Genomic DNA, 56,525 nt, shown 5'->3' with positions numbered 1-56,525 from the left:
AATCAGTTAAACATCCCATAATCGGGAATCTGGCAGACCGGATCTTGGTTACACCCCTCGGCCCTCGTGGGTCACACGCCTGCGAGGGAGAGGGGTTCACGCATGTCCGTGGCAGAAGCCACGCCAGTCATCACGTCACCTGTAGTCAAGGAAAACCGCCGCGGACTTCTGCTGATCGTCCTGGGAGCGCTGTCGGCCATCGGCCCGCTCTCGATCGACATGTACCTGCCCGCGCTGCCCGCCATCACCGGCGAACTGCTCAGCACCCCCGCGCAGGTACAACTGACGCTGACCGCCTGCCTCATCGGCGTCTCCGTCGGCCAGGTGGTCGCCGGACCGGTGAGCGACGTGCGTGGCCGGCGGCTGCCGCTGATCGTGGGCGTGGCCGGGTACGCGCTCGCCTCACTCCTGTGCGCCTTCGCCCCCTCGGTGCCCGTGCTCATCGTGTTCCGCCTGCTGCAGGGCATCCTCGGCGGCGCGGTCCTGGTCATCGTCCGGGCCGTCGTCCGCGACCTCTACGACGGCGCCGCCATCGCGCGCATCTTCGCCACGCTCATGCTCGTCAGCGGCCTCGCGCCGATCCTGGCCCCGATCGCGGGCGCGCAACTGCTCGCCTTCACCTCCTGGCGCGGCGTGTTCGTCTCGCTGAGCATCGCCGGGGTCGTGCTGCTCGTGGCCATGCTCGGCGGGGTCCGCGAGACGCTGCCCGCGCACCAGCGGGAGAGCGGTGGCCTCAGGCACACCGTGCGCGTCTTCTGGCGGCTGCTGCGCGATCGCTCGTTCATGGGCGGCGCGCTGACCGCAGGGCTGGCCTTCGCCGCCATGTTCGGCTACATCTCCGGCTCGCCGTTCGTGCTGCAGGAGGTGTACCACGCCACCCCGCAGCAGTATTCGCTCATCTTCGGCCTCAACGCGCTCGGCCTGACCCTCATGGCCCAGGTCGGCGGGCGGCTCTCGGGGCGGGTGGCGCCGGCCCGCCTGGTGGTCACCGGTCTGTGCGTGGCCCTGGCCGGCGGGGCGCTGCTGCTGGCCGCCGCCGTTCTCGATCTGGGCCTGGCGGGCATCGTCGCCGCGCTGTTCGTTATCATGTGCGGCCAGGGCCTGGTGCTTCCGGGCACCGGTGCGCTGGCCCTGGCCAGCCAGCCGCAGCAGATCGCGGGCAGTGCCTCCGCCCTGCTCGGCGTGCTCCAGTTCGCGCTGGGCGCCTTGGCCGCGCCGCTGGTCGGTTTGGTGGGCGCGGGCACGGCAGTGCCGATGGCCTCGGTGATGCTGGCGCTCATCGCCTGCTCGGCGGTGGCGTTCCTGGTCGTCGGCCGAGTTAGGTAAGCCTACCCTGCGTGAGAAATTCCATTCCCCGTCTTCCTGGATCCATTTGTGAAGAGGGAAGGAATTACGGCACACTGATGTTGTGAAAAACGTGCCCACGTCGATCGAGCCAGGACACGAGCGCGGCACCCGCGCCCGGGTCGCTCGGCTGATCCTTGAGCACGGTCCTGTCGCGGCGGCCGCGCTGGGCGAGCGGCTCGGGCTCACGCCCGCCGCCGTCCGCCGTCATCTTGACGCGCTGCTGACCGACGGGATGATCGAGCCTCGTACTGTACGGCCGCGCGGACAGCGCGGACGAGGGCGACCGGCCAAGCTGTTCGCCATCACCGACGCGGGGCGCAGTGCCTTCGAGCACGCCTATGACGACCTGGCCGGCAGCGCGCTGCGTTTCCTGGCCGAGCGCGTGGGCGAAGAGGCAGTGACCGACTTCGCACGTTCGCAGGTGGCCGGCCTGGTGCGGCGGCTGGAGCCGGTCATGCTGACGGTGCCGGCCGACCAGCGCGTACAGGTGCTGGCGCAGGCGCTGTCGGCGGAGGGATACGCCGCCTCGGCCACCAAGGCCAAGTCGGGCGGCGACCAGCTCTGCCAGCACCACTGCCCGGTGGCGCACGTGGCGGCGGAGTTCCCGCAGCTGTGTGAGGCCGAGACAGAGGCGTTCGCGCAACTGCTCGGCACCCCGGTGCAGCGCCTGGCCACGATCGCGCACGGCGACGGGGTCTGCACCACCCATGTGAGCCCGCACGCGCTGGGCCTTGCAACGAGCAGGGCCACCCATAGCGACAAAAGCAAGGAGACCGGAAGGTGACTGTCACCGACCGCCCGGAGCTGGAAGGCCTCGGGAATTACAAGTTCGGCTGGTCCGACTCGGATGCCGCAGGAGCGGTGGCCAAGCGCGGCCTGTCGGAGGAGGTCGTGCGCAACATCTCCGCGCTCAAGAACGAGCCGGAGTGGATGCTCGACCTTCGCCTGAAGGGCCTCCGCCTGTTCGGCAAGAAGCCCCTGCCCACCTGGGGTTCCGACCTCACGGGCATCGACTTCGACAACATCAAATACTTCGTGCGCTCGACCGAGAAGCAGGCCGCTTCCTGGGACGAGCTGCCCGACGACATCAAGAACACCTATGACAGGCTCGGCATCCCCGAGGCGGAGAAGCAGCGTCTCATCGCCGGTGTCGCCGCCCAGTACGAATCCGAGGTCGTCTACCACAAGATCCGTGAGGACCTCGAGGAGAAGGGCGTCATCTTCGTCGACACCGACACGGGCCTGAGGGAGCACGAGGAGCTCTTCAAGGAGTACTTCGGCTCGGTCATCCCGGTCGGCGACAACAAGTTCGCCGCGCTCAACAGCTCCGTGTGGTCCGGTGGCTCGTTCATCTACGTGCCGCCGAACATCGAGGTCGAGATCCCCCTTCAGGCCTACTTCCGGATCAACACCGAGAACATGGGCCAGTTCGAGCGGACGCTGATCATCGTCGACGAGGGCAGCTACGTCCACTACGTCGAGGGCTGCACCGCGCCGATCTACTCCTCCGACTCGCTGCACTCCGCGGTCGTCGAGATCATCGTGAAGAAGAACGCCCGCTGCCGTTACACGACCATCCAGAACTGGTCCAACAACGTCTACAACCTGGTCACCAAGCGCGCCGTCGCCTACGAGGGCGCGACCATGGAGTGGATCGACGGCAACATCGGCTCCAAGGTCACCATGAAGTACCCGGCCGTCTACCTGATGGGCGAGCACGCCAAGGGTGAGACGCTGAGCGTCGCCTTCGCGGGCGAGGGCCAGCACCAGGACGCCGGTTCCAAGATGGTGCACCTGGCTCCGCACACGAGCTCCACCGTCATCTCCAAGTCGGTGGCGCGCGGCGGCGGCCGTACCTCCTACCGCGGTCTGGTCCAGATCGAGGAGGGCGCTCACGGCAGCGCCAGCACGGTCAAGTGCGACGCGCTCCTGGTCGACCAGATCAGCCGCTCCGACACCTACCCCTACGTCGACGTCCGCGAGGACGACGTCTCGATGGGTCACGAGGCCACGGTCTCCAAGGTGAGCGAGGACCAGCTGTTCTACCTCATGAGCCGCGGTCTCGGCGAGGACGAGGCGATGGCGATGATCGTGCGCGGCTTCGTCGAGCCGATCGCGCGCGAGCTCCCCATGGAGTACGCCCTCGAGCTGAACCGCCTCATCGAGCTGCAGATGGAAGGAGCCGTCGGCTGATGGGCCTGACCGAAAAGCCCTTGTCGACCCTGCACGAGAAGGCGTCCTACGCCCTGGACGACTTCGAGGTCCCGACGGGGCGCGAAGAGGCGTGGCGTTTCACGCCGCTCTCGCGCCTGAAGGGCCTGCACAGCGGCAAGGCGGAGATCACCGGGCGGGTGCTCACCCAGGCCTACATCCCGGCGGGCGTCACCGCCGAGTGGGTCGGGCGCGAGGACGCGCGCATCGGCAAGGCGTACGTGCCGGCTGACCGCGTCAGCGCGCAGGCCTACAACGCCTTCGAGAAGGCGCTGGTCGTGACCGTGCCCAAGGAGGCGGTGCCCGCCGAGGAGATCCGCATCGAGGTGCGCGGCGGCGGCAGCGACGGGGTCACCTACGGCCACATCGTGGTCGTGCTGGAGCCGCTGGCCGAGGCCGTGGTCGTCATCGAGCACCAGGGCAGCGCGGTCTACGCCGACAACATCGAGTTCGTCGTCGGCGACGGTGCCACGCTCAAGGTCGTCAGCCTGCAGGACTGGGACGACGACGCCGTGCACGTCTCCCACCACCACGCCCAGCTCGCCAAGGACGCCACGTTCAAGGGCTTCGTGGTGACCCTGGGCGGCGACCTGGTGCGCCTGTCGCCGAGCGTGTCCTACATCGGGCCGGGCGGCGACGCCGACCTGTCCGGTGTCTACTTCGTCGACGCGGGCCAGCACCTGGAGCACCGCCTCCTGGTCGACCACTCGCAGCCCCACTGCAAGAGCAACGTCGACTACCGCGGCGCCCTGCAGGGCGAGGACGCGCACGCCGTATGGATCGGCGATGTGATCATCAGGGTCGAGGCCGAGGGCACCGACACCTATGAGCTCAACCGCAACCTGATCCTCACCGACGGCGCCCGCGCCGACTCGGTGCCCAACCTGGAGATCCTCACCGGCGAGGTGGCCGGCGCCGGCCACGCCAGCGCCTCCGGGCGCCTCGACGACGAGCACATCTTCTACCTGCAGGCTCGCGGCATCCCCTTCGACGAGGCCCGCCGCCTGGTCATCAAGGGCTTCCTCGGCCAGCTCATCGAGAAGATCCAGGTGGCGGAGATCCGTGATCGCGTGCTGAACGCGGTGGAGGCGGAGCTCGCGCGATGAGTCTTGAGAAGGTGTGCAAGGTCGAGGACATCCCCGACGGCGGAGTGATCGGCGTGGAGGTGGGGGAGACCCCGGTCGCGCTGGTCCGCAAGGGCGGCGAGGTGTTCGCCCTGCACGACGTCTGCTCCCACGCCGAGGTGAAGCTCAGCGAGGGGGAGGTCTACGACGGCACACTCGAATGCTGGTTGCACGGCTCGTGCTTCGACGTCCGCTCCGGCAAACCCACCGGGCCGCCCGCCACCAGACCCGTGAACGTCTACACAGTCCAGATCGACGGCGACGACGTCCTCGTCTCGCTCTCGAAGGAGTCATAAAACACATGTCCACCCTTGAGATCCGTGACCTGAAGGTCGCCGTCGAGGACAAGGAAATCCTGCGCGGCGTCAACCTCACCGTGCAGTCGGGGAAGACCCACGCCATCATGGGGCCCAACGGCTCCGGCAAGTCCACCCTCGCCTACGCCATCGCCGGGCACCCCAAATACACCATCACCAGCGGCGAGGTGCTGCTCGACGGCGTCGACCTGCTGGAGCTGACCGTCGACGAGCGGGCCCGCGCCGGCCTGTTCCTCGCCATGCAGTACCCGGTCGAAGTCCCCGGCGTGTCGGTCTCCAACTTCCTGCGCACCGCGGTCACCTCGGTCCGCGGCGAGGCGCCCAAGCTGCGCCAGTTCGCCAAGGACCTCAAGAGCGGCATGGACGCGCTGTCCATCGACGCCGAGTTCGCCCAGCGCAACCTCAACGAGGGCTTCTCCGGCGGCGAGAAGAAGCGCCACGAGATCCTCCAGCTGGAGCTGCTCCAGCCGAAGATCGCGGTGCTCGACGAGACCGACTCCGGGCTCGACGTCGACGCGCTGCGCGTGGTGTCCGAGGGCATCAACCGCTTCCGCGCCTCGGGCGACACCGGCATCCTGCTGATCACGCACTACACCCGCATCCTGCGGTACGTGAAGCCCGACTTCGTGCACGTCTTCGCCGGTGGCAAGATCGTGGAGGAGGGCGGGCCGGAGCTGGCCGACAAGCTCGAGGCCGAGGGCTACGAGCAGTACACGAAGGCATCTGTATGACTTCCACCAGCTTGGACGTGGAGAGGATCAGGAAGGATTTCCCGGTTCTCTCCCGCGAGCTGCCCGGCGGGCGTCCGCTCGTCTATCTCGACTCGGGCAACTCCTCCCAGAAGCCCACCGCGGTCGTCGAGACCATGCGCGAGCACCTGGCGATGCACTACAGCAACGTCGGGCGTGCCATGCACGTGCTCGGCGCGGAGTCGACCGAGGCCTACGAGAGCGCGCGCGACAAGGTGGCCGAGTTCATCGGCGCCCCGTCGCGCGACGAGGTGATCTTCACCAAGAACGCCTCCGAGGCGCTCAACCTGGTCGCCTACTCCTTCGGCAACCCGGTCAACACCGACCCCCGCTTCACTCTCGGCCCCGGCGACGAGGTCGTCATCTCCGAGATGGAGCACCACTCCAACATCGTGCCGTGGCAGTTCCTGGTGCAGCGCACCGGCGCGACGCTCAAGTGGTTCGGTGTCACGGATGACGGTCGCCTCGATATTTCGGATATTTCAGGACTGATCACTGAGCGCACGAAGATCGTGTCGATCGCGCATCAGTCCAACGTGCTCGGCACCATCAACCCGGTGGCCGACGTGGTGCGCCGGGCCCGTGAGGTGGGCGCGCTGGTGATGCTCGACGCCTCCCAGTCGGTCCCGCACCACGCCGTGAACATGGCCGAGCTGGGCGCCGACTTCGTCGCCTTCACCGGCCACAAGATGGTCGGTCCCTCGGGCATCGGGGTGCTCTGGGGCCGGGCCGAGCTGCTCGACGCCATGCCCCCGTTCCTGGGCGGCGGCGAGATGATCGAGGCGGTCTGGATGGACCACTCGACGTACGCGCCGGTGCCGCACAAGTTCGAGGCGGGCACGCCGCCGATCGTCGAGGCCATCGGTCTCGGCGCGGCCGTCGACTACCTGACCGGCCTCGGCATGGAGGCCATCGAGGCGCACGAGCGCGGCCTGACGGCCTACGCGCTCGACGCGCTGCGCGAGGTGCCCACGCTGCGCCTGATCGGGCCCGACTCGCTCGACCAGCGGGGCGCCATCCTGTCGTTCACGCTCGGCGGCATCCACCCGCACGACGTCGGCCAGCTGCTCGACGACGAGTTCGGCATCGCCGTACGCGTCGGGCACCACTGCGCCCGGCCGCTCCACCTGAGGTTCGGAATACCGGCGACCACCCGGGCGTCGTTCTACCTGTACAACACCACGGCCGAGATCGACGCCCTGGTCCGCGGCCTCCATCATGTTCAGAAGGTGTTCGCATAGCCATGATCGGCGAGTCGATGTACCAGGAACTGATCCTGGAACACTACAAGCACCCGCAGGGGCGGGGGCTGCGTGACCCGTACGACGCCGAGGTTCACCACGTGAACCCCACATGCGGCGACGAGATCACGCTCCGGGTCAAGTTGGGCGACGGCGGCAAGATCGAGGACGTCTCCTACGACGGGCAGGGCTGTTCGATCAGCCAGGCCGCCGCCTCGGTGTTGCACGAGCTGACCACCGGCTCGACGGTCGAGGACACGCTGTCCGTGGTCGACGAGTTCACCCGCCTCATGCAAGGCAGGGGAAAGGTGGAGGCCGACGAGGACGTGCTCGGTGACGCGGTGGCGTTCGCGGGCGTGGCCAAGTTCCCCGCGCGCGTCAAGTGCGCGCTGCTGTCGTGGATGGCCTACAAGGACGCTGTTGTGAGGAGTGCTGCGCGATGAGCAAGCCGGTGGAGACGCCGACCGGGTTCGATGGTGAGGCCACCGTCGATGAGGTCATGGAGGCGCTCAAGGACGTCGTCGACCCCGAACTCGGCATCAACGTCGTCGATCTGGGCCTGATCTACGGGCTCAACCTCGACCCCGCCGATGGCGCCCGGCCGGTGGCCACCATCGACATGACGCTGACCAGCGCGGCCTGCCCGCTGACCGATGTCATCGAGGATCAGGCGCATTCCGCGCTCGAGGGCATGGTTTCCGATGTTAAGATCAATTGGGTCTGGCTCCCGCCGTGGGGACCGGACAAGATCACTGACGAAGGGCGCGAGCAGCTTCGTATGCTAGGCTTCAACGTCTGATCATTGCTGTACGGCTGGCATCTTGGTGTCAGCCGCTTCAGCCTGCCGAAGCCCGGGGAATACATGGTGTCTTCCCCGTGTTGGCAACACGTGCACCTGACGCACCGATGTGCGTTTCACGCCGCCTGCGGCCGGCAATTGGGTGCGCGTAGACGGCCCGTCCTCCGGGCCAGTCCCCACCCAGCGGATGCCGACCATCCGCGCCTCGCAATGAAAGTACGGCTCTGCCGTACGTCCCGGCTCGTCCTTTTCGCAGAAGTGACGCGCCACTCTGACTGAAAGGCACGAAGTTCGTGACCATGCTTGACGCTGTCCTGCCCGAGCTCAACGAGAGCACCCCCGAGCCGGGGCAGTCCGAATTCGAGCTGCTCGGCCTGCCGAAGCCGCTCGTCACCGGGCTGGCCAAGCAGGGCATAGCCAGCCCGTTCCCCATCCAGAGCGCGACGATCCCCGACGTCCTCACCGGCGCCAACGTGCTCGGCCGCGGCCAGACCGGCTCCGGCAAGACCCTCGCCTTCGGCCTGCCCCTCATGGCCCGCATCGCCGGCGTCCGGCCCACCCCGGGCCGCCCCCGCGCGATGATCCTCGTCCCCACCCGTGAGCTCGCGCTCCAGGTGCACGACGCCCTTGAGCCGCTCGGCCGGGGCCTCGGCCTGCGCATGAAGGTCATCGTCGGCGGCATGTCGATGGGCAAGCAGATCGAGGCGCTGCGCCGCGGCGTCGACGTCGTCATCGCCACCCCCGGCCGCCTGGGCGACCTCATCCGGCAGGGCGAGTGCTCGCTGGGCGACATCGAGGTCAGCGTCCTGGACGAGGCCGACCACATGTGCGACCTCGGCTTCTTCCCCGTCGTCACCGAGCTGCTCGCGCAGACCCCGGCCGACGGGCAGCGGCTGCTGTTCTCCGCCACGCTCGACGGCGACGTCGACAAGCTGGTGCGGCGCTTCCTCAAGGACCCGATCACGCACTCCGTGGCGCCCGCGACCTCCCCGGTCGAGCTCATGGAGCACCACGTGATCCAGGTGACCCGCGACGACAAGTTCGACGTCACCGCGGAGATCGCCAACCGCGAGGGCCGTACGATCATCTTCGTCCGCACCCAGCACGGCGTCGACCGGCTGTGCAAGCAGCTGGCCCGCGTCGGCATCAAGTCGGGCGGCCTGCACGGCGGCAAGCGCCAGAACCAGCGCACCCGCATCCTGGCCGAGTTCCGCGAGGGCTCCGTCAACGTGCTGGTCTGCACCGACGTGGCGGCGCGCGGCATCCACGTCGACAACATCAGCCTCGTGCTGCACGTCGACCCGCCGCAGGACCACAAGAGCTACCTGCACCGCGGTGGCCGCACCGCCCGCGCGGGCGAGAAGGGCACCGTCGTCACGCTGGTGCTGCCGAGCGAGCGCCGCTCGACCGACCAGCTCACCCGCAGGGCCGGGATCCACCCGTTCCGCCTCAAGGCCGAGCCGGGTAACCCGCGCCTGTCCGAGGTGACCGGCGCCCGCGTCCCGAGCGGCGAGCCCGTCCCCGTCTGGGAGCCCGACGTCCGCAAGCCGCTGCGCCCCCGCCGCGAAGGCGGCCACAGTGGCTCCGACCGTCGCGGGCGCCGTCCGCGCCGCGAGTTCGACGGTGAGCGCCGTCCGCGCCGCCACGAGGACGGCCAGCGCCCCTTCGTCGCGGGTGACGACCGGCGTCCCCGTCGCCACGACGGTGACGACCGCTACCCGCGCCGGCACGCCGAGGGCGGCGCGACTGAGCCCCGTACGACCGGCGACGACCGTAACAACGACCGCGGCCAGGCCGGTGGCTTCCGCGGCGGTGACCGTGGCCCGCGTGGCGGCGGCTATCGCTCGGACGACCGCGCACCCCGCTCGGACGCCCCGCGTGGCGGCTACCGCTCCGACGACCGTCAGAGCGGCCCCCGCTCCGACGACCGCCAGGGCGGCGGCTACCGTTCGAACGACCGTCAGGGCGGGTTCCGCTCGGACGACCGTCAGAGCGGCTTCCGTTCCGACGACCGTGGTCAGGGCGGCGGCTTCCGCTCGGACGACCGCGGCACCCGCGCTCCCGCTGGCGACCGTGGCCGTCCGGTCACGGCCGACCGCGACCGTCCCGTCCGCTCCGACGACCGTGGCAACGGTGGTTTCCGCAGCGGCACCAGCCGCCGCTTCGACCGCTGACACCGGCGGGTCACCGGTGACCCGCCGCTGACCGACATACGGCGCTGCCCGCTGTACCCCTTTCGCGGGGGTACGGCGGGCAGCGCCATTTTCGCGTGCTGAGGGGGTACTAGCGGGGCCGGAGCAGCGGCACCAGGGCGAGCCCCACCACCGCACCGGCCGTGATGACCACCGGCGGCGGGACCACCTGGGCGGCCGAGCCCGCCACGGCGAAGCCGATGCCCTGCCAGAACATCAAGCCCGCCGTCTGGATGCTCAGCGCCCTGCCCACCACCGGCTCCGGGGCCGCGTCCATGAGGAGCTGGTCCAGGCCCAGGTGGTGGGCCAGCCCCATACCCGACAGCACGAGCAGCCCGACCGCGAGCGGCAGCCCGGGACGCAGGCCGAAGGCGAGCTGCGGCAGGAACATCAGCAGCGCCAGCGGCACGACGAGCCGCAGGCGGCGGGCGGGCGAGGGGATCCACAGGCACAGCACCTCACCCAGCACCGTGCCGACCGGCAGTGCCGACATGAGCAGCCCCAGCCCCACGGTCCCGAATCCGGCCGACTGGGCGTACGGCGCCGCCAGCGCCTCGGGCGTCACCCCGATGGCGGGGACGGCCCAGCCGAACACGAGCACGCGGCGCAGCCGTACCAGCCGGAAGACCTTCCCCAGCCCCGCCAGCGAGTCACGGACGAGCGAGAGCGACGTGGCCGAGGCGATGGCGGGACGGGCCTTGACCCCGACGGCCAGCAGCGCCGCCGACGCCAGGAAGGCGCCGGTGTTCAGAAGGAGCGCGGCGCGTGGCGTCAGCACGATGAGCAGCAGCCCGCCGAGAGCGAACCCGCCCACCTGCGCACCCTGCGCCACCAGCCGGAACAGGCTGCGGCCCGCGATGTAGACGTCGCCGTTGAGGATGCGCGGCAGCAGCGCCGCCCGCGCGCCCGCGAAGACCGGGGCCACCAGGCCCATCCCGAACGCCAGCACCAGCACGACGCCGACGGGCGAGCCGGGCGCCGCCATCGCCGCGGCCAGCGCGGCCGTCGTCAGGTTGCAGCCCACCAGCAGGCGCCGGACGGCCACCCGATCGGCCAGCGCCGACAGCAGCACGCCACCGAACAGGTAGGGGACGAACGCGACGGTGAACACCAGCGCGGCCAGGAAGGGCGAGCGGGTCTGGCGGTAGACCAGCACGGTCAGGGCGAACTGGGTCACGATCGTGCCCAGCATGCAGATGACGTGCGACAGGAAGATCGCCCGGAACTCGGGCACGGCCAGCGCGTCACGGTACCGGGCTCGAGCGGCCGCCGGCTGGTTCATCGAGTTCCCCCCAGGTGATGTCGGTCGCCGTGGCCGGCCCGGGCCACGGCGACCCTTCGGTCAGTAGGCGTACCGCATGGGGGATCACCTCCCCAGGTCTACGGGCAGAGTCCGGACCCCTCGCAGGGTGCCGCTGTCCCACATCACCGGTTCGGCGCGCGGCCGGACGCCCGGGTAGCCGCGGGCGAGCTCCGTGAACAGCGCCCAGGTCTGCATCGCGGCGACACCGGCGCCCAGACAGCGTGCAGGCCGCGGCCGAAGCCGAGATGGGGATTGGGGGAACGGCCCAGCCGCAGGACGTCGGGGTCGGGAAAGACGGCCGGGTCGCGGTTGGCGGCCCCGATGATCAGCGTCACGCCCTCTCCTTCGCGGACCTTTCTGCCGCCGACTTCGGTGTCGGCCAGGCAGCCGCGGGCGAGCACCTGGACCTGGCTGGTGTAGCGGATCAACTCTTCAACCGCTAAATCGGGATTTTTGGAGAATTCGTGGATGCTGCCAGGATTGTCAGTCAGGGCGAGGAGCGAGAGCGTCAGCAACCGGGCAGAGGATTCGAAGCCGGCGTGGAAGGTCGATCGGAGCGAATTCAGCACCAGCCGGCGATCGGCTTCATGGGTACGCTCACTGATAAACGCGAACATGCCGTCCGGATGATGGTCGACCATCCAGCGTTCCATTAACTCGTCGAGTTCGGCCCGCGCGGCCATGCCCGCCGGTATCACCTCGGGGCGCAGGCCGCCGTCCATGGTGTCGATGACGGGCGGGGAAACGGAGTCGAGCCAGTCGAGATCCGGGGGATCGACTCCCAGCACCTCGCAGATCGTCTCCACGGTCAGCGGGATGGCGAGCTGGTGGACGAAGTCGAACTCGGCGCCCGCCAGCCCGGCCAGGCGCCGCCGTACCCGCTCCGAGGTGCGCTCGGCCAGCGCCGCGTGGTCCTGGGCCCGGTAGGCGGCGGTGAGCAGCCGCCGCACGGGCGGGTGGTCGGGTGGATCGACGGTCTGCAACATGACCAGCTCGGCGGGCGTTCGCTCGCCGAGCCGCCGCCAGTCGGAGGTGAAGCGGTCCAGGCCCTTGAGTACGGTGGCGCAATCGGCATGTCGGGTGAGCACCCAGGTGCCGAGTTCGCCGTACCAGAAGAACGGGTCCGTTTCACGCCAGGCGGCATAGACAGGAGCTGGATTACGTAGTATTTCCGGTTTTAGTAGGACACGGAGCGAATGTGGAAAGGGACTTTCCGTCGACACCAAGTCTCCATATACCGCTAAAAATTGCTGCAATTAATGGATTTAGCCCGTGTGACAATAGATGAGTAAGATGTGGGAGTCAACAGTGCGCTATAGCCGCCCGATCGTCTCGCGTGGCGGACAGCGGGCCGGTTACCCGTGCGCGCAGACTAGGCTTGTCACGCACGCCTGCCGACCGACGAGAGAGATCATGAAGACCTTCGAAGAGCTGTTCGCCGAGCTGTCAGAGAAGGCACGCACCCGGCCCGCGGGCTCGGGCACCGTGGCCGCGCTCGACGCCGGCGTCCATGCCATCGGCAAGAAGGTCGTCGAGGAGGCCGCCGAAAGCTGGATGGCCGCCGAGCACGAGTCGAGTGACCGAGCCGCCGAGGAGATCTCCCAGCTGCTCTACCACGTTCAGGTGCTCATGCTCGCCAAGGGCATCGGGCTGGACGAGGTGTACAAGCATCTCTAGGGCGCACCGCGCCCGTCAGCCCGTACACCCACCAGCCCGCGAGACATCGAGGACACACAGCCATGTTGCGTCTGGCCGTACCGAACAAGGGCGCGCTCAGTGAGGCCGCCCAGACCATGCTCAAAGAGGCCGGTTACCGGTCCCGCAGGGACAGCAAGGAGCTCGTCGTCGTTGACGAGGACAACGGCTGCGAGCTGTTCTTCCTGCGCCCCCGCGACATCGCGGTCTACGTCGGCGAGGGCATGCTCGACGCCGGCATCACCGGCCGGGACATGCGCGTCGACTCCGGCGCCCCCGTCGAGGAGATCATGCCGCTCGGCTTCGGCGGCTCCACCTTCCGGCTGGCCGCCAAGGCGGGTGCCATGACGTCGGTCAAGGACCTCGACGGCCTGCGCATCGCCACCTCCTATGCCGGCGTGCTCGGCAAATACCTGTCCGAGTCCGGCGTCGACGCCCGCGTCATCAAGCTCGACGGCGCGGTCGAGACCGCCATCAGGCTGGGCGTCGCCGACGCGGTCGCCGACGTCGTGGAGACCGGCACCACGCTGCGCAACGTCGGCCTGGAGGTGTTCGGCGAGCCGATCATGCGCTCCGAGGCCGTGCTGATCAAGCAGCAGGGCAACGGGGAGGACGCCGGCATCGAGCAGCTCGTGCGCCGCCTGCAGGGCGTCGTGCACGCCCGCGACTTCGTGATGATGGACTATGACATCCGCGCCGAGCGGATCGAGGAGGCCATCGCGCTCACGCCCGGGATGGAGGGGCCCACGGTCTCGCCGCTGCACCGCGAGGGCTGGGTCGCCGTCCGCGTGATGGTCCGGCGGCGCGGGCACCAGCAGGTGATGGACCAGCTCTGGGAGATCGGGGCAAGGGCCATCCTGGCCACCGACATCTACGCCTGCCGCCTGTGAGGTCTGTCCGCTAGGTGATGTCCCGTCCGGGAATCACATAGCTGTGCGTGACGAATCGCTTGCCAACCGTTATCTCCCCTTCTGCGATGCTGCGGCGTCGCAGGTGTGGGCTTCGTTGCAGCGCGGCAACCGGCGCTGGGCGGCGGGCGCGTCCCGCCGTCCACGCCAGGATCCCGACCGCAGGAGGCAGGTGGCGGCGGGCCAGTCTCCACACGCGGTGGTGCTGTCGTGCATCGACTCGCGGGTGCCGCCCGAGGTCGTCTTCGACGCCGGACTGGGCGATCTGCTCGTCGTGCGTACGGCGGCGCACACCGTCGACCGGCTCGTCACCGCGGCGGTTCAGTTCGGTCCGCAGGCCTTGCACGCCAGGCTCGTCGTCGTCCTGGGACACCAGCGCTGCGGCGCCATCTCCGCCGCGGCCAGGGCGCTGAGCGAGCAGGAGACGCTGCCCGGCGAGCTGCCCAGCATCGTCGCCGCCCTCGAACCCGTCTACACCGGCGCCGGGGGCGAGGTGGACGCGATGGTCCGCGCGCACATCGTGGGCACGGTAGCGAGCCTGAGAGCCGACGCCCTGTTATCCGGCAAGGCCACCACCGTGGTCGGCGCCTACTACAGCCTCGACACGGGACTGGTGCGGCGCGTCGCCTGACAAATGTCACCGCCAACCCCGGAGGTAACGCACTAACCAGGCAAGATCCACGAACCTACCGTTGACCTCATGAACGCCATCGTGTTCGACCACGTCAGCAAGGACTACGGGGACGTCCTTGCCGTCGACGATGTATCCCTCTCCATAGAGCCCGGCAAGACCGTGGCCCTGCTCGGGCCCAACGGCGCCGGCAAGTCGACCTCCATCAACATGCTGCTCGGCCTGCTGCGACCGTCCAGGGGGACGGTCAGCGTGTACGGCCGCACGCCCCGCCAGGCCGTGGCGGCCGGCCAGATGGGCGCCATGCTGCAGAGCGGCCAGCTCATCCCCGAGCTGTCGGTCAAGGAGCTCATCGAGCTGGTCCGCAAGCTGTACCCCGAGCCGCTGGACCTGGAGGAGATCCTCAAGCTGGCCGACCTCACCGACCTGGTGCAGCGGCGCGCGAACAAGCTGTCCGGCGGCCAGTCCCAGCGCGTCAGGTTCGCCCTGGCGATCGCGGGCGCGCCCAAGGCGCTGCTGCTGGACGAGCCGACCGCGGCCATGGACGTGGAGTCGCGGCTGCGGTTCTGGGAGAGCATGCGCGGCTACGCGGCGGGCGGCAGAACCGTGCTGTTCGCCACGCACTACCTGGAGGAGGCCGACGAGCACTCCGACCGGGTGATCGTCATCGCCAGGGGCAAGGTGGTGGCCGACGGCACCGCCGCGCAGATCAAGGCGGACGTCGGCGGCCAGGCCGTCCGCTTCACCCTCGGCGAGCAGCCCGCGGCCGGGCTCGACCTGCTGCCCGGCGTCACCGCGGTCGAGGTCGCCGCCGGCACGGCCACGCTGCGTACCGCCGACACCGACGCGACCCTCGCCGGGCTCTACCGGGGCACCACGCTCGACGTGCGCGACCTGCAGCTCTCCGGCGCCGACCTAGAGGACGCCTTCCTCGCCCTCACCAGGGAGTCCTGATGCTCTACTACGCCAAGATCGAGGCGCTGCGGATGCTGCGCAACCGGCGCTACATCATCTTCGTGGTGCTGTTCCCCGTCGTGTTCTACCTGATCAACGCCAACATCTACGGCGACCAGAAGGACGCCGGCGGCGTGCGGATGAGCACCTACCTGCTGGTGTCGATGGCCGCCTACGGCGCGCTCGCCTCGTCCATGATGAGCTCGGCCGTGCCCTGGGCGCAGGAGCGCCAGTCCGGCTGGCTGCGCCAGTTGCAGATCACCCCGCTACCGAGCTGGGCGATCATCGTCACCAAGCTCGGTGCCGCGATGCTCCTCGTGCTGCCGTCGCTGCTGCTGGTCAGCGCGGCCGCCGTGCTGCAGCAGGGCGTGTCGATGCCGCTCGGCCAGTGGCTGGCGCTGCTGCTGTCGCTGTGGATCGGCACGATCCCGTTCATCGCGCTCGGGCTGTTCATCGGCTCGCTGCTGAGCGCCGACGCCGCCCAGCCCGCCGCGATGATCTGTATGTTCGCCCTGTCGCTGCTCGGCGGACTCTGGTTCCCCGTCGACGCCATCGGCGGCACGATGCGGACCCTCGCCCACTTCATGCCTTCCTACCACTACGCCAATCTCGGCTGGAACGTCATCGCCGGCAACGGCGTGCCGATGTCCGACGTGCTCATCGTGGTGGCGTGGGCGGCCGTGCTCGGAGGCGCCGCCGCGTACGCCTACCGGCGGGCTACTGTTCGGGCATGAGCTGGACCAACCGGATGACCTTCGGCGGGACGGGAGAGGACTCGTCCCGCTACCGGCGGCTGTTCGGGATCTCCTTCGGGATGGTCTACCTGGTCTTCCCGGTGGCGGAGATCCTGACCGGGGAGATCACCGGCACCAAGGCCGTCTGGGCGGGGGTGTCGTTGTTCGCGTTCGTGGCCTCCTACCTGGCGACCGTCATGAGCCCGCACAGCTACCATGAGCGGTCGCCGTCGACCTACCCGCTGCTCGCCCTCACCACGACGCTGGCCGTGGGCTCGGCGCTGGTCTTCGGCTCCGGCTGGCTGAGCCTGCCCGTCTACACCACGGTGCTCTTCTCCATGATCCTTTCGCCCCGGCGGGCCGGGTTCGGCATCGTCGCCATGCTGGCGGTCGTCGTCGGCTGCGGGTTGCTGCACAACGATGACGGCACCACCATTGTCATACTGGGGCTCCAGGTGGTCACGCTGGGCGTGCTGTTCATCGGCGTACGCAACACCAGGGTCCTGGCCCAGCGGCTACGCGACGCGCAGGGCGAGGTGGCCCGGCTGGCCGCGGCGGACGAGCGGCTGCGCATCGCCCGCGACCTGCACGACCTGCTCGGCCACAGCCTCTCGCTGATCGTGCTCAAGAGCGAGCTGGCCGGGCGGCTGGCCGAGGACTCCCCACGGGTGCTCAAGGAGATCCAGGACATCGAGTCAGTGGCCAGGCAGGCGCTGACGGAGGTGCGCGAGGCCGTGACCGGCTACCGCCAGCGCAGCCTGCCCGAAGAGCTGGACAACGCCAGGTCCGTGCTGCGGGCCGCGGGCGTGGAGCCGCTGGTGCGGGTCTCGGGCACGCCGCTGCCCGGTCTGCTCGACGGCCTGTTCGGGTGGGCGGTGCGTGAGGGCACCACCAATGTCGTACGGCACGCGCGGGCGCGTCGCTGCGAGATCGAGGTGACGTACGACGGCGAACACGCCATCCTGGAGATCATGGACGACGGGCAGGGCAAGGAGCCGCTCCGGCTCGGCAGCGGTTTACAGGGCCTGACCGAGCGGGTGCGCGGAGCGGGCGGCACCGTGGAGATGGGCCCGGGAGCCAGGGCGGGCTTCCGGCTGCGGGTGCTGGTCCCCGCGGGAGCGGCGGCGTGATCCGGGTGATCCTGGCCGAGGACCAGGGCATGGTACGCGGCGCGCTGGCGTCGCTGCTCGGCCTGGAGCCCGACATCGAGGTCGTCGGCGAGGCGGCCGACGGCGAGGCGGCGGTGGCCGTCGCGCTCCAGGAACGCCCGGACATCGCCCTGCTCGACATCGAGATGCCCGTCATGGACGGCCTCAGCGCGGGCGCCAGGATCACCGCGCAGGTGCCCGGCTGCCGGGTGATGATCCTGACCACGTTCGGCCGCCCCGGCTACCTGCGGACCGCCATGGAGGCGGGCGCGGTGGCCTTCCTGGTCAAGGACAGCCCGGCCCGCGAGCTGGCGGCGGCGATCAGGCGCGTACACGCGGGGGAGCGGGTCATCGACCCGGGACTGGCGGCGGCGGCGCTCAGCGCGGGGCCCAACCCGCTGTCGGCCCGCGAACGCGACGTGCTGGCCGCCGCGGCCGACGGCTCCACCATCGGCGACATCGCCCGCCACCTGCACCTGTCGGAGGGCACCGTACGCAACTACCTGTCGTCGGCCATCCAGAAGACGCACGCCCGCAACCGCATCGAGGCCGTCCAGCGCGCCAAGACCCAGGGCTGGCTCTAGGTACACGGCTCGGCGATCACTCTGCCCAGGCCACCTGCCGGATGAGGTCCGACACCCGCACGATGCCCAGGCAGCGGTTCAGCTCGTCGGTCACCACCAGGTCGTCGTAGACGCGGCCCGAGTCCCGGCCCGCCGCCTGCATGGCCGCCACGGCGGGGGTGGTCTTCGGCACCGTGCGCGGCGGGTCGGCCAGCCGCTGGGCGGGCTTCGAGCCGTGCAGCGCATGCCCGTAGCGGGCCGCGAACGACAGCAGGAACCGGCTGCGGTCGAGGCTGCCCCTGGGCCGCTGGTACTCGTCCACCAGGATCACGCTGGTGATCGACGGCTCCTGCCCGAAGGCCGCCATCACCTCCTCCGCCTTCGCCCCGGCGGGCAGCGTCACGGCGGGCAGCAGGAGCTCCTGCACGCGCGGCCCGAGCCGTGCGCCGACGGACGGCTCCCCGGCGGCCGGGAGCGGCACCCGTACCTTCCCGTCGGGTCCCGGGCTCAGCAGCGGCCCGCAGGCCAGCCGCACGTCCCAGCCGCGCACCGCGGCGAGCTGCGCCTCGTGCTCGACCCCCGCGACCAGCGCGTGCGCGCCGAGACCGCGGGCCAGCGCCACCACCGCCCGGGCCACCGCCGCCGGACGGCGGTCGCCCGGCAGCCCTCCGGCCGGCTCCGGGGCCAGGGCCAGCAGGTACGGGGAGGCGTCCGCGATGATGTCGAGCGGCACGCTCTCCGTGCCCACGTCGCTGAAGCCCAGCAGATAGCCGAGGTTGCGCAGCCCGTCGAGCGTCACCTTCAGCACCGGCCGGTCGGCCGGCCCGCACGGGCCCGTGAGCAGCACGATGGCCTCGCGCGGGTGCCTGCCCGACCGCCGCATCGCCTCGTGCAGCGGAGCCAGCGCGCCCGCGCCCGCCAGCACGATCCGCATGGGCAGCTCCAGCACCATGGGCAGCGGATCGGCCCGGAGGTAGCCCGCCGGGTCGATGACCGCCGGGCGTGCGATGACGGCTCCCGTGTCGAGGTCCACGACGGGGCTGGTGAGCAGGGAGGACACGTAGCGATGATGGGGGCGCGCCACGTCGGGCAGAAGGGGCTTGAAACGAAATTCACCGATATTTCCCACGGAGTTCCCGACCCCAGGGAAGCGTGGCTGCGGTCACCGCTCAGATAGCCTTCCGGCATGAGTGCGCGACCGGCGAAGGGCGGCGGGCGGTGGGTGTCCGTGGTGCCCGAGCGCGTGCACCCGTGGATCGACGGCTTCGCCGACCGGCATGGCCCGTTCGAGGCCGCCGGTGACGAGCGGGTCGTGCGCCTGATGGCCGCCGACGGGGCGCTGGCGGAGCTGTATGCGCCCTTCCCGCCTCTGCAGGTCGGGCCGCCGTACGTGAGCAGGCTCGTCGCCCACGCGCGGGCGGAGCGGCACGTGGGGGTCATCCTGGTGCGGATGGGTGGTTACGCGGCGGGCCTGTTCCACGGGTCTCGGCTGGTGACGTCCAAGGTCGGGTCGCGGCTGGTCCAGGGACGTACCGCGGCGGGCGGGTGGTCGCAGCAGCGCTTCGCCCGACGCAGACAGAACCAGGCGGGCCAGGCCTTCGAAGCGGCGGCCGAGACCGTGTTGCGCGTCCTGTCGCCGTGCCAGGGCGAGCTGGACGCGGTCGTGCTCGGCGGCGACCGCAGGGCCGTGGACGCGCTGCGCGCCGACCGCCGCCTGGCCGGCCTGCTGGCGCTGGAGGCCGAACCGTTCCTCGTCGTCCCCGACCCGAAGCTCGCCGTGCTCAAGGACACGCCCGCGCTGTTCCGCGCGGTACGCATCCGCGTAGTGGACCCACCCACCACAGGCGGGGGCTCGTAAGACCTGAGGCTGACACGCTGGGCGGCCAAGACCAGACCCAGGGTGGTCGTGCGCCGAAGCGCCCGTCCCTAGCGTTGACCACGTGATCGAGATACGGGAGCTGACCAAACGCTACGGCGGCGTCACCGCCGTCGACCACCTGTCCTTCTCCGTACGGCCGGGTCAGGTCACCGGCTTTCTAGGGCCCAACGGCGCCGGCAAGTCCACCACGATGCGCGCGATCGAGGTCGTCGCCACCCGCATCACCTAGTGCTGAGTTCCTCAATGGGTAAGCAGTTTCTCGCTGGTTCGTCGCTCTGAGCCGAGACATCGTGCATGGCAGGAGGGGTGTGCCAATGCCGAAGGTGTTATGCGCTCGGCCATCACGAGATGACCGGGAAGAACGCCAGAGCCGCAGGCTGGCTGGAGCCCGGCATTCTCCGGCCGACTGGATCCAACGAGCCACCATCATCGCCTTGAGCTGGGAGGGAGTGCATGTCCCACCGATCGCTGCGCGGGTGGGCTGCCATCCAGCGACGGTGCGACGCCGTCTTCGCCGGTTCTCCGCCGAGGGGATAGACGGTCTGGCCGACCTGCCGGGGCCGGGCCGCAAGCCGCGTCTCACGCAGGCCGAACGCTCCCAGATCATCGCGCTGGCCAAGAGCCCGCCACCGGGGCATCCGCGCTGGGAGGACCACAGTGAGCTGAGTGAGAGCCGCCGACGAGAACGGGCCGGCGGTGTGGACGCGATCTTCGCGGCCACACGCTGGTAGATACCGAAGAACCAGTCGAATAGCGCTGGAGGATGCGCAGCCAGTGCGCCGGTTCGTCTCTTACGGCGCCTGAGTGTCTCCTGTCGAGACCTTGTCCGAGGTCATCGCCGCTGCGGCGTCCATCGGCGGATCCGCCGGCCCAGAGCGCCGCCCGGCGCCGGCCCGGCGGCGACCGCGCTCCACCAGCCACCATTCCATGATCAGCAGGGGGACGGTCCAGCCGAGCCAGGTCGTCACGCCGGCGGATGCCTTGATCACCTCCTGCATGTCCCCGCCGTAGGTCGTCTCGAACTCGGGCAGGAAAATGAGGAACATCACCAGGCCCCAGATGCGGTTGGTGATGATCGACGCGGTCAGCGCGAAGCTGCGCAGCATCCACCGACGGTGATCGGTGTACCTGTGCTGGCGGGCCATGCGAAATCCGGTGACGGTGAACAGGGTCCACAGCGTCGCGAGCAGCATGTTGCTGACTCGCGCGCCATCGCCGTACGGGGTGGTCGCGCCCACGACGAAGCCGGCGAGGCCGCCCGGTATCACTCCGCCGAAGATGTACACGCGTCCGATCCTGCGGTGTGCGACCGGGTGACGCTCCCGGAACCACGGCCAGACCTGCAAGCCGCAGGTCAGTAACGCCACCGAGGAGAACATCACATGCGCGGCCAGGAAGGGATAGTAGAGCGGAAAGCCTTCTGGCGGCGGCACGCGAGACAAGGCCGGATCGAGCGAGGTATAGGGCGGAATGGAGAACGCGAGGAAGCCGAGCACCACTAGCATCAGCGGCACGACCCAGGGGCGCTTCCACAGCCGCGGCTTCTGTACGGCAGGCGGCGGCGTGGCGTGATTTGCTGGTCTCGCGAAATCAGTCATGCCCGGAGCTTGGGGTCAGGCGCTTACCACTCACCTACCGCGCACTGACCGGCGGCATACCGTGTCGGCTTGCGGTCGGACGCCGTGCGCGAGCCGCCGACTGACGGCGCGGGCTCGCTGACACTGGTATCCACACAGTGCTCACCGGCGTCGGCGTGCCACGCATGAACGCGGTCATGGAGCGGTGGGTGCAGCCGTGCCGCCGTGAGCTCCTGGCCGCTGCCTGCTCTGGAACGAACGCCACCTACGGCATGCCCTGCACGACTATGAAAAGCCTACCGTTCGCCGGCCATCCGGCTGATCTCGGTCAGCGCGGCGTCAATGCGCGTGCGGGTGTCCTCGGTGCTGTACCACTCCGCGGGGCAGTCGTCACGGGCCCGGGCGAGGAGGGCGCGCGCCTCCACCAGGTCGCCGCCTGACAGCTCCACCTCTCCCATACCGAGATACGCCCAAGCCATCGTCTCCATGGAGCCGTATCTGCGCGACAGCTCGGCGGCCAGCTCGTAGTCGGCCCCCGCGCCCGCCGGATCGCCCAGGCTCAGCAGGGCGTCGCCCCGCCGGCACAGCGCCTCGGCGGTCTCCGTCCCGGCGCCCAGTTCGCGTGCCATCGCCAGCGCTTCACCGGCCAGGGCGTGGGCCTTGCGGTGGTCGCCCTGCTTCTGGTGCAGAGAGCCGAGTCCGGACAGCACCAGCACGGTGCCCCAGCGCTCGCCGATGGCCTTGAACGCGGCCAGGCTCCGCTCGAAATGGGCCAGGGCCTGCTCCACGTCGCCGAGCACGTCGAGCACGAACGCCGAGCCGGCCATGGCCAGCGCCGCCTGCCACAGGGGAAGACTGGCGGACTTCCGCGTGACCTCTCCGTAAGCCTCCACGAAGTCGCCGGGCGGTCCCGTGAACATCGACAGCAGCATCATCAGGAACTCGACGCGCTGTGGCACGTGGGTCAGCGGAAGCAGCTCGCGGACCTCCTGCAGGTGGGCACGCAGCTCGTCGTCGATCTCGCCGGCCCAGGCAGTGACGAGCACGCACATGACGTACTCCTCCTCCATGCCGTCGAACCGGTGTGAGCCCAGCCTGGTCAGCAGCACGTCGGCCAGACCGGCGGTGGCGGTGCGGTTGCCGCGCATCCACCAGTAGCAGGCGCTGTGCGCCAGCAGTCGCAGCGCCGTCTCCAACTGCCCCGACTCGGTCGCCCAGCGCACGGCCGCGTTGAGGTCGTCGCTCTCCTCGTCCAGCCTGGCCAGCCACTCCAACTGCTCGCGGGTGCGCAGCCGCGCGTCGGCCGCGACGACCAGGTCCAGGTAGTACGCGGCATGCGCGTCGCGCATCGCCTCCACCTCGCCGGACTCGAGCAGCCGCTCCGCGCAGAACGCCTGGATGGTCTCCAGCATCCGGTAGCGCCCGCCCACGAACTCCACCAGCGATTTCTCCGCCAGCGAGAACAGCACCTCCTCCGGCAGGCCGCACACCAGCTCGGCCGCCTCGGGCCGCGCGCCGCCCACGAACACGGTCAGCCGCCTGGTCAGCCGCTGCTCGTCCTCGTCCAGCAGATCCCAGCTCCACGCCACGACCGCGCGCAACGTCTGGTGCCGAGGCAGCGCCGTACGGCTGCCGCGCGTCAGCAACCGGAACCGGTCGTCCAGCCGCGCCGCCACATCGGACACCGACAGCGTACGCAGCCGCGCCGCCGCCAGCTCGATGGCCAGCGGCAGCCCGTCCAGCGCCCGGCAGATGCGCACGACCTGCGCCGCGTTGCCCGCGTCCACGGCAAAACCCGGCTGGACGGCCGCGGCCCGGTCGGCGAACAGCCGGACGGCCGGGTAGTTCAGCGGGTCGTCCGCCTCGGGCGGCGGCAGCCGCAGCGGCGCCACGGGCAGGATCGCCTCGCCGGTGATGCCCAGAGCCTCCCGGCCGGTCGCCAGCACCCGCAGCCCCTGGCAGGCGGCCAGCAGCACGTCGGCCAGCTCAGCGGTGGCCGCGATGAGGTGTTCGCAGTTGTCCAGCACCAGCAGCAGCTGGCGGTCGGCGAGCGCGGTGACCAGCCGCGCGACCGGCTCCACGACCGGTCCCGTCGGCGGTGTGCGCAGGGCGTCGCGGATGCCGAGTGCGGCCAGCACAGCCCTGGGCACATCCGCGACGTCGGAGACCGGCGCGAGCGGCACGAAGTAGACGTCCCCCGGCTCCTGCTCGGCCGCCTCGATCGCGAGCCGTGTCTTGCCCGCGCCGCCCGGGCCGATCAACGTGATCAGCCTGGCGGCGCGCAGGCTCGCGCCGACCTGGGCGAGCTCCTCGGCGCGGCCGACGAAGCTGGTGAGCTGCGCCCGCAGCCCGTGCCGTTGAACGGCCGTGCGTGGCACGGACGCGCCCAACGCCGGGTCGGCCCGCAGCACGGCCAGATGCGCGGCGGCCAGCTCAGGACCCGGCTCGACGCCGAGCTCCTCGTCCAGGATCTTCCTGGCCTCGTCGTAGACGGTCAGCGCCTCGGCTTGGCGGCCGCTGCCGTAGAGAGCGCGCATGAGCTGGGCCCGCAGCCGCTCCCGCAGCGGGTGGGCAGCGATGAGCCGGCTCAGCTCGGCGACCAGCTCCCGGTGTCGGCCCAGGTTGAGATCGGCCTGCACGCGGTCCTCGACGGCGGCCAGCCGCAGCTCCTCCAGCTCCGTCGCGGCGGCCTCGGCGTGCGGGGCGTCGGCCAGTGGAGCGCCCCTCCACAGCTCCAGCGCCTCCCGCAGCAGCGTGGCCGCCCGGTCCGGGTCGCCGCCGGCCAGCGCCCGCCCGCCCGCCCGCGCGAGCTGCTCGAATCGCCGCGCGTCCACGTCCTGCGGGTCGGCGATCAGCCGATATCCGGCCGGGTGGAACTCCACCAGGTCTCTGCCCAGCGATCGGCGCAGCCTGGACACCTGCGACTGCAGCGCGTTGGCCACGCCCTCCGGGGGACGAGCGCCGTACATGCCCGCGGCCAGCTGCTCCGCACCCACGATGCGCCCGGCATGCAGGGCGAGCAGCGTGAGCAGGGCCCGCCCCCGGGGGCCGCCCAGCGCGACGGGCTCGCCGTCCTCGCCCAGCGCGATCGTGGGCCCGAGGATCTGGAAGCGCATGCGTCGATTATCGCGGATGCGGCAGCGGCGCGGCCTCCTCCACATGTGTCGGGATCTGCGGTGCGGGCTTGCCCTGGATGCCGAGTGGGAGCGGCTCAGGCCGCTGTTGCCTGAGAGTGGTCGTCGGGGTGGGCGGTGGAACGACCACCGCACGACGATCGACGGCGTGTTGTATCGGGCGCGGACCGGGTTGCCCTGGCGGGATCTGCCCGAGTGGTTCGGTTCGTGGATCACGGTGTACAAGCGGCACCGCCGCTGGTCGGCCGATGGCACTTGGCAGCTGCTCACTGCGATCCAGGCCGAGCAGGATGGCGAGGGGGGCGTACGAGAGCGGCATCGTACGCCGCGGAGAGCGGTGATGGCACCCTAGTCGGCATCTCACCGCCTTGAGTCGATTCAAAAAGATCAAGGGTACGGCTATGATGAGGCGCGTTCAACACCGGAGCTGCCACGTGAGGATCAATGGCGACCACGAACATCAAGGAGGTCGCGCAGCGGGCACGCGTCTCCGTGGGCACCGTGAGCAACGTGCTCAACCGCCCCGAGATCGTCTCCCCCGCCACGCGTGAACGCGTCTTCGACGCGATCCGCGAGCTGGGCTTCGTCCGCAACGAGGTGGCTCGCCACCTGCGGGTCGGCCGCAGCCGCACGGTCGGCCTGATCGTGCTGGACGTGGCCAACCCGTTCTTCGCCGACGTCGCGCAGGGCGCCGACACCCTGGCCGACGAGCACGACACCATGGTGGTGCTGTGCAACAGCGCCGCCGACCCGGCCCGTGAGCTGCGCCATCTCTACCAGCTCGAACAGCAGCGGGTGATGGGCATCCTGATCACGCCGGTCGACGCGGGCAACCCGCGCCTGGCGGAGCTCGCCGCCAGGGGCACGCCCGTGGTGCTGGTCGACAGCGCCGCCACCGGGCTGCAGTGCTCGGTGGCGGTCGACGACCGGCTCGGCGGTCATATCGCCGGATCGCACCTGATCGAGCGGGGACACCGCAAGATCCTGTTCGTCGGCGGACCGCAGTCGATCAAGCAGGTGGCCGACCGGCACGCGGGCTTCACGAGCGCCGTCACCGAGGCGGGCGACACCGAGCCGGGTGGGGGAGTCGACCCCGGCGGCGGCATGGGGCCGGGTGGTGGCGTCGAGCTGGTCGCCTGGTTCATGCCCGCGCTGAGCGTCGCCAACGGGCGGAGCGCGGGTGAGCGGGTGGCGGCGCTGCCTTCCGGGGAGCGGCCGACGGCCGCCTTCTGCGCCAACGACCTGCTCGCCCTGGGATTCCTGCAGGCCATGGCCGCGCGTGGGCTGCGCGTGCCGGACGACATGGCGATCGTCGGCTACGACGACATCGACTTCGCCGCGGCGGCGACCGTGCCCCTGTCGTCGGTGCGGCAGCCGCGTGAGCTGCTCGGGCGTACGGCCATCGACCTGCTGCTGGAGGAGGTCGCCGAGCCGGAGCTGCACCGGCACCGGCAGGTGATCTTCCAGCCGGACCTGGTGGTCCGGCAGTCCAGTGACCTGCACAGGAGACCTCATTGATGGAGATCTACCGCAATCGGCTCGCCGGCCCCGACGATCTGGCCGGGTTCCGGCTGGAAGGGGACGGGGCGACGACGTTCCCCATGGGGCGGATGCGGCTGGAGAGTCTCAGGCCGCCGGCCGACGGGCAGGCGGCGAACGTGGTGCTGTGGTGTCCCGAGGACCTGCCCGCCGACGTGCGGATCGAATGGGACTTCTGGCCGGTCAGGGAGCCGGGGCTGTGCATCATGTTCTTCCATGCCCGCGGCCGGGGCGGCGAGGATCTGTTCGACCCGGGTCTCGCGCCGCGCGGCGGGCCGTACGAGCAGTACCACCACGGCGACATCGACGCCTACCACGTGTCCTACTTCCGCCGGATGTGGGCGTCGGAGCGCGCCCTGCACACCTGCAACCTGCGCAAGAGCCATGGGTTCCACCTGGTCGCGCAGGGTGCCGACCCGCTGCCCGCGGTGCTCGACGCCGACGGTCCGTACGCCATGCGCCTGGACGTCGAGGGCGGCGTGATCACGTTCGCGATTAACGATGTCGTCTCGTTCCGCTGGACGGACGACGGGAGCACCGGTGGCCCTGCGCTGGTGGGCGGCAGGATCGGGTTCCGGCAGATGGCCCCGATGATCGGGGAATATGCGAACCTGCGGGTTTCTCGTCATTGACTTTGAGTCGATTCAACACTAATTTCGCACCAACCGCCGTTCACCCGTGCGAAACGGGCAAGGAACGGCGGCGCAACACTCCACCCCCGTGTCCGCGCACACGCCACGAGAAGGTGGTGCCGGATGAACCATCCCGCCACGTCGATCAGGATTCAAGCTGCCTGCTCAGAGCTCATCTGGGCGGCTCGCCTGAACCTCCTGTGGATCCTGTTCACCCTCGCGGGTGGCGTGATCCTGGGCCTGGGGCCCGCCACCGTAGCCGCCTACACACTGGCTCGGCGGCATGCCCGGGGTGAATCGATTCAGGCCTGGACCGAATTCTGGACCGTCTACCGACGGGAGTTCGTCCGCGCCTCGCTGGTGATCCTGCCGGTGGCGGTGCTCGCCACCGTCCTCGTGGGCAACTACCTGTACTTCTCCGCTCTCGGGCCCGGCTCGGGAGCGTTGCGGATCGCGACCCTCCTGGCGCTGGTGGCGCTGGCCGGGGTGGGGGCCTATCTCGGGCCGCTTTACGCGCACTACGACTTGCCGCTCTGGGCCTACATCCCCAAAGCGTCGATGTTAGCGCTCACCCGTCCCGCCTCATCGGTGCTGCTGCTGTTCGCGCTCTCGGCCATCGCCTTCGTGACCTCGGCGGCGCCCATCCTCGCAGCGGTGATCAGCATCGGTGCGTGGATCTATCTCAACACGTGGCTCTGCCTGCGTTTCTTCGAGGAGAACGAGGCGCGCCTGCATTCGAAAGGGAACTCATGAGCGCATCTCGTCGACGCCGGCTGGTCGCCGGTGTGTTGACGCTAACGGCTGCTCTTCTCGCGTCCGCCTGCTCCAGCGGCGGCGGGGGAAGCGAGACCGACAGCAGCACGGTGACCATGATGGTCCCGCTGTTCGGTACGGCCCCCGACCCCAAGGGCGAGATGCAGCAGGCGGTCGAGAAGCTCGTCGGCAAGAAGCTCCAGATCACCTGGGTGCCCAACGCCGACTACAACGACAAGACCAACGTCACGCTGGCCTCGGACAAGATGCCGCAGATCATGGTCATCCAGGGCGACAAGACCTCGTCGTTCGTCCGCGCCGCCCAGGCCGGGGCGTTCTGGGACCTGACCGACAAGCTGGACAAGTACCCGAACCTGAAGACCCGGGACGCGCAGACGACCCGCAACTCCTCCACCAACGGCAAGATCTACGGCATCTACCGGATCCGCCCCCTGCTCCGCTCGGCCGTCGTGATCAACAAGCAGTGGATGGACAAGCTCGGGCTGAAGACGCCCGAGACCGTTGACGACCTCTACAACATCGCCAAGGCGTTCACGGAGAAGGACCCCGACGGCAACGGCAAGAAGGACACCTACGGCCTGATCATCCCCAAGTGGCCGTCCCCCCAGTACGGCAGCGCCAGCCCGTACGACGTGATCGAGACCTGGTTCGGCGCCCCGAACGGCTGGGGTGAGCGGGGCGGCAAGCTCGTCCCCGGCTTCGACACCCCCGAGTTCATCGAGGCGAACAAATTCGTCAAGAAGATGATCGACGAGGGCCTGGTCAACCCCGACTACGCCACCCTCGACTCGGCCAAGTGGAACGACCCGTTCGTCCAGGGCAAGGGCGGCATGATCATCGACGTCAACGTCCGGGGCACCAACCTCCTCGACCTGCTCAAGGAGAAGGACCCCAACGACTTCGACAAGGTCCTCACGGTCGGCAACCTCAAGCGCGCCGACGGCAAGAAATTCTCCTACCCCTTCACCGGCTACAACGGCGTCATCGCCATCCCGCGGCAGAGCGTGCAGACCGAGCAGCAGCTCGACGAGGTGCTGACGGTCCTGGACAAGATGGCCTCCAAGGAGGGCGGGATCCTGCTGAGCAACGGGATCGAGGGCCGCAACTTCAAGGTCCAGGACGGCGCCGCCGCCCGCATCAACCCGGACGACCCCAAGATCAAGCAGGTCCAGCAGGACGTGGACAAGGCGTTCATCCAGCTCGGCACCACCGCCAGCGTCGGCCTCGGCGCCTACCCGGACCTGTACGCGGACAAGCCGCACCAGGACCAGGTCACGGTGCGCACCAAGCTGGCCGAAGAGGACCTGAAGACCGCCGTGCACAACCCGGCGCTCCCGGTCATGCCTCCCACCGCCATCGCCAAGGGCCAGACCCTCGACCCGATCATCACCGACGCCCGGATCAAGTTCATCTCCGGCGCGATCGACGAGGCGGGGCTGAAGGCCGAGATCAAGCGCTGGTACGACAACGGCGGCACCCAGATCGCCGCTGAGACCAACGACCTGGTCTCCAAGCTCGGCAACTGACCTCGCCCGAGGGGCCCGGGACATTCCCGGGCCCCTTCTGTGAAAGGAGGTGGCTGTGGCCACCGACCTGGCGCCGCCTCCCACGAGGGCGGCCACCAAACCCGGGCGCCGCCGCGAGAGGCTGACGTTCCGCACCGCCCTGCTGCGTTACCGCTGGCTGTACCTGATGCTGCTGCCCGGCCTCGCGTACTTCATCGTCTTCAAGTACCTGCCGATGTACGGCGTGACCATCGCCTTCCAGGACTTCCTGCCGTTCCTCGGCTACTCCGGCAGCCCGTGGGTCGGCTTCAAGCACTTCGAGGAGCTGTTCAACGGGCCGGACTTCGGCCGCCTGATGTTCAACACGCTGATCCTGGCGCTGCTGACGGCGGTCTTCGTCTTCCCCGCGCCGATCATCGTCGCGCTCATGCTGAACGAGCTGCGGCACAGCGTGCTCAAGCGGTCGATCCAGTCGCTGGTCTACATCCCGCACTTCCTGTCCTGGACGATCGTCGCCTCGCTGACGTACATCCTGTTCTCCGTGGACTTCGGGGTGATCGCCACCTTCTTCCACGAGTTGCTCGGCGGCAAGAAGATCGACTACGTGGCCCAGCCCGACTGGTTCCGGCCGATCATCGTCTTCCAGCTGCTGTGGAAGCAGACCGGCTGGGGCACGATCATCTACCTGGCCGCGCTGGCGGGCGTGAACACCGACCTGTACGAGGCGGCCCGCATGGACGGCGCCGGGCGCTTCCGGCAGTTCTGGCACATCACGCTGCCCGCGATCCGGCCCACGATCGTGGTGATGGCCGTCCTGACGTCGGGTCACCTGCTCGACACCGGTTTCGAGCAGATCTGGCTGATGACCGGCGCGCTGAACCGCTCGTCGGCGGACGTTTTCGACACCTTCGTCTACTACATGGGCATCACTCAGGGCGCCTTCAGCTACTCCACGGCCGTCGGCCTGTTCAAGGGACTGGTGGGCGTCCTCCTGATCTTCGGCTCCAACTGGCTGGCCAAGCGCCTCGGCCAGCGTGGACTGTTCTAAGGAGCGCTTGTATGCCCAACCAGTCGCCCACACACCAGCACACGCGCGGTAGCCGTGTCTTCGACGTGCTCAACGTCGCCGTGCTGCTGTTCCTGGCACTGATCACGATCCTGCCGCTGATGTACGTGCTGGCCGGGTCGTTCGCCTCGGAGTCGGAGATCGCCTCACGGCCGTTCTTCCTGTGGCCGGAGAAGTTCGTCACCACCACCTACGAGTACATCTTCGACTCGGGCACGTTCGTCCGGGCACTGCTCACCACGATCTGCGTGACGGCGGTGGGCACGGTGGTGCAGGTTCTGCTGACGTTCACGATGGCCTACCCGCTGGCCAAGCGGTACCTGCCGGGACGGACGCTGGTCCTGAACCTGGTCATCTTCACGCTGGTCTTCACCGGCGGCATGATCCCCACCTATCTGGTGGTGCGGGACCTGGGGATGCTCGACAGCTACTGGGCGCTGATCCTGCCGCTGGCGATCAACCCCTTCTACCTGATCATCGTGAAGAGCTTCTTCCAGGAGCTGCCGCAGGCGCTGGAGGAGGCGGCGCGCATCGACGGCTGCAACGAGATGGGCGTCTTCTTCAAGATCGTGCTGCCGCTCTCGAAGCCGATCATCGCGACGTTCTCGCTGTTCTACGCGGTGGGCATCTGGAACGACTACATGTCGCCGCTGCTGTACATCGACGACTCCAAGAAGTGGACGCTCCAGGTGCTCGTCAGGCAGCTGACCAGCCCCGACGCCCAGAACGCGATGGCCATGATGGAGTCGGTGTTCTTCCCCACCCAGGGACTGAAGTTCGCGGTGGTCGTCATCGCGACGCTGCCGATCCTGCTGTTCTACCCGTTCCTGCAGAAGCACTTCTCCAAGGGTGTGCTGCTCGGGTCGGTCAAGGAGTGACCCGTACGGTCCTGCTGGCGGGTGACTCGACCGTCGCCTCCTGCCCGGCGGCCGAGGCGCCCATGTCGGGGTGGGGCGCGCAGCTCGCGGCCCACACCGGCGGCCCGGTGCGCAACTTCGCCAAGGGCGGCGCCACCACGGCCAGCCACCGGGCCGAGGGGTTGTGGGCGGCGCTGCTGCGGGAGGTCACCCCCGGCGACGTCGTGGTGATCCAGTTCGGGCACAACGACCAGAAGGAACCCGGCCTGCCGTACCGGGAGAATCTCCGCCTCTTCGCGGAGGAGGCGCGGCGGGCGGGCGCGCTGCCGGTGTTGTGCACGCCGGTGCAGCGGCGCAGGTTCGACGGCGACCGGCTGGTGCCGACCCACGGCGGGTATCCCGGCCAGGTGCGCGAGCTGGCGGCGGCCGAGGGCCTGCCGCTGATCGACCTGACCGTCGCGACCACCGAGCTGTACGAGCGGCTCGGACCCGAGGGCTCCAAGGCCCTGTTCACCCATTTCGCGCCCGGCGAGCACCCGCTCCATCCCGAGGGCGTGGCCGACGACACCCACTTCTGCTTCCGCGGCGCCGACGAGGTGGCGGTGATGGTCGCCGAGCGACTCAAGGAGATCTGTTGACGACGCTGAACTGGCTGGACCGGCCCGCGGAACAGGGCGTGACCTGGGGGGTGCCGTGGCGGCGCGGCGCGGTGGAGCGCGCGGCCGTGTTCGCGCTCGCCGGCCCCGAGGGGCGCCCGGTGCCGGTGCAGAGCTGGGTGACCGCCACCTGGCCGGACGGGTCGGTCAAGTGGTCGGCGCACGCGATCGGACCGCAGGCCGAGCCCGCCGCGCCGTACGAACTCACGGCGCGGCGGCCGGCCACCGACGAAGAGCCCGCAGTGCCGGAGCGGCCCGTCACCGTCGTCCGCGAGGACGGCGTGCTGCGGGTGAGCACGGGTCCCGTCACCTGGACGATCGAGGAGACGGGCGACACGCTGGCCCGCTCCGTCTCCCACGGCTCCCGCGAGATCGCCAGGAACATCCGCCTGATCAGCCTCCACCAGGACGGCCCCACCCCGGATGACGCCGGCACCGTCACCCGCGAGCAGGCCACGGGGACCGTCCGCGAGGTCACCGTCGAGCAGGACGGCCCCGTCCGGGCCGTGATCCGCCTGGCGGGCGACCACGGCGGACGGCTCCCGTTCACCGTCCGCCTGTACTTCTACGCGGGCGCCGAGGACGTGCGCGTCATGCACACCTTCGTCTGGGACGGCGACCCTGAGCGGGACTTCCTGGCCGGGCTCGGCCTGCGCGCCGACGTGGTCATGCGCGACGAGCTCCACGACCGTCACGTGCGGCTGGCCGGGCAGGACGGCTTCCTCACCGAGGCCGTACGCGGCCTGACCGGGCTGCGCCGGGACCCGGGTGAGGCCGTACGGCGGGCCCAGGTAGAGGGCCGGCCGTGCGGCCCGATCGGCAACCCCGAGGTGGCGAACCGCCTGCACCTCATCCCCGCGTGGAACGACCACACCCTCGACCAGACCTCGGCCGACGGCTTCACCCTGCGCAAACGCACCGCCGACGGCCACGCCTGGGTGACCGTCCCGTCGGGCACCCGCTCGGCCGGGTACGGCTATCTCGGCGGCACGAGCGGCGGCCTCGGCTTCGGCCTGCGCGACTTCTGGCGGCTGCATCCGACCCGGCTCGACGTCAGGGGCGCCGCCACCGGCCTGGCCACCGCGACCGTCTGGCTCTGGTCGCCCTCCGCGCCGGCCATGGACCTGCGCTTTTACCACGACGGCATGGGCCAGGACACCTTCGCCGAGCAGCTGGAGGGCCTGGAGATCACCTACGAGGACTACGAGCCGGGCTTCGGCGACGCCCACGGCATAGCCCGTACCCACGAACTCACGCTGCGCGTCCACGACGCCACGCCGTCGTCGGTGGCCCTGGCCGGGCACGCGGCCGCGATGAACGAGCCGCCGCTGCTGACCGCCGCCCCGGAACGCCTCCGCGAGGCGGGCGTGTTCGGCGACTGGGCGCTGCCCGACCGTTCCACGCCCGCCCATGCCGCGATCGAGGACCGGCTGGACCTGCTGTTCGACTTCTACCGGCGCGAGCGGGAGCAGCGCAGGTGGTACGGGTTCTGGGACTACGGCGACGTGATGCACACCTACGACGCCGACCGGCACACCTGGCGCTACGACGTCGGCGGCTACGCGTGGGACAACTCCGAGCTCTCGCCCGACCTGTGGCTCTGGTACCAGTATCTGCGCACGGGACGGGCCGACGTCTTCCGCTTCGCCGAGGCCATGACCCGTCACACCGGCGAGGTCGACGTCTATCATCTCGGCCGCTGGAAGGGCCTGGGCACCAGGCACAACGTGCAGCACTGGGGGTGCAGCGCCAAGCAGCTGCGCATCTCCAACGCCGCCTACCGGCGCTTCTTCTACTACCTGACCGCCGACGAGCGCACCGGTGACCTGCTCGACGAGCTGGCCAGGCCCGAGGAGACGTTCCTGGCGATCGACCCCACGCGCAAGGTGCGCGAGGACGTCTACACCCCCGACCCGTCCGCCCTGGCGGTCGGGCTCGGCACCGACTGGGGCTCGCTCGTGGCGGCCTGGCTCACCCGGTGGGAGCGCCATGGCGACGAGCACGCCAAGGCCCGGCTGCTGGGCACGATGGCCGGCATCGGCGCGCTGCCACAGGGGTTCCTGACCGGCGAGGCCCGCCTCGACCTGGCCACGGGCCGGTTCGACAGCTCCCGCGACCAGATCTCCGTCTCCCACCTGTCGTCGGTCTTCGGGCTGCCCGAGATGTGTTCCGAGCTCATCTCGCTCGGCCTGGACGTGCCCGGGTTCGAGCGGGCCTGGCTGGACTACTGCCGGCTCTACCTCGCCCCCGCCGAGCAGCAGGCCGCCGAGGTGGGCCACCCGCTGCGCGGCATCTCGCTGGTGCAGGCGCACAGCCGCCTCACCGCGTACGCCGCCGCCCGCTCGGGCGACGCGGGGTTGGCCGCTCTGGCCTGGCGCAAGTTCTTCCTCGACGAGGGCGACCAGCTCAACAGCAACCCCCTGCAGCGCGAGCCGGACTGGCGTCTCACCCGCGTCGAGGGGCCGCACGTCCTGGCGAAGGTGCTGGAGGCGCCGTTCGTCTCCACCAACGACGCCGCCCAGTACGGCCTGGCCGCGATCCAGAACCTGGCGCTGATCGGTGACCACCTGCCGACGGACTGAGCAGGATTGAGCAGAGGTGGGGCTCCCGGCGGGGGCCCTACACTGATCTGTATGCACACTCCCGATTGACCGGCGTCGCCACGCCCAACTCTTCTTACCCCTAGCTCGGGAGTGTTCCGTCAATCATGATCATCGCCAGTGACATCGAGCTGCGCGCAGGTGCGCGCCTGCTCATAGAGAACGCCTCCTTCCGGGTCAATCCCGGCGACAAGATCGGCCTCGTCGGCCGCAACGGCGCGGGCAAGACCACGCTGACCAAGGTGCTGGCCGGCGAGGGACTGCCCGCCGGCGGCACCGTCACCACCAGCGGCGCCGTCGGCTACCTGCCGCAGGACCCGCGCACCGGCGACCTGGAGGTGCTCGCCCGCGACCGCATCCTGTCGGCGCGAGGGCTCGACGAGGTGCTGCGCAAGCTGCGCGCGGCCGAGCTCGGCATGTCCTCCGCCGACGTGCGCACCCGCGACAAGGCCGTCCGGCAGTACGGCAGGCTCGAGGACCAGATGCACGTGCTCGGCGGTTACGCGGCCGAGTCCGAGGCCGCCTCCATCGCCTCCAGTCTCGGCCTGCCCGACCGGGTGCTCGGGCAGCCACTGAAAACGCTTTCAGGCGGTCAGCGAAGACGCGTGGAATTGGCGCGCATTCTTTTCAGCGGAGCGGAAACTCTCCTTCTAGACGAGCCGACAAACCACCTAGATGCGGACTCAATCGGGTGGCTTCGTGATTTTTTGCGATCGCATCAGGGCGGCTTGGTGATCATCAGCCACGATGTGGGCCTTCTTGAAGCGACGGTCAACAAGGTGCTGCACCTCGACGCCAACCGCAGTGTGATCGACCACTACAACGTCGGCTGGAAAGCCTATCTGGCGCAGCGCGAGACCGACGAGAAGCGCAGGAAGCGCGAGCGGGCCAACGCCGAGAAGCAGGCGGGAGCGCTGCTCTCGCAGGCCGACAAGATGCGGGCCAAGGCCACCAAGGCCAAGGCCGCCCAGGACATGATGCGCCGCGCGCACCGGCTGCTGGCCGGCACGGAGGAGGAGCGCCAGAGCGACAAGGTCGCCAAGCTGCGCTTCCCCGACCCGCTGCCCTGCGGGCGCACGCCCCTGACGGGTGCGGGCCTGTCCAAGACGTACGGCTCGCTGGAGGTCTTCACCGACGTCGACGTGGCCATCGACCGAGGTCACCGAGTCGTGATCCTCGGACTCAACGGCGCGGGCAAGACCACGCTGCTGCGGCTGCTGGGCGGGGTCGAACAGCCCGACAGCGGCGAGATCAGGCCCGGCCACGGCCTCAAGGTCGGCTATTACGCCCAGGAGCACGAGACCCTCGAGGCCGACAGGACCCTCCTGGAGAACATGCGCTCGGCCGGTGGCGAGTTCACCGACACCGAGTTGCGCAAGGTGCTCGGCTCGTTCCTGTTCTCCGGCGACGACGCCGACAAGCCGGCGGGTGTGCTGTCCGGCGGCGAGAAGACCCGGCTGGCACTGGCCATGCTGGTCCTCTCGAGTGCGAACGTACTTCTGCTCGATGAGCCCACGAACAACCTAGATCCAGTCAGCCGCGAGCAAGTTCTGAACGCTCTGAGGTCGTATTCAGGAGCAATCGTCCTGGTCACCCATGACGAGGGTGCCGTTGACGCCTTGTCACCGGATAGGGTGATCTTGCTACCAGACGGAACTGAAGACGCATGGAGCGAAGAATTTTCCGATCTTGTGGCACTTGCCTGATCTTAATTTGGGTGGGTACGGATCTTTTCCCGTGGAGTAGGTAGCCGATCCCGCTGAAATGACTGATCATGGCGGAGTAACGCTGCGGAAGTCCGGCACTACAGGAGGTACTCGTGGCCGAGACACTGAAGAAGGGCACCCGGGTCACCGGGGCCGATCGTGAAAAACTGGCCGGCGATCTTAAGAAGCGCTACGCCGCGGGCGAGAGCATCCGCGCCCTGGCCGCTTCGACCGGTCGGTCATACGGGTTCATCCACCGCATCCTGAGCGAGTCCGGTGTGACTCTGCGCGGGCGCGGAGGAGCGACTCGAGGCAAGTCCAAGCGCTGACGGCCGCCTCGGTACGTGCGACCGCAGCCGCTCGTCCCAAGTCAGCCGCCGTCGCGCCCGAGCCAGAATCATATTCTGTAAGCTCGGGCGCGACGGCTAAGGCGAATGAGGGAGCGGGCGATGGCGGAAGCGAAGGCGCCACAGCGCGGGGGGTACACGGAGGAAGTCTCTGCCGAAAGACTGGCGGAGGTCGGACTCCGCTTCGAGGTGGACGGTGAGATCGCGACGATCGCGCTGGATCGGCCCAGCAAGCGCAACGCACAGACGTTCGCGACCTGGGCGGCACTGGCTGACATCGGGGGCAACCTGCCTGAGCAGGTGCGCATCGTCGTCGTGAGAGGTGAGGGACCGTCCTTCTCGGCAGGTATCGACCTGCAAATGTTCACGCCTGAGGGAGTGCCCGGACAGGGCTCGTTCAGCTCGGCGGCACAAGCTTCGGCGACGCAACTCGACAACATCACGCTCGAGCAGCGCATCAGGAAATTCCAACAGGGATTCCTTTGGCTTCGCCGACCAGAGATCGTCTCCATCGCGGCCGTACACGGGCACGCGATCGGCGCGGGGTTCCAGCTCGCGCTCGCCTGCGACCTGCGCATCGTGGCAGACGACGTCAAGTTCTGCATGAAAGAGCCCGCCATGGGGCTGGTGCCCGATCTGACTGGTACCAAGCCACTGGTCGAGCTGGTGGGCCTGGCCAAGGCGATCGACATCTGCCTGACCGCCAGGACCGTCGAGGCCGACGAGGCCATGCGCATCGGCCTCGCCGAACGTGTGGTCGCACCGGGCGACCTGGCGGGAGCCGTACAAGACAAGATCGCGGAGCTGCTGTCGACCAACCGGGACGCGGCGGCGGCGACCAAGCGACTCCTCCAGGGGGCGCAGGCGCGCACCCTGGAGGAGCAGAGCGCCGCGGAAGGGGCCGAGCAGGCACAGCGCCTCAAGGCGATGTTCGGCTGAGCCGTGCCGCTTTCCGCCCCTGGGCGAGGAGGTTTACGCGCTGAGCTGACCCGGGAATCGCCCGGCCTTCCCCGGCGCTGAGCCGGGGGAGGAGGACCCCCCAATGGCGATGATGGGAGGGGGCTTCGGCCCCCAGATATTTACATCCCTGCGGCGCGACAACTCCGTGACCGAGCAGCGGCTCACACCCGGCACGGTCCGGCGCATCGCGCGCTACGCACGGCCGTATACCGGGCAGATCACCGCGTTCCTGCTGCTGGTGATGGCGGGCGCGGTCATCGTGATCGCCAACCCGCTGCTGATGAAGGCGATCATCGACGACGGCATCCTGCCCAGGCGGAGCGGCGTCGTGGCCGGCCTGGCCGTGGCCATCGCCGCGCTCGCGGTGGTCGACGCGGGCCTCACGCTCGTACAGCGATGGTTCTCCTCGCGCATCGGCGAAGGGCTGATCTACGACCTGCGCACGCAGGTGTTCGACCACGTGCAGCGCATGCCGGTCGCGTTCTTCATGCGCGCGCAGACCGGCGCGCTGGTCAGCCGGCTCAACAGCGACGTGATCGGCGCCCAGCGCGCCGTGACCAGCACGCTGTCGTCGGTCGTCAGCAACGTGATCAGCCTGGTCCTGGTACTGGGCGCGATGCTGGTGCTGTCGTGGCAGGTGACGCTGGTCGCGCTGGTGCTGCTGCCGATCTTCATCGTGCCCGCCAAGTGGGTCGGGCGGCGCATGTCCACGCTGACCCGCGAGCAGATGCAGCTCGACGCCGAGATGAGCTCGGTCACGACCGAGCGCTTCAACGTGGCGGGCGCGATGGTGGCCAAGCTGTACGGCCGGCCCGAGGACGACGCCGCCGTCTACGGCACCCGCGCCGCCCGGGTGCGCGACGTGGGCGTGACGGTCGGGATGTACGGCACCGTGTTCCGGGTGGCGCTCGGCCTGGTCGCGGCGCTGGCCACCGCGCTGGTCTACGGCATCGGCGGTGTGCTGGCCGTCGGCGGCGCCTTCGAGCTGGGCACGCTGGTGGCCCTGGCCGCGCTGCTGATGCGGCTGTACGGCCCCCTCACCTCGCTGTCCAACGTGCAGGTGGACGTGATGACCGCGCTCGTCAGCTTCGACCGGGTCTTCGAGATCCTCGACCTCGAGCCCATGGTGTCGGAGAAGCCCGGCGCGCGGCCGCTGCCGGACGGGCCGGTGACGATCGAGTTCGACGGCGTCCACTTCCGCTACCCGGCGGCCGAGGAGGTGTCGCTGGCCTCGCTGGAGTCGGTGGCCAGGCAGGACACGGGCCCCTCCCAGCCGGTGCTGCGCGGCGTGTCGTTCACGGCCGGCCCCGGCCGGCTCATCGCCCTGGTCGGCCCCTCGGGGGCGGGCAAGACCACGATCACCTCGCTGGTCTCCCGGCTCTACGACGTCAACGAGGGCGCGGTCCGGATCAACGGGCTCGACGTGCGCGACGCCACGCTCGCCTCGCTGCGCGACACCGTGGGCGTGGTCATGCAGGACGCTCATCTCTTCCATGACACGATCGGGGCCAACCTCCGTTACGCCAGGCCAGAGGCGAGTGACGAGGAGATCTGGGACGCTCTCAGGGCCGCGCAGATAGGCGACCTCATCGAGGGGCTGCCCGACGGGCTGGACACGGTCGTGGGCGACCGCGGCTACCGGCTGTCCGGCGGCGAGAAGCAGCGGCTGGCGCTGGCCAGGCTGCTGCTGAAGGCGCCGCGCGTGGTGGTGCTCGACGAGGCCACCGCCCATCTCGACTCGGAGTCGGAGGCGGCCGTGCAGCAGGCGCTGAAGACCGCGCTGGCCGGCCGCACCTCGCTGGTGATCGCGCACCGGCTGTCGACGATCAGGGAGGCCGACGAGATCCTCGTCGTGCAGGACGGCCGGATCGCCGAGCGGGGCGGACACGAGGAACTGCTGGCGAGCGGCGGGCTCTACGCCGAGCTCTACCGCACCCAGTTCAGCTCTTCGGATAGCCCAGTTTCGTGAGCTCCTGCCTGGCGACCTTCTCCACCAGAGTGAGGTCGCCGGGTCGCAGGCGGGTGCGCCAGGAGCCGACCTCGGAGACCCGCGGGGCGTACAAGCCGATCTTGGAGACGCGCGTCTCCAGGAACTCCGTCAGCGCCGCCACCGGCTCGGCCGGCTTCCGCACGAGGTCCTCGTAGCGCAGCGTGAGAAGCTGGCCGACCGGCAGTTCCTTGCGCAGCGTGGCGCTGAGCCGTACGGCGCTGCGCCAGCGCAGGGCGCTCTTGCCCGCGGCGGGCATGCCCTTCCACCGGTCGCGGTGCTCGTCGCGGTTGACGCCGAGGAAGGGATTGGGGAACTCGGTCTCCTCCGACAGCATCACCGGCTTGAACCAGGCCAGGCAGGCCGGATCGTCGAGCATGTCGGCGACCACGTCGCGGCCGTCGCGGATGAGCTGCACGAACCGGGCGTCGGGGAAGGCCTGGAGCAGCACGGGAGCGCTGTAGATCAGGTCGGGACTGCCGTCGCCGAACCTGGTCACCTCGCTCGCCGCCACGCACGGGCCCATGCTCGTGACGCCGCCGGCCTCCCTGCACGGCTCGGAACACTGGCCGCACGATCGGGGCAGCACCTGCCACGACTCGGCGAGCGCGTCGCGCAGCACGCGTACGGCCCCCGACGTCTGGCCGATCGACGGCTTGCGGGCGAAGGCGTAGATCACGTGTGCGACGGACGACCGGCCCATCGTCACGTGGAAGCCGGGGGACCGTTTCAGGGCACGGGCGAGCAGGTCCGCGCCGGAGTGCGGAGCACCGAGCAGGAAGACCGGCCTGCGGACCTTGATGCCGTTGACCACGAGGATGTGGGGCGGAAGTCGCATACGAGAGGTAAGTGTGACACCGTTTGGCGGGTGAAAAAGCCAACGTCGGCGTCGATCCTCGTCAAGAGAGTTGATCGATAAGGAGTTGATCGATGAGGCAGGGTGACACCGTCGCCGTCGTCTCGCCGTCGGGCCCGCCGAACGCCATCCTGCTCAGACGGGGAGTCGAGCGCCTGGAGGGGCTCGGGCTGAAGGTCGTGGTCGGCGAGCACGTGCTCGGCCGCCAGGAGCTCCCCTACCTCGCCGGAGCCGACGCGGCTCGCGCGGCGGACCTGCAGGCCGCCTGGTGCGATCCGGCCGTCTCCACGGTGTTCTGCGCCAGGGGCGGCTACGGCGCGGCCAGGCTGCTCGGCCTGCTCGACTGGGCCGCCATGCGCGCGGCGGGACCCAAGACGCTCATCGGGTCCAGCGACATCACCGCGCTGCACCACGCGTTCGCGATGGAGCTGGGCGTGCCCACGCTGCACGGTCCGATGCCGGCCTGCGACGTGATCGCCGACGAGAAGCGGCCCGAGCCGCGCACCTGGGAGCACCTGCGGGCCGCCCTGGCCCGCCAGGCGCCGCCGGTCGTCGGCGACCGCGTGCTGTCTCCCGGCCGGGCCGAGGGCGTGCTGGCGGGCGGAAACCTGTCGCTGCTCGCCTCCATGTGCGGCACGCGCTACCACCCGTCGTTCGCCGGGAAGATCGTGCTGCTGGAGGACATCGGCGAGGAGCCGTACCGGATCGACCGGATGCTCACCCAGTTAGTTCAGGCCGGCGCCTTCAACGGCGTGCGCGGGATCGCCCTCGGTTCGTGGGTGGACTGCGGAGATCCCTACCCGGTGCTTAAAGACCGGCTGCTGCCGCTCGGAGTGCCTGTCCTGGCGGGGTTGCCGGTGGGTCACGGCACACCACAGATGAGTGTGTGGCTTGGGGCTCTTGGGGCTATCGATACCGAATCGTGCTCGCTGGCTGGTCTGTTCCGCAACGAGAAGCAGGCAAGGTAGGAATACACGCATAGGGATAAAACGGACAGAGGGGACGCGGCGCGTGAACATGTTCAAGCGTGACCGGGAGCCCTCTCGGCGGTCGATCGAGGACGTCGATCTCGACTCGCTGCTCGGGCTCGTCGCCGAGTCCCTGGGGTACACCGGCGTCTTCGCCGCCGACGGCGCCTCGCTGACGCTGAAGGGCGACAGGGAGATCCTGGTCAGGCTCACCGGGTTGCGCCGCGAGGTGGGCCGCCGGCCCAGGGAGGACTGGCCCATGCTGGTCTCCGAGCACCTCGCGAACGCGGTCGCGGCGGCCGACGAACTGCTCGACGTGTGCGACCTCGACCAGGTCAAGCCGCTGCTGCGGACCCGCGTCGAGGCGGTCGACGAGGTCGCCGACCTGACCAGGGTGGTGGGCCGCCATCTCAACGGCGACCTGGTCGAGCTGCTCACGGTGGGCTCCAGGCCGGTACGCCCCGAGGAGGCCGGCTGCTGGCCCGTCCCGTCGGGCCGGGCGCTGGAGCTGGCCATCACGAACGTCGGGCAGGACGAGCGGCTGGAGCTCGAGGCCATCGAGCTGTCGGGCACGCCGGTGTGGCGCCTGACCGGCCGCACCCCGGCCGCGGCCACCCACCTGCGCTGGCTCGGCGACTACCTGCCGATACCCGCCGACGGGGTGCTCGTGGTGCTCCCGGACCCGTACACACTGATCGTGCACCCGGTCGACGGGATCGGCGTGGTGCGGGCGCTGGAGCGTCTGCGCGTGCACGCCGTACGCACCGACGGGCTCAGCCCGCAGGTCTACTGGTGGCACGAGGGGCGGCTGACGCTCATCAGGGCCGACATCGTCCTGCAGGACGGCCTGGCCCGCCTCGTGGTGGCGCCGCCGCCGGAGTTCGCCAAGGTGCTGGCCCGGCTCGCCGTCTGACTGCCGGGCCGGTAGGACTCAGCCGGGCTGGGAGAGCGCGCGGGCGGCGTGTACGAGCGGGACGTGGCTGAACGCCTGGGGGAAATTTCCCACCATCCGGGCGTATCGCGGGTCGTACTCCTCGGCCAGCAGGCCCACGTCGTTGCGCAGCGCCAGCAACCGCTCGAACAACTGCTCGGCCTCCTCCTTGCGCCCCTGCATGGCCATCACCTCGACCAGCCAGAAGCTGCACGCCAGGAACGCGCCCTCGCCGCCGGGCAGCCCGTCGACGTCGTTGTCCTCGGCCACCGGGTAGCGCAGCACGAAACCGTCGGACAGCAGCTCCTTCTCGATGGCCGCCACCGTGCCGGCCACGCGCGGGTCGTCGACCGGCAGGAAGCCCACGAGGGGCATGAGCAGCAGCGCGGCGTCGATGTCCGTCGAGCCGTAGGACTGGGTGAAGGTGTTGCGCCGGGGGTCGTAGCCCTTCTCGCAGATCTCGGCGTGGACGGCGTCGCGCAGCTCCCGCCACCGGTCGACGGGGCCGGTCCTGCCGAACCGCTCCACGTACTGGACGGCCCGGTCGAGCGCCACCCAGCACATCATCTTGGAGTGGGTGAAGTGCCGGCGCGGGCCGCGTACCTCCCACAGCCCCTCGTCGGGCTCGTCCCAGTGCTCGGCCACGTAGTCGAGCAACTGGCGCTGGATCGCCCACGCGCGGTCGTCGGCGGCCAGCCCGGAGGTCCTGGAGACGAACAGACAGCTCATCACCTCGCCGTAGACGTCGAGCTGGAGCTGCTTGACGGCCTGGTTGCCGATCCTGACCGGGCGAGAATCCTCGTAGCCGTCGAGCCAGTCGAGCTGCATCTCCGGCAGCCGGCGCTCGCCCGCGACGCCGTACATGATCTGCAGGTCCTGCGGGCGGCCGGCGATCGCGCGCAGCAGCCACGACCGCCAGGCGGCGGCCTCGTCCAGATAGCCGGAGTTGATCAGCGCGTCGAGCGTCATCGTCGCGTCGCGCAGCCAGCAGTAGCGGTAGTCCCAGTTGCGCACGCCGCCCAGGTCCTCGGGGATGGAGGTGGTGGGGGCGGCCACGATGCCGCCGGTGGGGTCGTAGATGAGGCCCTTGAGCGTGATCAGCGAGCGGACGACGGCCTCGCGGTATGGGCCTTCATAGGTGCATTTGGCCACCCATTCGGCCCACATCGCCTCGGTCTCGGCGAGTTGGGTCTCGGCGTGGATCCGCGGCGGCATCGGCTGGTGCGACGGGTGCCAGGTGAACACGAACGGCAGCCGCTCGCCCTCCTTGACGGTGAAGGTGGCGCGGTGCGCGTAGTCGCCGCCCTTGAGCGGGACGGGGGAGTGCAGCCAGATCGAGTCCGGGCCGCCGATCGCCTGCAGGTGGCCGTTGGTGCGGCGCACCCACGGCACGATCCTGCCGTAGTCGAAGCGGACCCTGAGCGTCGTGGACATCTCGACCGTGCCGGAGACGCCCTCGACGATGCGGACCACGTCGGGGTTGCGGTCACGCGGCGGCATGAAGTCGATCACGCGGACCGTGCCCGTCGGGGTGTCCCACTCGCTCTCCAGGATCAGCGTGTCGGGCCGGTAGCGCCGCCGGGTGGCGGCCCGCCTGCCGGTGGGGCCGAGCCACCAGTGGCCGTTGCGCTCGCTGCCGAGCAGCGCCGTGAAACAGGAGGGGGAGTCGAACCTGGGCAGGCAGAGCCAGTCGATGGAACCGTCTCTGCCGACCAGGGCCGCCGACTGCATGTCGCCGATGAGCGCGTAATCCTCGATCCGCATGTACCGACGCTACCGGCGGGAAGGCGATCTCGCGGCCGCTCCGCGCACGTCGCGTCGTGAGCGGGCACGGCCGCGAGATCACGTCAGGGGGAACCGGCGGGCGAACAACTGGGTCACCGGGCCGATGGCCAGCGCGTAGACCAGGGTTGCGATGCCGACCGTGCCGCCGAGCAGCCAGCCGAGGGCCAGCACCGTGATCTCGATGAGCAGGCGGCTGAACCGGAGTGACAGGCCGAGCTGGGTCAGGCCGGTCATGAGGCCGTCACGCGGTCCCGCGCCCAGCCCCGCGCCGATGTACAGGACGGTGGCCAGCGCGATCGACACCACGCCGAGCACCAGGTACAGCCAGCCCGCCGCCCAGTGCGTGGCGGTGGGCAGCAGATAGATGGCGGCGTCGGCGAACAGGCCCACGAAGACGACGTTGCTGATCGTGCCGAGTCCGGGCTTCTCCTTCAGCGGGATCCACAGCAGCATCACCAGCGCGCCGACCACGATGATGACCGTCCCGATCGACAGGCCCGTCCGCATGGCCAGGCCCTGGTGGAGGGCGTTCCACGGGGCGTTGCCGAGCCCGGAGTCGACCTGGAAGCCGATGCCCGCCCCGTACAGTGCCAGGCCGCCGTAGAGGCGCAGGAGGCGGATGGGCAGGGTGTTCGGGCGTGGGACGGATGCTTCGCTCATAGTGGTCTTAGAGTGGCAGGGGCGCCGCTTGCCAAACCAGGGCCAATCCCGGAAAGTGGCCTTTATGAGGTTTTTGTCGGCGACGCAGGTGGCCAGGCTGGTGGACATCCCGGCGGGCGCCAGGCCGTACTACCGCGCGCTCGCCGACGCCGTGCGCGCGCTCATCATGGACGGCCAGTTGCCGGTGCGGGTGCGCCTGCCCGCCGAGCGGGACCTGGCCCAGACGCTGGCGGTCAGCCGCACCACGGTAACCGCCGCCTACGACCTGCTGCGCGAGCGGGGCTACCTGGAGAGCAGGCAGGGCTCGGGAAGCTGGACCGTACTGCCGGACCCGGCCATGTCGGCGGAGAACCCGTGGCTGTCCGTCGACGGCGACGGCCTCATCCCGCTCCACTGCGCCGCCCCGCCCGCGCCGTCGGCGCTGGCCGAGGCCATGGCCGAAGCCGTGGCGGACCTGCCGAGGTACGGCATGGGCCACGGCTACGACCCGATGGGCCTGCTCGCGCTCAGGGAGCGGATCGCCGCCCACTACACCGGCCGCGGCTTGGCCACCAGGCCGGAGCAGATCCTCGTCACCACCGGCTCCCAGCACGCGATCCAGCTCGTGCTCGGCCTGCTCGTCGGCGCGGGCGACCCGGTGCTCGTCGAGTCGCCCACCTACCCGCACGCCATGGACGTGGCCCGCCAGCGCGGCGCCCGGATGGTGCCCGTCGGCATCTCGCACGAGGGCTGGCAGACCGACCTGGTCTCCTGCGCCATGCGCCAGTCCGCGGCCCGGCTGGCCTACCTGATGCCCGACTTCCAGAACCCGACCGGCGCGCTCATGGACGACGCCACCAGGGCCGCGATCGCCGGGGCCGCCAGGCGTACGGACACCGTGCTGGTCATCGACGAGACCTGGTCGGAGCTGGCCCTGGACGAGGTGCCGCGGACGGCGCCCATGGCTGCCTTCGACACCGACAGCAGGATGATCAGCATCGGCTCGGCCTCCAAGCTGTGGTGGGGCGGGCTGCGCATCGGCTGGGTGCGCACCACGGCCGCGCTGGCCCGCCGCCTGGCCGTGTACCGCGGCGCCGTGGACATCGCCAGCCCGGTCCTGGAGCAGCTCGTGGTGGCGCGGTTGTTCGACAGGATGGAGCAGACCAGGGCCGAGCGCCGCCGTACGCTGCGGGCCTCCCGCGACACGCTCGTCGCCGGGCTCCGCGAACGGCTGCCCGGGTGGAGCTTCACCGTGCCGAAGGGCGGCGGCACGCTGTGGGTGCGGCTCGACGGGGGCTCGTCCGTCGCTCTGGCCGACGCCGCGGCCCACCATGGGGTACGGCTCGCGCCGGGGCCCTGGTTCGGGCTGGAGGGCACGCTGGAGGGCTACCTGCGCCTGCCGTTCACGCAGCCGCCCCAGGTGCTCACCGAAGCCGTCACCCGCATCGCGGCGGCCCACGAGCGGGGGCCCGTCGGCGCCAGGCCGCGGCTGCCCGACTCGCTCATGCCGATGGTCTGAGTCGATGCTCTGACCGGCCCGGCTCACTCCACCGGTTTGACGCCCCTGGCCAGCGGCGCGCGCCAGTTGTAGCGCATCGCGGCGATGCGCAGGCCGAAGGCCAGTACAGCGGCGGCCAGCGTGGCGTGCCAGCCGTGCAGATCGACCGTGTAGAGCGCCGCCATGACCGCCGAGCCGAGCATCGCGGGCACCGCGTAGAGCTGGCGGTCGTACAGCAGTGTCGGGATCTCCCCGGCCAGCACGTCGCGCAGCATGCCGCCGCCGACGGCCGTCGTGACGCCGAGCAGGGCCGCGTGCAGGGGGTTGAGCCCGTAGTCGAGCGCCTTCTCGGTGCCCACCGCGCAGAACAGGCCGAGTCCCGCCGCGTCGAGCACCAGGATGGCGGGCATCACCTTGGCCACGTGCGGATGCCAGAAGAACACGATGGCCGTGGCCACCACCGGTACGAGCACGTAGCCGGAGCTCTGGAAGGCGGTGGGCCGGACGTTCAGGATCAGATCCCGCACGACGCCGCCGCCCAGGGCGGTCATCTCGGCGATCACCGCCATGCCCACCACATCGAGCCGTTTGCGTACGCCCATCAGCGCACCCGACAGGGCGAAGACGAAGATGCCTACGAGATCGAGAATTTCCGACACAAGACTGATTTCTACCTGAAAGTGGTCGGATGGTGCTCGGCCATCAGCGCCCGCAGCCGCCGCGTGAACACCAGCAGCACCGCTCCGCCCGCGACCGCCATCGCGGCCAGGAGCAGGTAGTAGGCGGGCTCGGACAGCACGGCGCCGAGCCGCCCGGTCTGCCCGCCGACCGCGTCGCCCACCGACACCGCGATGAACCAGATGCCGAGCATCTGCCCCTTGAACGCCCGCGGCGCCAGCTTGGTGGTGACCGAGAGCCCCACCGGGCTGAGCGACAGCTCGCCGAACACCTGGATCAGGTACACCAGCACCAGCCACCAGACCGAGACCTTGCCCGTCTCGGCCAGCCTGGCCGCCACTGCCATGACCACGAAGCTCAGACCCGCCATGAACAGCGCGAACGCGAACTTCTGCGGCGTGCTCACCCGGGTCCCCAGCTTGGTCCAGAGCGCCGCGAACACCGGCACCAGGAGCAGGATGAACAGCGAGTTGAACGACTGCGTGGTCGCCGCCTGGATCGGGATGCCGAACAGCGACAGGGTGGTGTTGTTCTGGGCGAAGAACAGCAGCTTGCTCGGCGCCAGATCGAAGATCATCCAGAAGATCGCGGCCGCCACGAAGAGCCAGATGTACGCCTTCATCCGCAACCGCTCGTCCTCGGTCAGATCGTGGCTGCCGAGCATGATGTAGCCGAAGTAGAGCACCGGCACCGCCAGCACCACGACCGTCACCACCACGGTGAACCTGGACAGCGTGAACGTGCCCGTCGCCACCCAGATCGCCATGGCCACCACGGTCAAGGCCACCGCGAACGAGACGATCTTGACGACCTGCGCCCGCTCGGGCGGCGTCAGCGGCAGACCGGGCTGGTCGCCGACGCCTCTGAGGCTCTTCCTGCCCAGCGTGTACTGCAGCAGGCCGAGTGCCATGCCGACCGCCGCCGCGCCGAAGCCGAGATGCCAGCGACCGCCCGCGGCCAGCTCGCCCACCACGATCGGCGCGAAGAAGGCACCGAGGTTGATGCCCAGGTAGAACAGCGAGAACCCGGCGTCCCTGCGCCCGTCGTCCTCGTCGCGGTAGAGCCGGCCGACCATGACTGAGATGTTCGGCTTGAGCAGGCCGGTGCCCGAGATGATCAGCAGCAGCCCGAACCAGATGAAGCCCGCCCCGCCGACCGGGAGGGCCATGCTGATGTGGCCGCACATGATGATGAAGCCGCCCCAGAAGACCGACCTGCGCGGGCCCAGCACCCGGTCGGCGATCCAGCCGCCGGGCAGCGCCACCAGGTAGATCAGCGCGCCGTAGACGCCGACGACCGCCTGCGCGGTCTGCTCGGTCATGCCGAGGCCGTGCTGGGCGGGTGAGGCCGCCATGAAGGTGGCGAGGATGGCGCGCAGGCCATACCAGCTGAAACGCTCCCACATCTCGGTGCCGAACAGCGTCGCGAGGCCCCATGGATGCCCGAAGAACGTCCGTTCTCCCTTGCTCATGCGCCGTCCCCCTCCGCGTTCGATCCATCACTCTACGTGACGGCTATGCCCAGGCCTTGCCGCTACCTCGGTGGTGTGGTGCGATGCATGCCAGCTGCGCAAGTGGCCACTGACTGGAGGCGGGTGCCATGGCAGATGTCCTCGAGGTCCGGGCGGAGATCGAGCGGGCAATCGCGGGTCGTACCGTCTGCGGGCAGCTCAGCGAGCTCGCCGAGCGATACCCGCACGCGCCTGCCTACTCCGACCCCGTCGACGGCGGCTGGAGCACGCTGAGTTACGGCCAGGCCAGGCAGCGGGTGCTGGAGATAGCGGCCGGATTCGCCGCACTCGGCCTGGAACCCGGCGAGTCGGTCGCCCTGATGATGGTCAACAGGAGCGAGCACGTGCTGGCCGACCTCGGCGCCGTGCACGCGGGCGGCGTCGGCTGCACCGTCTACTCGACGTTCGCCTCCGACCAGATCGCGTTCGTCGCCGCCGACGTGGGCGCCCGGATCGTGGTGCTCGGCGGACCCGCCGAACTGGCCCGCTGGCGGCCGGTGCTCGGCGAGCTGACGGGACTACGCAAGATCATCATGCTGGAGGGCACGCCCGGCGACGACGACCGGTTCCTGTCCTGGCCGGACTTATTGGAGCTGGGGCGCTCCGCGCTGGCCGCGCACCCGGAAGAGGTCGAGGCCCGATGGCGCGCCGTGACGGCGGGCGACGTGGCCACCGTGCTCTACACCTCGGGCACCACCGGCGGACCCAAGGGCGTCCCCCTCACCCACACGAACGTCTTCTACGAGGTCGAATCGACCGACCGCATCACCTCGCTGCCCCTCCAGGGCACGCAGATCTCCTACCTCACCTACGCCCACATCGCCGAGCGGGTCCTGAGCCTCTACCTGCCGCTGGTGAAGGTCTCCCACGTGTACTTCTGCACCGACCTGGCCAACCTCGGCGCCACGCTCGGGCAGGTCAAGCCGATGATGTTCTTCGGCGTGCCGCGCGTGTGGGAGAAGATGATGGCCCGCCTGCTGGCCGTCCTGGCCACCCAGCCGGAAGAGCAGCAGGCCGCCGTACGCCGGGCCATGGCGGCCGGCGTCGCCTACGTCGAGGCCGGGCAGTACGGCGGCACGATCACCCCCGAGATCAGGGCCGCCTACGAGCAGGCCGACTCCTCACTGCTGTCCATCATCCGCGGCATGATCGGCTTCGACCGCGCCGAATGGACCGCCACCGGCGCCGCGCCGCTCCCCGGCGAGGTGCAGCGCTTCTACGCCGGTCTCGGGCTGAAGGTCATCGACGTGTACGGCATGACGGAGACGACCGGCGCCTTCACCGGCAACGGCCCCGCCTGCTACCGCCTCGGCACCGTCGGCCGGGCCGAGGCGGGCGTCGAGGTCCGCATCGCCGCCGACGGCGAGCTCCTCACCCGCAGCCCGCTGAACACCCGCGGCTACGTCAACCGGCCCGAGGAGACCGCCCAGCTCATCGACGACGAGGGATGGCTGCACACCGGCGACATCGGCACGGTCGACGAGGACGGCTTCTACCGCGTCGTCGACCGCAAGAAGGAGCTGATCATCACCGCCGGCGGCGAGAACATCTCCCCGGCCGAGATCGAGAACCACCTCAAGGAACACCCCCTCGTCGGCCAGGCCCTCGCCTACGGCGACAACCGGGCCTACCCGGTGGCCGTGCTGACGCTCGACGCCGAGGTGGCGCCCGGCTGGGCGCAGGCGCACGGCATCACGTTCGGCTCGCTCGCCGAACTGGCGGAGCACTCCGACGTGCTCAAGGAGGTGGAGGCCGCCGTCGTGGTGGCCAACACCAAGCTGGCCAGGGTGCAGCAGGTCAAGCGGTGGGCGCTGCTCGGCACCGAGTGGACGGCCGAGACCGAGGAACTGACGCCCAGTCTGAAGCTCAAGAGGCGGGTCATCCACGCCAAGTACGCCGACGTCATCGAGGGGCTGTACTCCGGCTGATCTTTTGCCGTTGGGGGCGTGAGTCGTGGTCGTGGTCATGACCGGGTGGTTCCTACCGTCTCGATCATGACCAGAAGTCTTCTTCTCGTCTCGCTCGCGGCGGGGGCGCTCACGGTGCCCATACCGGCGTCCTCTGCCGCGACCGAGCTCGCGATACGTGAGATCAACATACGACCGGCAAGTCCTGTGGTCGGGGCCGGGAACTCCGTCCGGCTGGTGATCGACGTGATCGCCAAAGGGGTGAAGGGGCGGGACGGGGTGACCATCCAGGTGGAGCCCGGGTCCACGCCCGATGCCACGGGCTCTGTCACCGGCGGATCCCCCGTCACCTCCAAGCCCCTTATGCCCAGCAGCGGGGTGCTCGCGCCCGGTCCCACAGGGTCTGCCGCTACGGGCCGGTCCGCCGCGGCGGCCCCGGCCCCGCGCGCCGCCGGGCACCGTGGCGCCTTGCGGGTGGCGGTCGGCGGGCCCGACGGCGCCTCCCGCGTCCAGGGGCTTCCAGCCGCTCTCCGGCAGCGCAGTGAGTACGCTCGTCTGGCCGTACGGTCCGACTGGGACACGCGACCGGCCCGCGACGGGAGGCCGACCCAGGGCGTGCGACCCTCCACGACCTCCGTGCGGGGCGCGAACACGGCCATCAGCCCCGCCCTGGGCGGAGAGGCCGCCGTGGACCCTGCCGGGGGCGTCGACGTGGCCACGGAGTCCATCCGGGCCGGGTGGCCGGAATGGTTCGGGCCGGGTGCCTGGGCGGCGGCCAGGGAGCCACAGCCCCGCCCCGTCAACGTGGAACCCGCGCTGGCACTCATGCCGGTGTGGCGTTCGACGCCGAGCGGGATGCGCATGAGGGACAACTGGCAGACCTGGCGATTCCTCCCGGACAAGGTACTCAACCGGTTCTACCCGTCGGGAACGTGGACGATCATCGCCACCGCGACGGGCGACGACGGCACGAGCGTGACGCGGCATCAGACGTTCCAGCTCAAGCGCGAGACCAAGCTGTCGTCCGTACGGGCGGAAAGGGCGGGCGCCCCCGATTCCGTACGGCTGCACGGCTCCCTGACCAGGGTGGACCCGCGCGGATACGCGGAATACGCGCCGTTCGCGGACCAGCGGGTGGAGGTCCTGTGGCGCGCGGAGGCCGACGACGAGTGGGAGCGGGTGGCGGTCGCGACCACCGGCGAGACAGGCGACTTCGCCAAGACGGTACAGGGACGCGTCGGCGGCTACTGGCGGGCCCGCTACCTGGGAACCGACCACTACGCCCCCAAGATCTCCCGAATCCACGAAAGCTCCGAATAATCGGATAAAAGGATAAAAATCGTGCCATAAAGCCCATCGGGTGAATTGTCGTTGCACGATTGTGATCGGGGACTTCGCAACTTTTCCTTTCCTTTAGGCGTCATTGGCGTTGACGTGCTCTGTCCTTGGGGCGCGTTCTCCTACGGGGAAGGAAGTTCATTCATGATGCGACGTCTCGTCGCCGGACTGGCGGTGGCTGCTCTGGGCGCCACGGTCGTGGCGACCGCCGCCACACCGGCGCTGGCCGATCCCGGGTTCGACGGTGGTCACACCCGCCTGACGCTCGACGCCAACCCCGAACCGGCCTGGCGCGGCAAGCCGCTCACGCTCGAAGGCAAGCTGTCGGTGGAGTGCGAAGAGGACTACATCAGCGGCTTCGTGTCCGTCCACAACGCCGACTACTGCAAGGAGTCGGAGTCGTGGCACCGCCTGGGCTGGAAGCGGATCGCGATCCTCTTCCAGGCGGACCGCAGCGGCCGCTGGGAGTACGTGGAGTCGGTCAGGACCAGCGGTGACGGCTACTTCTCCACCCGCGTCCCCGCGTACACCTCGGGCACCTGGAAGGCGGTCTTCGAGGGGGCCAGGGGGCTCGATGGCGCGCAGGCCACCGACTGGGTGAAGGTCGTCGGCGGCCGCCGCCACTGACCACACACCTGGCTCGCGAACGCCCGGTCCCCGAAATGGGGCCGGGCGTTTTCGCTTTTTTGTACCAGCAAAGACTGGCCGGCTTCGGTGCCAGGTCTGGGGCCTGACTCGGAAGCGCTTGTGGCCGCCGGGCCGGGCCGGAAGTGGCCGGTTCACGCTCCGGGGTGCGGCTCCTCCCGGTAGAGCACCAGGTGCTCGTGATAGAGGACGCCGTCGCGGATGTCGCCCGTCGCGGTGAACCCGGTGTCGTCCACGTAATCCAGATGGGCGCCCGTCACCGTGTAGCGGCCGGTGTAGGCGCTGCGCCGATCGCCACGAGCTTCGTCGTAGCGGCCGTTCGCCAGCAGTTCCTGCCGGATGTAGCCGTCGGCCGTCACCCACATGCCGGCCACGTTCACGTCGACTGCCTCGCCGGACATCGAATCCCCCTTGTCGGTTGCCTGTTCCGGGGTCAGTCTTCCGCCCGCCGGTAGCCGGAGACAGGCTGCGCATTTCCTGGGTGCGCGACACCCAGGCGGCCGCAGCTCCCGCACGCCCTGCGGCTTCGCAGCCAAGGAACCCCAGCTCCGCGGCCTCACCGTGCTCATGGGACGCGCTCCTTAGACCCAAGCCAGGTGGCCCTCGGCCGAGGTTCGCGGTGATGGCGTAGAGTCCCGCGGGTGATCGAAGAGCCTTTGGCCGGCGGTGGGGTCAACTCGGTCGTCCGGGTCGGTGACACCGTTCGACGGCCGGCCGGTCCTTGGACGCCGGCCGTGCACCGCCTGCTGGAGCACCTCGCCGCAGCCGGGTTCAAGGCGGCGCCCCGCGCTCACGGGCTGGACGAGGCCGGTCGGGAGATCCTCGACTTCGTCCCGGGAGACGTGGCGCACTATCCGGTGCCCGCCTACGCCTGGAGCGACGCCGCGCTGGAGGCGCTGGCCGTACTCATGCGGGCCTATCACGACGCCACCGCGGACTTCGCGGAACGGGACGCCGAGTGGTACTTCCCGGCGCGCGAGCCGGCCGAGGTCGTCTGCCACGGTGACATCGCGCCCTACAACTGCGTCTACCGCGACGGCCTGCCGGTGGCGCTCATCGACTTCGACACTGCCCATCCCGGGCCGCGTCTGTGGGACGTCGCGTACGCCGCCTACCGGTTCGTCCCGCTGTCGGCGGTCGGCAACGGCGAGGCGGTACTGCCGGTGGCAGAGCAGGCCAGGCGGCTACGACTGCTCGGCGACGCCTACGGCCTTTCCGGCGACGAGCGGGCGGCGCTGCCCGAGGTGGCGGCGGAACGCCTGCGCGCGATGGTCGACCACATGCGGCAGCAGGCCGCGGCCGGGAACGAGGCGTTCGCCGCCCACCTGGCCGCCGGGCACGCCGACCTCTACCTGACGGACATCGAACACATCACCCGCCACGCCACCACGTTCCGGCACCCCCAGCCAGGAATCACCTGATCGCCAGCCGCGTTGTCGTCGGGTGACTTGTCGGTTTTGGGGGCGGCCGGAAGGCCGACATAGGCTGACGTTCTAGAGATAGACAGGAGGTGACGCCATGTTGCGAGACTCGTTCGGACGGGTGGCGACGGATCTGCGGGTGTCCCTCACGGACAAGTGCAACCTGCGCTGCACCTACTGCATGCCACCCGAAGGGCTCGACTGGCTGCCCAACGCCCAGCTCCTGACGGCAGACGAGATCGTCAGGCTGGTCACGATCGGCGTCGAACAGCTGGGTGTCACCGAGGTCCGCTACACCGGCGGCGAGCCGTTGTTGCGCCGCGAGCTGCCCGACATCGTCGGCCGTACCGCCGCGCTCAGCCCCAAACCGCAGGTGTCCCTGACGACCAACGGCATCGGGCTGGCCCGGCTGGCCGCGACGCTCGTCGAGGCGGGTCTCGACCGGGTGAACGTCTCGCTCGACACGCTCGACCGCGACACGTTCAAGCGGCTCGCGCACCGCGACAGGTTCGAGGACGTCATCGCCGGGCTGAGCGCCGCGCATGACGCGGGCCTGCGCCCCGTCAAGGTCAACACCGTACTGATGCGCGACGTCAACGACCACGAGGCCGTGCCGCTGCTGCGCTACTGCCTCGAGCAGGGCTACGAACTGCGCTTCATCGAGCAGATGCCGCTCGACGCCCAGCACGGCTGGAGCCGCGAGGGCATGGTGACCGCCGACGAGATCCTCGCACTGCTGTCGGTCTCGTTCGACCTCACGCCCGACGACCTCGAGGAGCGCGGCAGCGCTCCCGCCGAGCGGTTCCTGGTCGACGGCGGGCCCGCGCGGGTGGGCGTGATCGGGTCGGTGACGCGTCCGTTCTGCGGCGCGTGCGACCGCGTACGGCTGACCGCCGACGGGCAGATCCGCAACTGCCTGTTCGCCACCGAGGAGTCCGACCTGAAGACGCCTCTGCGGGACGGCGCCTCCGACGAGGAACTCGCCGCCCGCTGGATCGCCGCCGTGTCGCGCAAGCGCGCCGGGCATGGCATCGACGACCCGTCGTTCCTCCAGCCGTCCCGGCCGATGTCGGCGATCGGCGGCTAACCTTTTCGTACGTCGTACGGAACGGCTGGGCCTTCTCCGTACGACGTGCGGAAGGAGCCGCCGCTCGGCGAGAGTCGCGTGCCGGGACGGGGCGGCCGGTTGGCGCCCGGCCGAAGTGCGTACCGTTGGGGCGTGACGATCGGCGGAGAGTACGACGCGGTGATCCTGGCCGGGGGACAGGCGCGGCGGCTGGGCGGCCTGGACAAGCCCGGCCTGAGCGTCGGCGCCAGGGCGATGATCGAGAGCGTCGTGCTGGCGGCGTCAGGAGCCCGCACGGTGATCGTGGTCGGCCCCGAACGCCCGCTCCCAGGGGCGGTCCGCGCGGGCGGGCTGGAAGGGCGGCCGCGGATCGTCTTCGCCCGCGAGGACCCGCCAGGCAGTGGGCCGGTGCCGGCGTTGCGGGCCGGGCTGCGCGAGGTCACGGCCCCACGGGTGGTGCTGCTCGCCGGAGACCTGCCGTACCTCAGAGCCGGGCACGTCGCCGAACTGCTCCACGCCTCGTCCCAGGCAGCGACTGCCGAGGGCGGCGGCGGAGACGTGAGCGAGGACGCGGCCGTCGGGGATGTGAGCGGCGGGCACGTCGGCGGCGGTGATGTGAACGGCGCGTACGAGAGCGGCGGGCATACCGGCGGTGGGGTCGTGGCGGTCGATGATGGCGGGCGGGAGCAGTGGCTGCTGAGCCTGTGGCCTGCCGAGACGCTGCGCCGGGCGCTGGACGGCTACACGGGGCGCTCGCTGAGAGGGGTGTTCGGCCCGCTCGTCCACGCTCGTGTGGCGTTGCCCGGCCGGCCGTGGTTCGACTGCGACACAATGGACGATCTAGAGGAGGCTCGTATGAACGTGCTGAACGAATGGACCGCCCTGGCCTGCCAGGAACTGGGCGTCGACCCCGCCCGCGTCGACCGGGACCTGATCCTGGAGCTGACCAAGGAGGTGGCGCACGGCGTCGCCAGGCCCGCCGCGCCGCTGACCGCCTATCTGCTGGGGCTCGCTGAGGGCGCCGGCACCGCGCCCGCCGACGCGGTGGCCCGGATTACCGCGCTCGCCAGGAACTGGGGTGAGGCCACGGCCGAGACGCTGACCGACAGTTGACACTCCAACGAACTGTTGATGTCAAGCCGTGCTCAAAGTTGCGGATTTCATGCGAATAGTGAGCGCCGCAGAGCGTAAACGATTTCGGGAAAGAGGCCCTACCCAAGTGGGTTCCAGGGCTATTGGACTGATCGTCCGAGAGAGAGTTTCCCCAGGAAAGGGGCGACGCCGGGTGGTTACGGGGGCAAACCACCCGGCGTCGCTTCATCGGCGTTCCGACGGGGGCCCGGAACGCCGGCACCAGCACTCCGACGGGGGACCGGAGCGCTTGGCTAAAGCGTACACCTACAACCCATGGGATGCGTCAAGACTTAGTCACGACCCGATCTCGCGTCGATGCCTTGGTATCTCGCTTTGGTTAGCTTCAGGTGTGTGAAAGGTCGAGGAAGGGGCATCCGGACCCCTCTCATTGGCCCCGATTACCGCTATGTATGGCAAAAAAACCGCAGCGGCGATGAACAGCAGCCGGTACGGCCAAGGCACCGGCACCACCACGGCCAGGATCAGGCACAGCGTGCGGATGCCCATCTTGATGAGGTAGCTGATCTCCCGCCGATGGATGTCCGAGCTCAGCGACGGTCTGGCGTCCGTGACCTGGTGGACGTCCTGCTTCTTGCGCCACCCCTTCATGACTTCCACGGTAGACCCCGTAGGGGTCGCATGCGACAGGGGCCGGGATCGGCGACAGCGGTCATGCGATCATGGCTTTCGAGTAAGGAGGATGTGGAGATGACGGATCGTACGTACCGGGTGACCGAGATCGTCGGCACGTCGGGGGAGAGCGTCGACCAGGCCATCCGCAACGGGATCAGGCGCGCGTCGGAGACGCTGCGGCACCTCGACTGGTTCGAGGTGACGGAGGTTCGCGGGCACATCGACGGGGGCGAGGTCGCGCACTTCCAGGTCGGCATGAAGGTGGGCTTCCGCCTGGAGGACTCCTGAGAGCGCCAGCATGACGCTCCTGAACATGGACCCGCCCAAGCAGACCCGCTACCGCCGGCTGGTGAGCGCGGGGTTCACGCCCAGGACGATCGG

At 69.8% G+C, this 56,525-nt stretch carries 54 protein-coding genes and 2 pseudogenes (1 of these 56 running past the window's edge); 44 read left to right on the top strand and 12 right to left on the bottom strand.

Annotated features, from left to right (window positions below; translation table 11 throughout):
• From AB0F17_RS53355 to AB0F17_RS53305, 11 genes are all read left to right on the top strand, one after another.
• Positions 1-10 carry the 3' portion of a VOC family protein gene (locus tag AB0F17_RS53355; RefSeq protein ID WP_358040758.1) on the top strand. 767 nt of this gene lie to the left of the window's left edge, so the window shows 10 of its 777 coding nt (coding positions 768-777); its start codon lies beyond the left edge, outside the window; it ends in the stop codon at positions 8-10.
• A 92-nt stretch (positions 11-102) separates the two neighbouring features.
• Complete coding sequence (locus tag AB0F17_RS53350; protein WP_358040755.1) at positions 103-1,326, top strand: multidrug effflux MFS transporter; 1,224 nt, start codon at positions 103-105, stop codon at positions 1,324-1,326.
• Positions 1,327-1,417: 91 nt separating this feature from the next.
• On the top strand, positions 1,418-2,131 hold the full coding sequence (locus AB0F17_RS53345) for a metalloregulator ArsR/SmtB family transcription factor (protein ID WP_358040938.1): 714 nt from the start codon (positions 1,418-1,420) through the stop codon (positions 2,129-2,131).
• Positions 2,128-3,540: a Fe-S cluster assembly protein SufB gene (sufB, locus tag AB0F17_RS53340; RefSeq protein ID WP_358040753.1), complete on the top strand. Its 1,413-nt coding sequence runs from the start codon at positions 2,128-2,130 to the stop codon at positions 3,538-3,540. Before AB0F17_RS53345 ends, sufB begins: the two co-directional genes overlap by 4 nt.
• Positions 3,540-4,664: a Fe-S cluster assembly protein SufD gene (gene sufD, locus AB0F17_RS53335; protein WP_358040750.1), complete on the top strand. Its 1,125-nt coding sequence runs from the start codon at positions 3,540-3,542 to the stop codon at positions 4,662-4,664. Before sufB ends, sufD begins: the two co-directional genes overlap by 1 nt.
• The gene (locus tag AB0F17_RS53330; protein WP_214636280.1) at positions 4,661-4,978 is read left to right on the top strand and encodes a non-heme iron oxygenase ferredoxin subunit; all 318 of its coding nucleotides are present in this window, start codon (positions 4,661-4,663) and stop codon (positions 4,976-4,978) included. The genes sufD and AB0F17_RS53330 overlap by 4 nt, the downstream gene beginning before the upstream one ends.
• A 5-nt stretch (positions 4,979-4,983) precedes the next feature.
• Positions 4,984-5,730, top strand: a complete 747-nt coding sequence (sufC, locus tag AB0F17_RS53325; RefSeq protein ID WP_358040747.1) for a Fe-S cluster assembly ATPase SufC — start codon at positions 4,984-4,986, stop codon at positions 5,728-5,730.
• Entirely contained in the window at positions 5,727-6,989 is a 1,263-nt protein-coding gene (locus tag AB0F17_RS53320; protein WP_358040744.1) for a cysteine desulfurase, read from the top strand. The genes sufC and AB0F17_RS53320 overlap by 4 nt, the downstream gene beginning before the upstream one ends.
• 2 nt (positions 6,990-6,991) lie before the next feature.
• Positions 6,992-7,432 carry a Fe-S cluster assembly sulfur transfer protein SufU gene (sufU, locus tag AB0F17_RS53315; protein WP_214636282.1) on the top strand — a complete coding sequence of 147 codons (441 nt, stop codon included), beginning with the start codon at positions 6,992-6,994 and terminating at the stop codon, positions 7,430-7,432.
• Positions 7,429-7,788: a metal-sulfur cluster assembly factor gene (locus tag AB0F17_RS53310; RefSeq protein WP_358040740.1), complete on the top strand. Its 360-nt coding sequence runs from the start codon at positions 7,429-7,431 to the stop codon at positions 7,786-7,788. Before sufU ends, AB0F17_RS53310 begins: the two co-directional genes overlap by 4 nt.
• Positions 7,789-8,087: 299 nt before the next feature.
• Positions 8,088-9,962: a DEAD/DEAH box helicase gene (locus AB0F17_RS53305; RefSeq protein WP_358040738.1), complete on the top strand. Its 1,875-nt coding sequence runs from the start codon at positions 8,088-8,090 to the stop codon at positions 9,960-9,962.
• Positions 9,963-10,071: 109 nt separating this feature from the next.
• Here AB0F17_RS53305 and AB0F17_RS53300 read toward each other — a convergent pair whose 3' ends face one another.
• Both AB0F17_RS53300 and AB0F17_RS53295 read right to left on the bottom strand, forming a co-directional pair.
• The gene (locus tag AB0F17_RS53300) at positions 10,072-11,262 is read right to left on the bottom strand and encodes an MFS transporter (RefSeq protein WP_358040736.1); all 1,191 of its coding nucleotides are present in this window, start codon (positions 11,260-11,262) and stop codon (positions 10,072-10,074) included.
• 143 nt (positions 11,263-11,405) lie between these two features.
• A complete protein-coding gene (locus AB0F17_RS53295) occupies positions 11,406-12,371 on the bottom strand; it encodes a cytochrome P450 (protein ID WP_358040733.1) in 966 nt (321 codons plus the stop codon).
• A 325-nt stretch (positions 12,372-12,696) separates the two neighbouring features.
• On the opposite strand from AB0F17_RS53295, the gene AB0F17_RS53290 reads away from it, so the two are divergent.
• The 7 genes from AB0F17_RS53290 (at position 12,697) to AB0F17_RS53260 (ending at position 17,937) form a co-directional block, all read left to right on the top strand.
• Positions 12,697-12,960 (top strand): phosphoribosyl-ATP diphosphatase, encoded by a 264-nt coding sequence (locus tag AB0F17_RS53290; protein ID WP_214636287.1) that lies wholly within the window; start codon positions 12,697-12,699, stop codon positions 12,958-12,960.
• Between the two features lie 62 nt (positions 12,961-13,022).
• A complete protein-coding gene (hisG, locus tag AB0F17_RS53285; RefSeq protein ID WP_214636288.1) occupies positions 13,023-13,868 on the top strand; it encodes an ATP phosphoribosyltransferase in 846 nt (281 codons plus the stop codon).
• A gap of 103 nt (positions 13,869-13,971) precedes the next feature.
• Positions 13,972-14,517 (top strand): carbonic anhydrase, encoded by a 546-nt coding sequence (locus AB0F17_RS53280; protein WP_358040730.1) that lies wholly within the window; start codon positions 13,972-13,974, stop codon positions 14,515-14,517.
• Between the two features lie 69 nt (positions 14,518-14,586).
• Positions 14,587-15,471 carry an ABC transporter ATP-binding protein gene (locus AB0F17_RS53275; RefSeq protein WP_358040727.1) on the top strand — a complete coding sequence of 295 codons (885 nt, stop codon included), beginning with the start codon at positions 14,587-14,589 and terminating at the stop codon, positions 15,469-15,471.
• Complete coding sequence (locus AB0F17_RS53270) at positions 15,471-16,205, top strand: ABC transporter permease (RefSeq protein WP_358040725.1); 735 nt, start codon at positions 15,471-15,473, stop codon at positions 16,203-16,205. Before AB0F17_RS53275 ends, AB0F17_RS53270 begins: the two co-directional genes overlap by 1 nt.
• Positions 16,202-17,335, top strand: a complete 1,134-nt coding sequence (locus AB0F17_RS53265; protein ID WP_358040722.1) for a sensor histidine kinase — start codon at positions 16,202-16,204, stop codon at positions 17,333-17,335. Before AB0F17_RS53270 ends, AB0F17_RS53265 begins: the two co-directional genes overlap by 4 nt.
• The gene (locus tag AB0F17_RS53260; RefSeq protein WP_358040719.1) at positions 17,332-17,937 is read left to right on the top strand and encodes a response regulator transcription factor; all 606 of its coding nucleotides are present in this window, start codon (positions 17,332-17,334) and stop codon (positions 17,935-17,937) included. The genes AB0F17_RS53265 and AB0F17_RS53260 overlap by 4 nt, the downstream gene beginning before the upstream one ends.
• A 16-nt stretch (positions 17,938-17,953) precedes the next feature.
• On the opposite strand, the gene AB0F17_RS53255 is transcribed toward AB0F17_RS53260, so the two are convergent.
• On the bottom strand, positions 17,954-18,976 hold the full coding sequence (locus AB0F17_RS53255; protein ID WP_358040716.1) for an EAL domain-containing protein: 1,023 nt from the start codon (positions 18,974-18,976) through the stop codon (positions 17,954-17,956).
• 126 nt (positions 18,977-19,102) lie between these two features.
• On the opposite strand from AB0F17_RS53255, the gene AB0F17_RS53250 reads away from it, so the two are divergent.
• From AB0F17_RS53250 to AB0F17_RS53240, 3 genes and pseudogenes are all read left to right on the top strand, one after another.
• Positions 19,103-19,774, top strand: a complete 672-nt coding sequence (locus AB0F17_RS53250) for an acVLRF1 family peptidyl-tRNA hydrolase (RefSeq protein WP_358040713.1) — start codon at positions 19,103-19,105, stop codon at positions 19,772-19,774.
• An 82-nt stretch (positions 19,775-19,856) separates the two neighbouring features.
• Positions 19,857-19,997, top strand: a pseudogene (locus AB0F17_RS53245) (ATP-binding cassette domain-containing protein); the annotation flags it as partial.
• 112 nt (positions 19,998-20,109) lie between these two features.
• Positions 20,110-20,526 carry a helix-turn-helix domain-containing protein gene (locus AB0F17_RS53240; RefSeq protein ID WP_358040711.1) on the top strand — a complete coding sequence of 139 codons (417 nt, stop codon included), beginning with the start codon at positions 20,110-20,112 and terminating at the stop codon, positions 20,524-20,526.
• Between the two features lie 60 nt (positions 20,527-20,586).
• Here the strand turns inward: AB0F17_RS53240 and AB0F17_RS53235 are convergent, their stop codons facing one another.
• Positions 20,587-21,393, bottom strand: a complete 807-nt coding sequence (locus tag AB0F17_RS53235) for a DUF2306 domain-containing protein (protein ID WP_358040708.1) — start codon at positions 21,391-21,393, stop codon at positions 20,587-20,589.
• A gap of 275 nt (positions 21,394-21,668) precedes the next feature.
• A complete protein-coding gene (locus tag AB0F17_RS53230) occupies positions 21,669-24,488 on the bottom strand; it encodes a BTAD domain-containing putative transcriptional regulator (RefSeq protein WP_358040705.1) in 2,820 nt (939 codons plus the stop codon).
• Here AB0F17_RS53230 and AB0F17_RS53225 point away from each other — a divergent pair.
• The 13 genes and pseudogenes from AB0F17_RS53225 to AB0F17_RS53165 all read left to right on the top strand — a co-directional run.
• Positions 24,370-24,765, top strand: a pseudogene (locus AB0F17_RS53225) (transposase); the annotation flags it as partial. The gene AB0F17_RS53230 and the pseudogene AB0F17_RS53225 sit on opposite strands and share 119 nt — an antisense overlap.
• A 185-nt stretch (positions 24,766-24,950) precedes the next feature.
• Complete coding sequence (locus AB0F17_RS53220) at positions 24,951-26,024, top strand: substrate-binding domain-containing protein (protein WP_358040702.1); 1,074 nt, start codon at positions 24,951-24,953, stop codon at positions 26,022-26,024.
• A complete protein-coding gene (locus AB0F17_RS53215; RefSeq protein ID WP_358040699.1) occupies positions 26,024-26,677 on the top strand; it encodes a DUF1961 family protein in 654 nt (217 codons plus the stop codon). The genes AB0F17_RS53220 and AB0F17_RS53215 overlap by 1 nt, the downstream gene beginning before the upstream one ends.
• Before the next feature lie 123 nt (positions 26,678-26,800).
• Positions 26,801-27,430: a DUF624 domain-containing protein gene (locus AB0F17_RS53210; protein WP_358040696.1), complete on the top strand. Its 630-nt coding sequence runs from the start codon at positions 26,801-26,803 to the stop codon at positions 27,428-27,430.
• The gene (locus tag AB0F17_RS53205) at positions 27,427-28,977 is read left to right on the top strand and encodes an extracellular solute-binding protein (RefSeq protein ID WP_358040693.1); all 1,551 of its coding nucleotides are present in this window, start codon (positions 27,427-27,429) and stop codon (positions 28,975-28,977) included. Before AB0F17_RS53210 ends, AB0F17_RS53205 begins: the two co-directional genes overlap by 4 nt.
• Before the next feature lie 55 nt (positions 28,978-29,032).
• Entirely contained in the window at positions 29,033-30,004 is a 972-nt protein-coding gene (locus AB0F17_RS53200) for an ABC transporter permease subunit (protein WP_358040690.1), read from the top strand.
• Between the two features lie 11 nt (positions 30,005-30,015).
• Positions 30,016-30,900 carry a carbohydrate ABC transporter permease gene (locus tag AB0F17_RS53195; protein WP_358040687.1) on the top strand — a complete coding sequence of 295 codons (885 nt, stop codon included), beginning with the start codon at positions 30,016-30,018 and terminating at the stop codon, positions 30,898-30,900.
• Positions 30,897-31,517 (top strand): rhamnogalacturonan acetylesterase, encoded by a 621-nt coding sequence (locus AB0F17_RS53190; protein WP_358040684.1) that lies wholly within the window; start codon positions 30,897-30,899, stop codon positions 31,515-31,517. Before AB0F17_RS53195 ends, AB0F17_RS53190 begins: the two co-directional genes overlap by 4 nt.
• On the top strand, positions 31,514-34,117 hold the full coding sequence (locus tag AB0F17_RS53185; protein ID WP_358040681.1) for a Tat pathway signal sequence domain protein: 2,604 nt from the start codon (positions 31,514-31,516) through the stop codon (positions 34,115-34,117). Before AB0F17_RS53190 ends, AB0F17_RS53185 begins: the two co-directional genes overlap by 4 nt.
• A gap of 125 nt (positions 34,118-34,242) precedes the next feature.
• Positions 34,243-35,841 (top strand): ABC-F family ATP-binding cassette domain-containing protein, encoded by a 1,599-nt coding sequence (locus AB0F17_RS53180; protein WP_358040678.1) that lies wholly within the window; start codon positions 34,243-34,245, stop codon positions 35,839-35,841.
• A 113-nt stretch (positions 35,842-35,954) separates the two neighbouring features.
• Entirely contained in the window at positions 35,955-36,170 is a 216-nt protein-coding gene (locus tag AB0F17_RS53175) for a helix-turn-helix domain-containing protein (protein WP_020547488.1), read from the top strand.
• A 120-nt stretch (positions 36,171-36,290) separates the two neighbouring features.
• Positions 36,291-37,127, top strand: a complete 837-nt coding sequence (locus tag AB0F17_RS53170) for an enoyl-CoA hydratase/isomerase family protein (protein ID WP_358040675.1) — start codon at positions 36,291-36,293, stop codon at positions 37,125-37,127.
• Between the two features lie 103 nt (positions 37,128-37,230).
• Positions 37,231-39,117 (top strand): ABC transporter ATP-binding protein, encoded by a 1,887-nt coding sequence (locus AB0F17_RS53165; RefSeq protein WP_358040672.1) that lies wholly within the window; start codon positions 37,231-37,233, stop codon positions 39,115-39,117.
• On the opposite strand, the gene AB0F17_RS53160 is transcribed toward AB0F17_RS53165, so the two are convergent.
• Positions 39,089-39,973, bottom strand: coding sequence for a sulfotransferase (locus AB0F17_RS53160; RefSeq protein ID WP_358040669.1), 885 nt, complete (start codon positions 39,971-39,973; stop codon positions 39,089-39,091). The genes AB0F17_RS53165 and AB0F17_RS53160 overlap by 29 nt on opposite strands.
• 92 nt (positions 39,974-40,065) lie before the next feature.
• On the opposite strand from AB0F17_RS53160, the gene AB0F17_RS53155 reads away from it, so the two are divergent.
• Positions 40,066-40,959: an LD-carboxypeptidase gene (locus AB0F17_RS53155; protein ID WP_358040667.1), complete on the top strand. Its 894-nt coding sequence runs from the start codon at positions 40,066-40,068 to the stop codon at positions 40,957-40,959.
• Positions 40,960-41,008: 49 nt separating this feature from the next.
• Complete coding sequence (locus AB0F17_RS53150; RefSeq protein WP_358040935.1) at positions 41,009-41,872, top strand: hypothetical protein; 864 nt, start codon at positions 41,009-41,011, stop codon at positions 41,870-41,872.
• An 18-nt stretch (positions 41,873-41,890) separates the two neighbouring features.
• Here AB0F17_RS53150 and AB0F17_RS53145 read toward each other — a convergent pair whose 3' ends face one another.
• Positions 41,891-43,654: a glycoside hydrolase family 15 protein gene (locus AB0F17_RS53145; protein WP_358040664.1), complete on the bottom strand. Its 1,764-nt coding sequence runs from the start codon at positions 43,652-43,654 to the stop codon at positions 41,891-41,893.
• Between the two features lie 78 nt (positions 43,655-43,732).
• A complete protein-coding gene (locus tag AB0F17_RS53140; protein ID WP_358040662.1) occupies positions 43,733-44,335 on the bottom strand; it encodes a hypothetical protein in 603 nt (200 codons plus the stop codon).
• A gap of 64 nt (positions 44,336-44,399) precedes the next feature.
• Between AB0F17_RS53140 and AB0F17_RS53135 the strand changes: the two genes are divergently transcribed.
• Positions 44,400-45,833, top strand: coding sequence for a PLP-dependent aminotransferase family protein (locus AB0F17_RS53135; RefSeq protein WP_358040659.1), 1,434 nt, complete (start codon positions 44,400-44,402; stop codon positions 45,831-45,833).
• Positions 45,834-45,856: 23 nt separating this feature from the next.
• On the opposite strand, the gene AB0F17_RS53130 is transcribed toward AB0F17_RS53135, so the two are convergent.
• Positions 45,857-46,471 (bottom strand): trimeric intracellular cation channel family protein, encoded by a 615-nt coding sequence (locus AB0F17_RS53130; RefSeq protein WP_358040656.1) that lies wholly within the window; start codon positions 46,469-46,471, stop codon positions 45,857-45,859.
• An 11-nt stretch (positions 46,472-46,482) separates the two neighbouring features.
• Positions 46,483-47,961: an oligopeptide:H+ symporter gene (locus AB0F17_RS53125; RefSeq protein ID WP_358040653.1), complete on the bottom strand. Its 1,479-nt coding sequence runs from the start codon at positions 47,959-47,961 to the stop codon at positions 46,483-46,485.
• A gap of 128 nt (positions 47,962-48,089) precedes the next feature.
• Here AB0F17_RS53125 and AB0F17_RS53120 point away from each other — a divergent pair, with 128 nt between their 5' ends.
• The 3 genes from AB0F17_RS53120 (at position 48,090) to AB0F17_RS53110 (ending at position 51,872) form a co-directional block, all read left to right on the top strand.
• Complete coding sequence (locus AB0F17_RS53120) at positions 48,090-49,928, top strand: AMP-dependent synthetase/ligase (RefSeq protein ID WP_358040650.1); 1,839 nt, start codon at positions 48,090-48,092, stop codon at positions 49,926-49,928.
• Between the two features lie 66 nt (positions 49,929-49,994).
• Positions 49,995-51,227, top strand: a complete 1,233-nt coding sequence (locus AB0F17_RS53115; protein WP_358040647.1) for a hypothetical protein — start codon at positions 49,995-49,997, stop codon at positions 51,225-51,227.
• A 162-nt stretch (positions 51,228-51,389) separates the two neighbouring features.
• A complete protein-coding gene (locus AB0F17_RS53110; RefSeq protein WP_358040644.1) occupies positions 51,390-51,872 on the top strand; it encodes a hypothetical protein in 483 nt (160 codons plus the stop codon).
• 152 nt (positions 51,873-52,024) lie between these two features.
• Here the strand turns inward: AB0F17_RS53110 and AB0F17_RS53105 are convergent, their stop codons facing one another.
• Positions 52,025-52,291: an Atu4866 domain-containing protein gene (locus AB0F17_RS53105; protein ID WP_358040641.1), complete on the bottom strand. Its 267-nt coding sequence runs from the start codon at positions 52,289-52,291 to the stop codon at positions 52,025-52,027.
• Positions 52,292-52,531: 240 nt separating this feature from the next.
• Here AB0F17_RS53105 and AB0F17_RS53100 point away from each other — a divergent pair, with 240 nt between their 5' ends.
• The 3 genes from AB0F17_RS53100 to AB0F17_RS53090 all read left to right on the top strand — a co-directional run bounded on the left by AB0F17_RS53100 (position 52,532) and on the right by AB0F17_RS53090 (position 55,490).
• A complete protein-coding gene (locus tag AB0F17_RS53100; RefSeq protein WP_358040638.1) occupies positions 52,532-53,311 on the top strand; it encodes an aminoglycoside phosphotransferase family protein in 780 nt (259 codons plus the stop codon).
• Positions 53,312-53,408: 97 nt separating this feature from the next.
• The gene (moaA, locus tag AB0F17_RS53095; protein ID WP_358040635.1) at positions 53,409-54,398 is read left to right on the top strand and encodes a GTP 3',8-cyclase MoaA; all 990 of its coding nucleotides are present in this window, start codon (positions 53,409-53,411) and stop codon (positions 54,396-54,398) included.
• A gap of 132 nt (positions 54,399-54,530) precedes the next feature.
• Positions 54,531-55,490 (top strand): NTP transferase domain-containing protein, encoded by a 960-nt coding sequence (locus AB0F17_RS53090; RefSeq protein WP_358040632.1) that lies wholly within the window; start codon positions 54,531-54,533, stop codon positions 55,488-55,490.
• 315 nt (positions 55,491-55,805) lie between these two features.
• Here the strand turns inward: AB0F17_RS53090 and AB0F17_RS53085 are convergent, their stop codons facing one another.
• The gene (locus tag AB0F17_RS53085) at positions 55,806-56,120 is read right to left on the bottom strand and encodes a DUF3099 domain-containing protein (protein ID WP_358040933.1); all 315 of its coding nucleotides are present in this window, start codon (positions 56,118-56,120) and stop codon (positions 55,806-55,808) included.
• Between the two features lie 99 nt (positions 56,121-56,219).
• Between AB0F17_RS53085 and AB0F17_RS53080 the strand changes: the two genes are divergently transcribed.
• Positions 56,220-56,432, top strand: coding sequence for a dodecin (locus tag AB0F17_RS53080; protein WP_358040629.1), 213 nt, complete (start codon positions 56,220-56,222; stop codon positions 56,430-56,432).
• Positions 56,433-56,525 lie beyond the last annotated feature (93 nt).

Source organism: Nonomuraea sp. NPDC026600, assembly GCF_040638335.1.
Lineage (GTDB): Bacteria > Actinomycetota > Actinomycetes > Streptosporangiales > Streptosporangiaceae > Nonomuraea.
This window is presented reverse-complemented; position numbering and strand designations above follow the sequence as displayed.

Coding starts and splice junctions, on each gene's coding strand:
- AB0F17_RS53350 (WP_358040755.1), top strand. CDS start 103: ATGTCCGTGGCAGAAGCCACGCCAGTCATCACGTCACCTGTAGTCAAG.
- sufD (WP_358040750.1), top strand. CDS start 3,540: ATGGGCCTGACCGAAAAGCCCTTGTCGACCCTGCACGAGAAGGCGTCC.
- AB0F17_RS53330 (WP_214636280.1), top strand. CDS start 4,661: ATGAGTCTTGAGAAGGTGTGCAAGGTCGAGGACATCCCCGACGGCGGA.
- sufC (WP_358040747.1), top strand. CDS start 4,984: ATGTCCACCCTTGAGATCCGTGACCTGAAGGTCGCCGTCGAGGACAAG.
- AB0F17_RS53320 (WP_358040744.1), top strand. CDS start 5,727: ATGACTTCCACCAGCTTGGACGTGGAGAGGATCAGGAAGGATTTCCCG.
- sufU (WP_214636282.1), top strand. CDS start 6,992: ATGATCGGCGAGTCGATGTACCAGGAACTGATCCTGGAACACTACAAG.
- AB0F17_RS53310 (WP_358040740.1), top strand. CDS start 7,429: ATGAGCAAGCCGGTGGAGACGCCGACCGGGTTCGATGGTGAGGCCACC.
- AB0F17_RS53305 (WP_358040738.1), top strand. CDS start 8,088: ATGCTTGACGCTGTCCTGCCCGAGCTCAACGAGAGCACCCCCGAGCCG.
- AB0F17_RS53300 (WP_358040736.1), bottom strand. CDS start 11,262: ATGAACCAGCCGGCGGCCGCTCGAGCCCGGTACCGTGACGCGCTGGCC.
- AB0F17_RS53290 (WP_214636287.1), top strand. CDS start 12,697: ATGAAGACCTTCGAAGAGCTGTTCGCCGAGCTGTCAGAGAAGGCACGC.
- hisG (WP_214636288.1), top strand. CDS start 13,023: ATGTTGCGTCTGGCCGTACCGAACAAGGGCGCGCTCAGTGAGGCCGCC.
- AB0F17_RS53275 (WP_358040727.1), top strand. CDS start 14,587: ATGAACGCCATCGTGTTCGACCACGTCAGCAAGGACTACGGGGACGTC.
- AB0F17_RS53270 (WP_358040725.1), top strand. CDS start 15,471: ATGCTCTACTACGCCAAGATCGAGGCGCTGCGGATGCTGCGCAACCGG.
- AB0F17_RS53265 (WP_358040722.1), top strand. CDS start 16,202: ATGAGCTGGACCAACCGGATGACCTTCGGCGGGACGGGAGAGGACTCG.
- AB0F17_RS53250 (WP_358040713.1), top strand. CDS start 19,103: ATGAGTGCGCGACCGGCGAAGGGCGGCGGGCGGTGGGTGTCCGTGGTG.
- AB0F17_RS53240 (WP_358040711.1), top strand. CDS start 20,110: ATGCCGAAGGTGTTATGCGCTCGGCCATCACGAGATGACCGGGAAGAA.
- AB0F17_RS53235 (WP_358040708.1), bottom strand. CDS start 21,393: ATGACTGATTTCGCGAGACCAGCAAATCACGCCACGCCGCCGCCTGCC.
- AB0F17_RS53230 (WP_358040705.1), bottom strand. CDS start 24,488: ATGCGCTTCCAGATCCTCGGGCCCACGATCGCGCTGGGCGAGGACGGC.
- AB0F17_RS53220 (WP_358040702.1), top strand. CDS start 24,951: ATGGCGACCACGAACATCAAGGAGGTCGCGCAGCGGGCACGCGTCTCC.
- AB0F17_RS53215 (WP_358040699.1), top strand. CDS start 26,024: ATGGAGATCTACCGCAATCGGCTCGCCGGCCCCGACGATCTGGCCGGG.
- AB0F17_RS53210 (WP_358040696.1), top strand. CDS start 26,801: ATGAACCATCCCGCCACGTCGATCAGGATTCAAGCTGCCTGCTCAGAG.
- AB0F17_RS53205 (WP_358040693.1), top strand. CDS start 27,427: ATGAGCGCATCTCGTCGACGCCGGCTGGTCGCCGGTGTGTTGACGCTA.
- AB0F17_RS53195 (WP_358040687.1), top strand. CDS start 30,016: ATGCCCAACCAGTCGCCCACACACCAGCACACGCGCGGTAGCCGTGTC.
- AB0F17_RS53180 (WP_358040678.1), top strand. CDS start 34,243: ATGATCATCGCCAGTGACATCGAGCTGCGCGCAGGTGCGCGCCTGCTC.
- AB0F17_RS53170 (WP_358040675.1), top strand. CDS start 36,291: ATGGCGGAAGCGAAGGCGCCACAGCGCGGGGGGTACACGGAGGAAGTC.
- AB0F17_RS53165 (WP_358040672.1), top strand. CDS start 37,231: ATGGCGATGATGGGAGGGGGCTTCGGCCCCCAGATATTTACATCCCTG.
- AB0F17_RS53160 (WP_358040669.1), bottom strand. CDS start 39,973: ATGCGACTTCCGCCCCACATCCTCGTGGTCAACGGCATCAAGGTCCGC.
- AB0F17_RS53155 (WP_358040667.1), top strand. CDS start 40,066: ATGAGGCAGGGTGACACCGTCGCCGTCGTCTCGCCGTCGGGCCCGCCG.
- AB0F17_RS53150 (WP_358040935.1), top strand. CDS start 41,009: ATGTTCAAGCGTGACCGGGAGCCCTCTCGGCGGTCGATCGAGGACGTC.
- AB0F17_RS53145 (WP_358040664.1), bottom strand. CDS start 43,654: ATGCGGATCGAGGATTACGCGCTCATCGGCGACATGCAGTCGGCGGCC.
- AB0F17_RS53140 (WP_358040662.1), bottom strand. CDS start 44,335: ATGAGCGAAGCATCCGTCCCACGCCCGAACACCCTGCCCATCCGCCTC.
- AB0F17_RS53135 (WP_358040659.1), top strand. CDS start 44,400: ATGAGGTTTTTGTCGGCGACGCAGGTGGCCAGGCTGGTGGACATCCCG.
- AB0F17_RS53125 (WP_358040653.1), bottom strand. CDS start 47,961: ATGAGCAAGGGAGAACGGACGTTCTTCGGGCATCCATGGGGCCTCGCG.
- AB0F17_RS53120 (WP_358040650.1), top strand. CDS start 48,090: ATGGCAGATGTCCTCGAGGTCCGGGCGGAGATCGAGCGGGCAATCGCG.
- AB0F17_RS53115 (WP_358040647.1), top strand. CDS start 49,995: ATGACCAGAAGTCTTCTTCTCGTCTCGCTCGCGGCGGGGGCGCTCACG.
- AB0F17_RS53110 (WP_358040644.1), top strand. CDS start 51,390: ATGATGCGACGTCTCGTCGCCGGACTGGCGGTGGCTGCTCTGGGCGCC.
- AB0F17_RS53105 (WP_358040641.1), bottom strand. CDS start 52,291: ATGTCCGGCGAGGCAGTCGACGTGAACGTGGCCGGCATGTGGGTGACG.
- moaA (WP_358040635.1), top strand. CDS start 53,409: ATGTTGCGAGACTCGTTCGGACGGGTGGCGACGGATCTGCGGGTGTCC.
- AB0F17_RS53085 (WP_358040933.1), bottom strand. CDS start 56,120: ATGAAGGGGTGGCGCAAGAAGCAGGACGTCCACCAGGTCACGGACGCC.
- AB0F17_RS53080 (WP_358040629.1), top strand. CDS start 56,220: ATGACGGATCGTACGTACCGGGTGACCGAGATCGTCGGCACGTCGGGG.